Annotated in this window: 46 protein-coding genes, 3 tRNA genes and 1 pseudogene (1 of these 50 running past the window's edge); 21 read left to right on the top strand and 29 right to left on the bottom strand. The window is 69.0% G+C overall.

Annotated features, from left to right (window positions below; genetic code table 11):
* The 4 genes from fdh to VJT49_RS17900 all read right to left on the bottom strand — a co-directional run.
* On the bottom strand, window positions 1-1,608 hold the 5' portion of the coding sequence (fdh, locus tag VJT49_RS17915; RefSeq protein ID WP_324165977.1) for a formate dehydrogenase. The gene continues 1,530 nt to the left of window position 1, outside the view; the window shows 1,608 of its 3,138 coding nt (coding positions 1-1,608); the start codon lies at window positions 1,606-1,608; the stop codon falls past the left edge of the window.
* A 9-nt stretch (window positions 1,609-1,617) separates the two neighbouring features.
* Window positions 1,618-3,324 (bottom strand): SelB C-terminal domain-containing protein, encoded by a 1,707-nt coding sequence (locus tag VJT49_RS17910; protein WP_324165976.1) that lies wholly within the window; start codon window positions 3,322-3,324, stop codon window positions 1,618-1,620.
* A complete protein-coding gene (gene selA, locus VJT49_RS17905) occupies window positions 3,312-4,592 on the bottom strand; it encodes an L-seryl-tRNA(Sec) selenium transferase (RefSeq protein WP_324165975.1) in 1,281 nt (426 codons plus the stop codon). The genes VJT49_RS17910 and selA overlap by 13 nt, the downstream gene beginning before the upstream one ends.
* Window positions 4,592-4,686, bottom strand: a tRNA-Sec gene (locus VJT49_RS17900). Before VJT49_RS17900 ends, selA begins: the two co-directional genes overlap by 1 nt.
* A 63-nt stretch (window positions 4,687-4,749) precedes the next feature.
* Between VJT49_RS17900 and selD the strand changes: the two genes are divergently transcribed.
* The 4 genes from selD to VJT49_RS17880 all read left to right on the top strand — a co-directional run bounded on the left by selD (window position 4,750) and on the right by VJT49_RS17880 (window position 9,158).
* Window positions 4,750-5,739: a selenide, water dikinase SelD gene (gene selD / locus VJT49_RS17895; RefSeq protein WP_324165974.1), complete on the top strand. Its 990-nt coding sequence runs from the start codon at window positions 4,750-4,752 to the stop codon at window positions 5,737-5,739.
* Between the two features lie 61 nt (window positions 5,740-5,800).
* The gene (locus VJT49_RS17890) at window positions 5,801-6,604 is read left to right on the top strand and encodes an AAC(3) family N-acetyltransferase (RefSeq protein WP_324165973.1); all 804 of its coding nucleotides are present in this window, start codon (window positions 5,801-5,803) and stop codon (window positions 6,602-6,604) included.
* Between the two features lie 177 nt (window positions 6,605-6,781).
* Window positions 6,782-7,234 (top strand): CoA-binding protein, encoded by a 453-nt coding sequence (locus tag VJT49_RS17885; protein WP_324165972.1) that lies wholly within the window; start codon window positions 6,782-6,784, stop codon window positions 7,232-7,234.
* 34 nt (window positions 7,235-7,268) lie between these two features.
* Window positions 7,269-9,158, top strand: coding sequence for an ArnT family glycosyltransferase (locus VJT49_RS17880; protein ID WP_324165971.1), 1,890 nt, complete (start codon window positions 7,269-7,271; stop codon window positions 9,156-9,158).
* Here VJT49_RS17880 and VJT49_RS17875 read toward each other — a convergent pair.
* The 4 genes from VJT49_RS17875 to mscL all read right to left on the bottom strand — a co-directional run bounded on the left by VJT49_RS17875 (window position 9,155) and on the right by mscL (window position 11,910).
* Window positions 9,155-9,895, bottom strand: coding sequence for a hypothetical protein (locus VJT49_RS17875; protein WP_324165970.1), 741 nt, complete (start codon window positions 9,893-9,895; stop codon window positions 9,155-9,157). The genes VJT49_RS17880 and VJT49_RS17875 overlap by 4 nt on opposite strands.
* A 225-nt stretch (window positions 9,896-10,120) precedes the next feature.
* Window positions 10,121-10,441: a UBP-type zinc finger domain-containing protein gene (locus VJT49_RS17870; RefSeq protein WP_324165969.1), complete on the bottom strand. Its 321-nt coding sequence runs from the start codon at window positions 10,439-10,441 to the stop codon at window positions 10,121-10,123.
* Window positions 10,438-11,172: a hypothetical protein gene (locus VJT49_RS17865; RefSeq protein WP_324165968.1), complete on the bottom strand. Its 735-nt coding sequence runs from the start codon at window positions 11,170-11,172 to the stop codon at window positions 10,438-10,440. The genes VJT49_RS17870 and VJT49_RS17865 overlap by 4 nt, the downstream gene beginning before the upstream one ends.
* Before the next feature lie 294 nt (window positions 11,173-11,466).
* Window positions 11,467-11,910: a large-conductance mechanosensitive channel protein MscL gene (gene mscL / locus VJT49_RS17860; protein ID WP_324165995.1), complete on the bottom strand. Its 444-nt coding sequence runs from the start codon at window positions 11,908-11,910 to the stop codon at window positions 11,467-11,469.
* A 113-nt stretch (window positions 11,911-12,023) separates the two neighbouring features.
* Between mscL and VJT49_RS17855 the strand changes: the two genes are divergently transcribed.
* From VJT49_RS17855 to VJT49_RS35295, 4 genes are all read left to right on the top strand, one after another.
* Entirely contained in the window at window positions 12,024-12,209 is a 186-nt protein-coding gene (locus VJT49_RS17855; RefSeq protein WP_324165967.1) for a hypothetical protein, read from the top strand.
* Between the two features lie 788 nt (window positions 12,210-12,997).
* A tRNA-Gly gene (locus VJT49_RS17850) sits at window positions 12,998-13,070 on the top strand.
* A 118-nt stretch (window positions 13,071-13,188) separates the two neighbouring features.
* A tRNA-Ser gene (locus VJT49_RS17845) sits at window positions 13,189-13,279 on the top strand.
* Between the two features lie 462 nt (window positions 13,280-13,741).
* Window positions 13,742-14,476 (top strand): helix-turn-helix transcriptional regulator, encoded by a 735-nt coding sequence (locus VJT49_RS35295; RefSeq protein ID WP_414636009.1) that lies wholly within the window; start codon window positions 13,742-13,744, stop codon window positions 14,474-14,476.
* Window positions 14,477-14,503: 27 nt separating this feature from the next.
* On the opposite strand, the pseudogene VJT49_RS17840 reads toward VJT49_RS35295, so the two are convergent.
* The 13 genes and pseudogenes from VJT49_RS17840 to VJT49_RS17780 form a co-directional block, all read right to left on the bottom strand.
* Window positions 14,504-15,393: pseudogene (locus VJT49_RS17840) on the bottom strand (IS982 family transposase); the annotation flags it as partial.
* 81 nt (window positions 15,394-15,474) lie between these two features.
* Window positions 15,475-17,799 carry an MMPL family transporter gene (locus tag VJT49_RS17835; RefSeq protein ID WP_324165966.1) on the bottom strand — a complete coding sequence of 775 codons (2,325 nt, stop codon included), beginning with the start codon at window positions 17,797-17,799 and terminating at the stop codon, window positions 15,475-15,477.
* Window positions 17,800-17,803: 4 nt separating this feature from the next.
* Window positions 17,804-19,777, bottom strand: a complete 1,974-nt coding sequence (locus tag VJT49_RS17830) for an AMP-binding protein (protein WP_324165965.1) — start codon at window positions 19,775-19,777, stop codon at window positions 17,804-17,806.
* Between the two features lie 27 nt (window positions 19,778-19,804).
* A complete protein-coding gene (locus tag VJT49_RS17825; RefSeq protein WP_324165964.1) occupies window positions 19,805-20,854 on the bottom strand; it encodes a 3-oxoacyl-ACP synthase III family protein in 1,050 nt (349 codons plus the stop codon).
* Window positions 20,855-20,869: 15 nt separating this feature from the next.
* Window positions 20,870-23,602 carry an aminotransferase class III-fold pyridoxal phosphate-dependent enzyme gene (locus VJT49_RS17820; protein ID WP_324165963.1) on the bottom strand — a complete coding sequence of 911 codons (2,733 nt, stop codon included), beginning with the start codon at window positions 23,600-23,602 and terminating at the stop codon, window positions 20,870-20,872.
* A gap of 235 nt (window positions 23,603-23,837) precedes the next feature.
* Window positions 23,838-25,043, bottom strand: a complete 1,206-nt coding sequence (locus VJT49_RS17815) for a saccharopine dehydrogenase family protein (protein ID WP_324165962.1) — start codon at window positions 25,041-25,043, stop codon at window positions 23,838-23,840.
* A 106-nt stretch (window positions 25,044-25,149) separates the two neighbouring features.
* Window positions 25,150-26,910, bottom strand: coding sequence for a hypothetical protein (locus VJT49_RS17810; RefSeq protein WP_324165960.1), 1,761 nt, complete (start codon window positions 26,908-26,910; stop codon window positions 25,150-25,152).
* Window positions 26,911-27,244: 334 nt separating this feature from the next.
* The gene (locus VJT49_RS17805) at window positions 27,245-27,901 is read right to left on the bottom strand and encodes a hypothetical protein (RefSeq protein WP_324165959.1); all 657 of its coding nucleotides are present in this window, start codon (window positions 27,899-27,901) and stop codon (window positions 27,245-27,247) included.
* Between the two features lie 343 nt (window positions 27,902-28,244).
* The gene (locus tag VJT49_RS17800; protein WP_324165958.1) at window positions 28,245-29,108 is read right to left on the bottom strand and encodes a helix-turn-helix transcriptional regulator; all 864 of its coding nucleotides are present in this window, start codon (window positions 29,106-29,108) and stop codon (window positions 28,245-28,247) included.
* A 496-nt stretch (window positions 29,109-29,604) separates the two neighbouring features.
* A complete protein-coding gene (locus tag VJT49_RS17795; RefSeq protein WP_324165957.1) occupies window positions 29,605-32,448 on the bottom strand; it encodes an ATP-binding protein in 2,844 nt (947 codons plus the stop codon).
* A gap of 67 nt (window positions 32,449-32,515) precedes the next feature.
* Entirely contained in the window at window positions 32,516-35,059 is a 2,544-nt protein-coding gene (locus tag VJT49_RS17790) for an ATP-binding protein (RefSeq protein WP_324165956.1), read from the bottom strand.
* A 7-nt stretch (window positions 35,060-35,066) separates the two neighbouring features.
* On the bottom strand, window positions 35,067-37,961 hold the full coding sequence (locus VJT49_RS17785; protein ID WP_324165955.1) for a LuxR C-terminal-related transcriptional regulator: 2,895 nt from the start codon (window positions 37,959-37,961) through the stop codon (window positions 35,067-35,069).
* A 239-nt stretch (window positions 37,962-38,200) separates the two neighbouring features.
* On the bottom strand, window positions 38,201-38,554 hold the full coding sequence (locus tag VJT49_RS17780) for a hypothetical protein (RefSeq protein ID WP_324165954.1): 354 nt from the start codon (window positions 38,552-38,554) through the stop codon (window positions 38,201-38,203).
* A gap of 523 nt (window positions 38,555-39,077) precedes the next feature.
* Here VJT49_RS17780 and VJT49_RS17775 point away from each other — a divergent pair.
* The 10 genes from VJT49_RS17775 (at window position 39,078) to VJT49_RS17730 (ending at window position 47,234) form a co-directional block, all read left to right on the top strand.
* A complete protein-coding gene (locus tag VJT49_RS17775; protein ID WP_324165953.1) occupies window positions 39,078-40,625 on the top strand; it encodes a helix-turn-helix domain-containing protein in 1,548 nt (515 codons plus the stop codon).
* 244 nt (window positions 40,626-40,869) lie between these two features.
* The gene (locus tag VJT49_RS17770; RefSeq protein ID WP_324165952.1) at window positions 40,870-42,456 is read left to right on the top strand and encodes a sensor histidine kinase; all 1,587 of its coding nucleotides are present in this window, start codon (window positions 40,870-40,872) and stop codon (window positions 42,454-42,456) included.
* A complete protein-coding gene (locus tag VJT49_RS17765) occupies window positions 42,446-42,865 on the top strand; it encodes a roadblock/LC7 domain-containing protein (protein WP_324165951.1) in 420 nt (139 codons plus the stop codon). The genes VJT49_RS17770 and VJT49_RS17765 overlap by 11 nt, the downstream gene beginning before the upstream one ends.
* A gap of 3 nt (window positions 42,866-42,868) precedes the next feature.
* On the top strand, window positions 42,869-43,249 hold the full coding sequence (locus VJT49_RS17760; protein WP_324165950.1) for a DUF742 domain-containing protein: 381 nt from the start codon (window positions 42,869-42,871) through the stop codon (window positions 43,247-43,249).
* The gene (locus VJT49_RS17755) at window positions 43,227-43,829 is read left to right on the top strand and encodes a GTP-binding protein (RefSeq protein WP_414636007.1); all 603 of its coding nucleotides are present in this window, start codon (window positions 43,227-43,229) and stop codon (window positions 43,827-43,829) included. The genes VJT49_RS17760 and VJT49_RS17755 overlap by 23 nt, the downstream gene beginning before the upstream one ends.
* The gene (locus tag VJT49_RS17750) at window positions 43,813-44,469 is read left to right on the top strand and encodes a GAF domain-containing protein (RefSeq protein WP_324165948.1); all 657 of its coding nucleotides are present in this window, start codon (window positions 43,813-43,815) and stop codon (window positions 44,467-44,469) included. Before VJT49_RS17755 ends, VJT49_RS17750 begins: the two co-directional genes overlap by 17 nt.
* A 522-nt stretch (window positions 44,470-44,991) precedes the next feature.
* Window positions 44,992-45,408: an HPP family protein gene (locus VJT49_RS17745; protein ID WP_324165947.1), complete on the top strand. Its 417-nt coding sequence runs from the start codon at window positions 44,992-44,994 to the stop codon at window positions 45,406-45,408.
* Between the two features lie 22 nt (window positions 45,409-45,430).
* Window positions 45,431-45,664: an SHOCT domain-containing protein gene (locus tag VJT49_RS17740; protein ID WP_324165946.1), complete on the top strand. Its 234-nt coding sequence runs from the start codon at window positions 45,431-45,433 to the stop codon at window positions 45,662-45,664.
* 1 nt (window position 45,665) lies between these two features.
* On the top strand, window positions 45,666-46,799 hold the full coding sequence (locus VJT49_RS17735; protein ID WP_414636006.1) for a cysteine--tRNA ligase: 1,134 nt from the start codon (window positions 45,666-45,668) through the stop codon (window positions 46,797-46,799).
* 219 nt (window positions 46,800-47,018) lie between these two features.
* Complete coding sequence (locus tag VJT49_RS17730) at window positions 47,019-47,234, top strand: PLDc N-terminal domain-containing protein (protein ID WP_324165945.1); 216 nt, start codon at window positions 47,019-47,021, stop codon at window positions 47,232-47,234.
* Between the two features lie 557 nt (window positions 47,235-47,791).
* On the opposite strand, the gene VJT49_RS17725 is transcribed toward VJT49_RS17730, so the two are convergent.
* On the bottom strand, window positions 47,792-48,337 hold the full coding sequence (locus tag VJT49_RS17725; protein WP_324165944.1) for a CBS domain-containing protein: 546 nt from the start codon (window positions 48,335-48,337) through the stop codon (window positions 47,792-47,794).
* A 257-nt stretch (window positions 48,338-48,594) separates the two neighbouring features.
* Between VJT49_RS17725 and VJT49_RS17720 the strand changes: the two genes are divergently transcribed.
* A complete protein-coding gene (locus tag VJT49_RS17720) occupies window positions 48,595-49,248 on the top strand; it encodes a phosphoribosyltransferase (RefSeq protein ID WP_324165943.1) in 654 nt (217 codons plus the stop codon).
* Window positions 49,249-49,565: 317 nt separating this feature from the next.
* Here the strand turns inward: VJT49_RS17720 and VJT49_RS17715 are convergent, their stop codons facing one another.
* Window positions 49,566-49,748 carry a hypothetical protein gene (locus VJT49_RS17715; protein WP_324165942.1) on the bottom strand — a complete coding sequence of 61 codons (183 nt, stop codon included), beginning with the start codon at window positions 49,746-49,748 and terminating at the stop codon, window positions 49,566-49,568.
* A gap of 209 nt (window positions 49,749-49,957) precedes the next feature.
* Between VJT49_RS17715 and VJT49_RS17710 the strand changes: the two genes are divergently transcribed.
* Entirely contained in the window at window positions 49,958-50,272 is a 315-nt protein-coding gene (locus VJT49_RS17710; protein WP_324165941.1) for a hypothetical protein, read from the top strand.
* On the top strand, window positions 50,265-50,618 hold the full coding sequence (locus VJT49_RS17705) for a hypothetical protein (protein WP_324165940.1): 354 nt from the start codon (window positions 50,265-50,267) through the stop codon (window positions 50,616-50,618). The genes VJT49_RS17710 and VJT49_RS17705 overlap by 8 nt, the downstream gene beginning before the upstream one ends.
* Window positions 50,619-50,884: 266 nt before the next feature.
* On the opposite strand, the gene VJT49_RS17700 is transcribed toward VJT49_RS17705, so the two are convergent.
* The 6 genes from VJT49_RS17700 to VJT49_RS17675 form a co-directional block, all read right to left on the bottom strand.
* Window positions 50,885-52,663, bottom strand: a complete 1,779-nt coding sequence (locus VJT49_RS17700; protein WP_324165939.1) for a SulP family inorganic anion transporter — start codon at window positions 52,661-52,663, stop codon at window positions 50,885-50,887.
* A 6-nt stretch (window positions 52,664-52,669) separates the two neighbouring features.
* Window positions 52,670-53,074, bottom strand: a complete 405-nt coding sequence (locus VJT49_RS17695) for a CBS domain-containing protein (protein WP_324165938.1) — start codon at window positions 53,072-53,074, stop codon at window positions 52,670-52,672.
* A 42-nt stretch (window positions 53,075-53,116) separates the two neighbouring features.
* Entirely contained in the window at window positions 53,117-54,565 is a 1,449-nt protein-coding gene (locus VJT49_RS17690; protein ID WP_324165937.1) for a multicopper oxidase family protein, read from the bottom strand.
* A 1-nt stretch (window position 54,566) separates the two neighbouring features.
* Window positions 54,567-55,577 carry an alcohol dehydrogenase AdhP gene (gene adhP / locus VJT49_RS17685; protein WP_324165936.1) on the bottom strand — a complete coding sequence of 337 codons (1,011 nt, stop codon included), beginning with the start codon at window positions 55,575-55,577 and terminating at the stop codon, window positions 54,567-54,569.
* Between the two features lie 115 nt (window positions 55,578-55,692).
* Window positions 55,693-56,733, bottom strand: a complete 1,041-nt coding sequence (locus VJT49_RS17680) for an Acg family FMN-binding oxidoreductase (protein ID WP_324165935.1) — start codon at window positions 56,731-56,733, stop codon at window positions 55,693-55,695.
* A partial coding sequence (locus tag VJT49_RS17675; protein ID WP_324165934.1) for an Acg family FMN-binding oxidoreductase occupies window positions 56,730-57,671 on the bottom strand: 942 nt, incomplete at its 5' end. The genes VJT49_RS17675 and VJT49_RS17680, both read right to left, overlap by 4 nt.

The following is a 57,671-nucleotide window of genomic DNA, read 5'->3' as shown; positions in this document are numbered from 1 at the left end:
CTCGCCCCAGTACGCCTTCAGCAAGCTCACCACGTACGACCGCATGTTGCCCCAGAAGCCGGCCCGCCCGGCGTCGGCCTCGACGAAGCCGTCCAGGTCGACGTGGTGGACGCTCGGCATCGGGATGTAGCCGGGCAGCAGGTTGAACAGGGTCGGGATGTCGGTCGAGCCCTGGATGCTGGCGTGCCCGCGCAACGCCAGGATTCCCCCGCCGGGCCGGCCGACGTTGCCGAGCAGCGCCTGCAGGATCGCCGCGGTCCGGATGTACTGCGCGCCGACCGTGTGCTGCGTCCAGCCCACGGAGTAGACCCAGGCCGTGGTGCGCTCCCGCCCCGAGTTCTCGGTGATCGCCTCGGCCACCGCGAAGAACTGCTCGGGCGGGATGCCGCAGACGTCCTGGACCAGTTCCGGGGTGTACCGGGAGAAGTGCCGCTTGAGCACCTGGTAGACGCACCGGGGATGGGTCAGCGTCTCGTCCCGTTTCGGCTTGATGCGCATGGTCGCGCCGCCGCTGCCGTACATCTCCGCCCTGGCCGTGTGCTTGTGGTGGCCACTCGTGACTTCCCGTTGCCCCGCGGCCGGAGCCGTCTCGGTCTCCTCGTATGCCCAGGTTTCGGCTTCGTAGTGACGCTGCTGGAGATCGAACCCGGAGAACAGCCCGTCGAGGTCCTCGGTGTCGCGGAAGTCCTCACGCAGGATCGCGGCCGCGTTGGTGTAGGCAAGGACGTACTCGCGGAAGTCCTTCTCGTTGTCCAGCACGTACTTGATCAGCGCGCCGAGGAAGACGATGTCGCTCCCCGCCCGCAACGGGACGTGCCGGTGTGCCAGCGCGCTGGTGCGCGTGTACCGCGGATCGATGTGGATGATCTTCGCTCCGCGCGCCTTCGCCTCCACCACCCACTGGAACCCGACGGGATGGCACTCGGCCATGTTCGAGCCCTGGATGACGATGCAGTCGGCGTTGGCGAGATCTTGCTGGAACGTCGTGGCGCCGCCACGGCCGAAGGAGGTTCCCAGACCGGGAACCGTGGAAGAGTGTCAAATACGGGCCTGATTCTCGATCTGTATCGCGCCGAGCGCGGTATACAGCTTCTTCATCAGGTAGTTCTCTTCGTTGTCCAGCGTCGCCCCGCCGAGGCTGGCGATGCCGAGCGTGCGGTCGAGGCGGCGGCCGTGCTCGTCGATGTCCTGCCAGGTCTCCCGCCGGGTCCTGAGCACGCGGTCCGCGATCATCTCCATCGCGTCGTCGAGGCTCAACCGCTCCCACTCCGTCGCGTGCGGCCGCCGGTAGAGCACCTCCTTGACCCGGCTGGGGCTGGTCACGAGTTGCTTGCTCGCCGAACCCTTCGGACACAGCCTGCCGCGCGAGATGGGGGAGTCGGGGTCGCCTTCGATCTGGGTGACCTGGCCGTCCTTGACGTAGACCCGCTGGCCGCAGCCCACCGCACAGTAGGGGCAGACGGAGGCCACCATCCGGTCGGCGTCCTCGATGCGCGAACGCAGTCCGCGCGAGCGTTTCGATGCCGCGGCTTCGCGCCGTCCGGTCCGGTCGGGGCCGGTGATCTGCCGGTACACCGGCCAGCCCGCGATCCACTGCCGCACGCCCATGAATCCACGCTATCCCCGTTCGACGGGGCCCGCGAATCGGCGAGTGCCGTCAGGGTGGCGGACGGTGACGCGTTGGGAGTCCAGGCGTTCGAGGAGCGGGACGGCGACACGACGCGTGGTGCCCAGGGCGCGGCGTGCCTCGCTGACCGTGAAGGGTCGCGGGAGCGCGGAAAGCACTTCCACGGCTTGGTCCAGCGCGTCCGGTCCGAGCACCACTCCGTCCGCGATCCTGGTCAGACGGCCGGAGCGGACGGCGGCGGCGAGTTCGCGCGTGCCGAGACCCAGGCGCGCGAGTTCATCCGCTTCAGGCGCGTGGAACGGCTCTTCGTCGAGCTGTCGTTCCACCTGGCGCAACGCGCGATCCACGTCCGGCGGCAGGCTTGCGCCGGGCCGCCGCAGGAGGCCGTCGGCGATCTCCAGCCCGGTTCCGGCAAGCAAATCCGGCACCAGCTCGATGGCGGGTAGGCCCAGTTCATGGCGCAGCGCTTCGAGCGGCATCCCGGCCGCCACCGGATGTTCGGCGGACCAGGCCTCGAACCTGACGAGCGCGTTTCGCCGCGTTTCCGCCCAGGTTCGCTCATCCACCAGCCAGTCCCCGACGCGGACACCCGTTTCCCGCAACCCCATCGCGCGGGCTTCCGCGGCCTTGACGAACGGCGGAGGCCGCACTCGTCCCGACGCCAGTTCCCCGGCCCTTGCCCGCGCGGCGCCCCGGCGGCCGAGCGCGGGTGGGCGGACGTCGAGAACCTCGATCCCGGCCGCGATGCGGTGTTCGCCGGGGTCACGCAGCAGCCCGACATCGCCGACGCGCAGCGGCAGTCCGGTGGCCAGCCGTAGCCGCGCGGCCCGCGTCCCCAGCGCCCGGACCCGAACCGGCACGGCTGCCGACCCGACATGCAGCACGAGCTCGCGATGCAGCTTGCCCGTGGCGCGCAGCCCGACATCCACCTCCTCGGTGGTGAGCCAGCGACCCGGGGTGAGCAACGTGTCGCCACGTCCGATGCGGTGGCGGTCGACCCCGCGGAGGTTGACGGCTACCCGCGCCACGGCCTCGACCTCCTCACGAGCCTCGCCCAGTGACTGGAGATTCCGGACACTCACCTGCTCACCACCATGTGAAAGGACGTCGCCGAGCCGGATGGCGCCCGCCGCCAGCGTCCCCGTGACCACGGTTCCGGCGCCGCGCACGGTGAACGCCCGGTCGATCCACAACCGGACATCCGCGCCGAGATCGGGTGGTGGCAGCGCGTCGACCAGTGCGACGAGACCGGACCTCAGCTCGTCGAGGGAGGTCACCACGGGCGCGGCGGCAAGCGTGGTCCCCGCGAAGGCCTGCCGGGCCTGCTCCGCCGCGGGGGCGGGATCCGCGAGATCGGTCTTGGTGATCATCACCAGCCCGTGCCGCACGCCGAGCGCGTTCAGCGCGGCCAGGTGCTCCGCCGACTGCGGCATCCAGCCCTCGTCCGCCGCCACCACGAACAGCACCGCGGGCACCGGTCCGACGCCCGCGAGCATGTTGGCGACGAATCGTTCGTGGCCCGGCACGTCGACGAAGGCGATCCGTTCGCCGCGGAGTTCGGTCCAGGCGAAACCGAGGTCGATGGTGAGGCCACGGCGTTGCTCCTCGGCCAGCCGGTCGGGCCACATGCCGGTGAGCCGTTGGACGAGCGTGGACTTGCCGTGGTCGACATGGCCCGCGGTGGCTACGACGAACATCGCAGCATCGCCGCCGTAAGCAGTTCGTCCTCGCCGGGGTCGACCGTGCGCAGGTCCAGCAGGCACCGGCCGCGCTCGATCCGGCCCACCACGGGCGGGTCGCCGGTACGCAACCGCGCGGCCCACGACTCGGGCACGCTCACCGCGGCGCTCGCCAGTTCGACCCCCGGCGCACCACCCCCGCCCACCGTGGCCGGGCAGTCGACGGCCTCCGCGCCGCGGACCTTGGCCGCGATGAGTTCCGCGCGGGCCCGCAGCCCGGCCTGGTCCGCGTTGAGCGCCCGGACGACCGGCGGCTCCGGCCCGCGCAGGGTAGCCTCGAGCGCCGCGAGGGTCACCTTGTCCACCCGGAGCGCGCGAGCCGCCGGATGCCGCCGGAGCCGTTCGATCAGCCCCGCCTCGCCGAGCATGAGCCCCGCCTGCGGGCCGCCGAGGAGCTTGTCACCGCTGGCCGTGACGAGGTCCGCCCCCGCGCGCAGGACGGTCGTCGCGTCCGGCTCACCCGGCAGCAGCGGATGCGGGGCGAGCAGGCCGGACCCGATGTCGACGATCAGTGGAACACCGATCCCCGCCAGTTCCGCGGGCTCGACCGCCGAAGTGAACCCCGTGACCCGGAAATTGGACGGATGAACCTTGAGCACGAATGCGGTTTCCGAACCGATCGCTTCGGTGTAGTCGCGCAGGCTGGTGCGGTTGGTCGTGCCGACCTCGCGCAGGCGCGCGCCGCTGGAGGCGAGCAGTTCCGGGATCCGGAAGCCGTCGCCGATCTCGACCAGTTCACCCCGGCTGAGCACGATTTCCCTGCCCTGGGCCAAGGCCAGCGCGGTGAGCAGGAGCGCGGCGGCGTTGTTGTTGACCACGTGCACCGCCTCGGCGGCCGGAACGGCCTCGGCCAGCGCCGCGAGGACGCCGCGGCCACGCCGGGCACGGCGGCCGGTCTCCAGGTCGAACTCGACGTCGGTGGTACCACTGGCGGCACGCACCGCACCCAGCGCGGCCTCGGAGAGTGGCGCGCGGCCGAGATTGGTGTGCACGATGACGCCGGTCGCGTTGACCACCCGCCGCAGGCTCGCCGCGTTCGCGGGGAGACCCGCGATGGCCTGCTCGGCGACCTGCTCGGGCTCGATCTCCCCCGCCCGGACCCGCTCCTGCGCGGCCGTCACCGCGGCCTTGACCAGACGCCGGCCGAGCACGCGTTCGGCCGCCACGAGCCTGGGGTGGGCCAGGATCGCGTCGGTCCGCGGCACTCGCCGCCTCGCGTCAGTCATGGCGGAGGCGGACGGGAATCGAACCCGCCAGCGGCGGCGTCCACCGCTCAACGGTTTTGAAGACCGCGCCGGTCACCAGGCCGGGTACGCCTCCCTGAATCACGAGGTCCATCCTCGCAACTCGGCGAACCGAGTGCGACCGGAGCAGCATAGGGGCATGGCCTACCGACTGACCCAGTACGCGCACGGCGGCGGCTGCGCCTGCAAGATCCCGCCGGGCGAGTTGGAGGACGTGGTGCGCGGCCTCAGCGGCGCCGGTCCCCGGAACCCGCTCGGCGAGTTGCTGGTCGGGCTGGAGAGTGGTGACGATGCGGCCGCTGTCCGGATCTCCGGCCTGGCGGTGCTCGCCACCACCGACTTCTTCACGCCTGTGGTCGACGACCCGTACGACTGGGGCCGGATCGCGGCGGCGAACGCACTGTCCGATGTGTACGCCATGGGCGGGCGGCCCGTGGTCGCGGTCAACCTGCTCGGCTGGCCACGGGAGCTGCTGCCGTTCGAACTCGCCGCGGAGACGCTGCGGGGCGGGCTCGCGGTGTGTGACGAGGCGGGCTGCCATCTCGCCGGCGGGCACAGTGTCGACGATCCGGAGCCCAAGTACGGGCTCGCGGTCACCGGTGTCGCCGCCCCGGACCGCTTGCTGCGCAACGACTCCGGGCGCCCCGGCCTGCCGCTTTCGCTGACCAAGCCGCTGGGCACCGGCGTGCTCAACACCCGGCACAAGGCCACGGGCGAGGTGTTCGAGGCCGCGATCGAGGTGATGACGACGCTGAACGCCGACGCCTCGCGGGCCGCGCTGGCGGCGGGCATCACCTGCGCCACCGACGTCACCGGGTTCGGCCTGCTCGGCCACCTGTACAAGCTCGCCAGGGCGAGTGGGGTGACGGCGGTCGTCGACTCGGCCAAAGTGTCCTATGTGGAGGGCGCACGGGCGGCGCTGGCCGAGGGGTATGTCAGTGGGGGCACCCGGCGCAACCTCGACTGGGTTCGCCCTCATGCCGACCTGTCCGCCGTCGGCGAGGACGAGGCACTGCTGCTCGCCGACGCCCAGACCTCCGGCGGACTGCTGCTGGCCGGCGAGATCCCGGGTGCGCCGGTGATCGGCGAACTGGTGCCACGCGGGGAGCACGCCATCGTCGTCCGCTGACCCCGAAACTGTCGTACCCCGGTGGTTGACTGAGCCGGTCGGACCAACGAGGGGAGACCAAATGAACCAGTCCACACTGACCTGCGACGATCTGGCGGCGGAGTGGCGCCGGGCGGGAGTCGGCGAAGGCATGGACCTGATCGTGCACTCGTCGCTGTCCGGCCTCGGCCCGGTCGACGGGGGCGCCAAGGCGGTGGCGGACAGCCTGCTCGACGCTGTCGGCCCCACCGGCACGATCGTGGTGCCCACCTTCACCCCGAACGTCACCGATCCCGACCCGGCCCATGTCGGCGTCCCGGATCCAGCCCTCCGCGAGCGGCGCGACGCGGTGCCCACGTTCCACAATGATGTGCCGTCCAGCATGGGCGCGGTTTCGGAAGCCCTCCGCTGCCTGCCCGGCGCGTTACGCAGTTCGCATCCCCAGGCCTCGGTGGCCGCGATGGGCGCGCGAGCCGGGCAGATCGTCGCCGGGCAGCCGCTCGGCTTCGCCCTTGGCCGTGCCTCACCGTTCGAGCACCTGTACGACCTCGGCGGCGCCATCCTGCTCATCGGTGTGGGGCACAACCGCAACAGCTTCCTCCACCACGCCGAATCACTCACCCCGCATCCGCGGCTGAAGCTGCGGCGGTTCCCGGTGATGAACCGCGGGCAGCGTGTCTGGTGCGAAGCGCTCGACGTCGCCGACGACAACGACACCTACTTCCCCATCGTGGGCCGAGACTTCGAACGGCGTTTCGGCGTCAGGGAAACCATCGTGGGCAGGACGGCATGCCGGCTCCTGCCCGTCCGCCCGTTCGTGGACTTCGCCGTGCGCAGGCTCACCGAGCTCCTGGCATGGGAATTCGAGCCCAGCGGGCCTGGTTGACGAAACCATGACCTTCCTTCGCCGAGCCGCTTTGCCAAACCGGCGACCGAGCGCGCCCGGCGAAGCCCCGCTACCGGGGCGGCAGGACGCCCCTCCACCCAACGCGGCCCAAGCGCCCGGACACCGCCCTGGCGACCCGATCGCGGACGCACGCAAACACGCGGAAAGGACGCAAGAATGACTGATCTCGCGGAACATGTCCTTACCGCGGCGAACACCATCGCCGTCGTGGGGCTGAGCCGTGACCCCGGCAAGGCGGCGCATGCCGTGCCGGCGAGCCTGCAGGCGGCGGGGTTCCGGATCATCCCGGTCCACCCGTCGGCTGACGAGTTGCTCGGCGAGAAGGTGTACCGGTCGCTGACCGATATTCCCGAGCCGGTCGACCTCGTCGACGTGTTCCGGCCCCCGGTGGAGGCGCCGGAGATCGCGCGGCAGGCCGTGGCCATCGGGGCGAAGACGCTGTGGCTTCAGCAAGGCATCGTCTCCGCCGAAGCCCGCCGGATCGCCGAGGAAGGCGGGCTCGACTACGTCGAGGACCGCTGCACCGCGGTTGTCCGCGCGCTCGGAAGGATCACCAAGAAGGAGGATCACCAAGAAGTAAGCCCCACCCAGGGTCCACCTCGGGGTTGAGGACATCGCGTTCGCGGCGCGCTGTGGTTGTGGCATGACCACAGGGGTGATTCAGAAACGCCGCGTCCGCTGGGAAATCGCGGCGCTGGCCGGGGTGCTTGCGATCGGGGCGGTGCTCTACTGCTGGTCGCTGGGCGACCGGATGTTGCAGCCGTACTACGCGGCGGCCGTGCATTCGATGCTGCAAAGCCCGAAGGCCTTCCTGTTCGCGGGGTACGACCCAGCGGGCGTGGTGAGCGTCGACAAACCGCCGATGGCGTTCTGGGTGCAGGCCGCCGTCGCCTGGCTCTTCGGCTATCACTGGTGGCTGCTGGCGCTGGTTCAGGCTGCCGAAGGCGTCGCGTCGGTGCTGGTGCTGCACCGGACCGTGCGGCGCTGGGCCGGGGAACGCACCGCGTTGCTCGCGGCTCTCCTGCTCGCGCTGTCGCCGGTGACCGTGGCCATCGACCGCGACGTGCAGCCGGACGCCCTGCTCGTGCTGCTCCTGCTGCTCGCGGCCTACTGCGTCACCAGGGCGGTGGAAGGGGGCCGGACGGGTTGGCCGGCAGCCGCGGGAGCGCTGGTCGGATTGGCGTTCCTGACGAAGATGCTCGCCGCATGGGTCGTGCTGCCCGCGTTCGCACTGGCCTACCTCGCCGCGCCGGTCGGCCGCGGGCGAAAGGCGTGGCAGTTGGTGCTCGCCGCCGCGGTCACCTTCGCGGTGTCGATGTCCTGGCCGTTGCTGGTCAGCCTGTCGCCGGACCGGCCGTTCGTCGGCAGCACGCGTACCGACTCGATCTGGGAGTTGATCTTCGGATACAACGGTTTCGGCCGGGTGCTCGGCAATGACACCGGCGCGCTCGGCGTGTTCGACCTCAGTTTCGGCGGGAGTCCAGGACCACTTCGGTTGTTCGGCACGCTGGTCGGTGGCCAGATCGCCTGGCTGCTGCCGGTCGCCCTCGCGTCGGTTCTGGGCGCGGCCGTGGCCTGGCTGCGCACTCGCGCGGGGACGCCCTCGCAGCGTGCCGGATGGCTGCTGTGGGGCGGCTGGCTGCTGTGCTACGGCCTGGTGTTCTCGTTCGCGGGTGGGATATTCCACGCCTACTACACCTGTGCACTTGCTCCGGGTGTGGCGGCGTCGGCCGCGGCCGGGCTGACCACGCTCTGGCGGTGGTACCGCGCCGGCGAACGGGCGGGACTGCTGCTGTCGGTGGCGATCGCCGGAACCGCGGTGCTCGCGTTCGTGTTACTGGAACAGACGCCGGACTGGCTGCCCTGGCTGCGCTTCGCGATCCTGATCGTCGGGGTGCTCGCCGCGGTCGGCGCGCTGCCGCGGCTGGCACCGGCACCGGTGGCGCTGGCCGGCGCGCTAACCATGATCACCGGTCCGCTCGCGTTCGCCGTGGCCACCGCGGGCTCGCACCCGGACGTGGTCGCCGCCGGGGATCCGTCCGCCGGACCGTCCACATCGGACGGAATCGCCACGGTGCGGGCCGCGCTGGGAGGCACGGCCGACGCGGCCCGCGCCTACGTCCGGTTCATGGACGCCGCCCCGGAGCTGTCCGCGGGGCAGCGGCAGGTCCTCGCCTACGTCACCGCGCGGGACCCGAACGCGCCGATCACGCTGGCGGTCGAAGGTGGTACCTACGGTGCCGATCCCTACCTCGTCAACACCGGCGCCCGGGTGGCCGCGCTGGGTGGCTACCTCGGCCTCGACCCCGCGCCGACGGCCGCGCGACTCGCCGCGTGGGTGCACGCCGGAAGGGTCCGGTTCGTGCTGTTGCCCGAGGTGTTTCTCCACTTCGGGCAACAGACCGGGACACGGAACAGTGGGGCGCAGATCTCCGCTCGCGTCGGCTGGGTGAATCGGACCTGCGCAAAGGTTCCTCCCGCCGTCATCGGGCCGGACGCCGCTTCGGCGGGCCTCCTGTTCGACTGCGGCTAGGACCAGTTCTGCGGAGGCTGGCCCTGGCCCCCCGGCTGCTGGCCGTAACCAGGTTGCTGGGGCGGCTGGCCGTAACCGGGCTGCTGGGGCGGCTGGCCATAACCAGGTTGTTGGGGCTGGCCGTAACCGGGCTGCTGACCGTAAGCCTGCGGCGAACCGTAGGACGGCGACTGCGTGGACTGCTTGTCACCCCACGCGAGCCATCGCCCGGTGAGCGGGAGCAGCGTGAGGATCACGGTCGCGATCGCCGGAGACAGCACGACGAGCAGGCCACCTGTGCTGGCTCCGGCGGCTTCCGCCGAAGACACGTTCGCCGGCGCGTAACCCAGCGAGAGCACCGTGATCAGCGCGATGAAGGCCTGCGCGATGTGCACCAGGCTGCCGGCGAGTACCAGCCAGCGGCCGGCGCTCTTGCGCATGAAGAGCATGATCGAGCCGGGGCCGAGCGTGACCGCCTCGATCACGTAGGCGGCCGCCTGCATCCACACGACCCAAGAGATTTCGCTGCCCGCGAGATTCTTGGTGGAACCGAAGTTGATGATCGCGAAGATCGCGCCGAAGAGCGCACCGAGGATGCCGAGGACACCCGCGGCGATCGCGGTGCCACCGCTCGGCTTCGCCAACAACTCCGGGTCGTTGCCGCCCGGATACACGGGCGACGCCGAGGGGTACTGGCCCGGCTGTTGCGGTAACCCGCCGGAGCCGGGGTACTGGCCGGGCGGAGGCGGATAGGTCATGTGGCTTCCCCTAAGTGACGTCGTGGCCGGACGATCCGCCGGCTGTCCGGCATCGTAAACCGGCCATTTCGCTTCCGGGGCACAATATGCGAAACCCTGGCGAACCGGGACGCGCTCGCATAAGGATCACACCTCACGTTCCGGCCGGCCAGTGGCCCGCGGCTCGATCGCGCCTGCTCATCCACAAGGTTGTGCACAACCCGCCAAGTTGTCCACAGCACGGGGTCAGCCGGCGGCGGCCGGCGTCAGGAGCAACTCGTCGGAGTAACACCAGGCCCAGCTTTCGCCGGGCTCGAACGAGCGGATCAGTGGGTGACCGGTCGCATGCCAGTGACCGGTCGCATGGCGCCGCGGCGAGTTGTCGCAGCACCCGATGTGCCCGCACTCGAGGCATTCCCTCAGGTGCACCCACCGTGTGCCCTCCCGCAGGCAATCCTCGCAACCCGCGGTCGTACTGGGCGAAACGTCCGCGACCGCGCCGAGGTGCGCGCATGTGTCACTGGTCGGCTTGCCCTCGGCGTCGCCAGCCACCACATATCCGATCATGTGCCGCTCCCTTCCGTTACCCGCCGCAGCCCTTCCCGGAGAAACTCCACCCCGGCCGCGACGGGGTCGGCATCCTTGTACAAAGTGGACAGGGTCAGCGTGGCGCCGAACGGCGCGTTCCAGAACTCGGGATCGCCAGGCCGTTCGGGCCCCCACGGGCCGACGTAAAGATACGGCTCGGCACTGTGGGCATCACCCGGCGACGCCCCGAGGTTCACCCGCCCGCCTGGCCCGGCCCCCACGCTCGTGCCGGCGTCGAAATGCTCGGGCCACAACTGAATCACGGCCGGTTCGGCGGTCGCGGGGACCGCGGCGAATACCTCGTCGAGGACTCGCCAGCCGAGCGCGTACCAGTCAGCCAGAATGCGGAGCGAAGAACTGTCCACAATGAACGGTTCGTCGATGTCACCTGATGGCGGCGTGTCCGCGCCTGCCGCGAACTCAGTCGTGATGTCCGTCCCGGCGAAGGCGGCCAGTGCCCGCATTGCCGATCCGCCGATCGGCAGGTACGCGCAGTCACCATGCCGTTCGCGGACAACGAAACCCCCGGCGACACGAAGCGTCTCCGGGCCGTCACCGAACGCCGGAGTACCGAACCCGCCAGGGCAGGCCCGCAACCCGAGACGTCCGGTGACCTCGTGGCGACGCCGCGCGAGCACATGCGCCGCGATCCGGTGCAACACGTCCCTGGTCCGCACGAAGGCAGCCGGAAGGCCGCCGAAATCCGTCACCCCATGACGCTATGCCCGCCACTCCCGTCCATCAAGCCGCGATCCCGAGGACGAGCGGCTTTTCCGCCGCCGACGAGCAGTATCCGGCACTGGCGCGGGCCATGGCCGAGCGCGGGCTGTCCGCCGGGCAGATCTACGACCTGGTCGTCGCCGACATCCTGGACGCGATCGACGCCGCGGTCGAGCCGCAGCGTGCCCGCTGGACGCCCAGGGCCAGGAAAGCGCCACACCCCTCCCCGGCCGGGTTGGTGCCAATGCCGCGGCAGTGGCCAGGCCCACACAAGGACACCCCCATTACGCTCGCCGCGACTCGGCCCCGTCCGGCTGGTGTGTGCCGGCTTCAGCCGGCTGGAGCTGCTTGAGCAGGTCGCGGATCTCCTTGAGCAGTTCGACGTCGGCGGGTTCGGCCGGACCGGGTTCCTCGCCACGGCGGCGGCGTTCTCTGAGCTTGTTCATCGGCAGCACGAAGATGAAGTAGATGACGGCGGCGACCAGCAGGAAGTTGACCACCGCGTTGATCGCGCCGCCGAAGTCGACGAACGTGGATTCCTTGCCCGACAACACCTGGAAGCCCAGGCCCTGCGCCACCTGGACACCGCCGAGGGCGTTGATGAACGGCTTGATGATTCCGTTGGTGAAGGCGGTGACGATCGCGGTGAATGCGGTGCCGATCACCACCGCGACGGCCAGCTCGATGACGTTGCCGCGGGAGATGAAGTCCTTGAACCCTTTGAGCACAACCTCCTCCTTCTCCGGCCGGTGGCCGGACGCCGGGTGATCCCTGGCTTCCATCACCGCAGCATGGTAGTCACAGGTCCGCCCCGGTTGCCGGTTATCGGCAGTGTCGCCTGGTGGCACGGTTTCACCGGCACGACCTGGTCCACGAATACGACGTCACGCTGTGCCGCACGGAACCGGACAACGAAGTCGGGGCAGCGCTGCGCCGCCGCGAAACGATCCTGTCCACGGAAAATATGATTGACGCCTGCCGCGGGCGCAGCGATCATGAAGGCACACGGGAAGGAAGAATGCCATGACGGAGATGTGGAAGCGAGAATCGCGGCGCCGCCGTTTCGGTGCCACGATCGCTGCCGTTCATCCGCCGGCCGAGCACGGCAACTCCTTTCCGTGGCTGGAAGGCAAGTCGCCGAGCGGCCCAGGCTCCCCACCATGACGTAACATCTCGTCAGGTCCGGGAGCCGCCCATCGGGAAACCGATCCGAGCGGCTTTTACTGTTTCGTGCACCACGAAAAAGATTCTTCGGATCGGCGATCTTCGACGGCGGAACGGTCTTCAAAATCGTTTCCGGACTTCTCCCGCCGGTGCCATCCCATTTCCGGAGGAGGTGCGGATCATTGACAATTCGGCAGTGGAGCAGACCGGCCTGTGTGAACGGGCCGTCCCGGTGAGGCAGGGCGGTGATTGCCGAACACCAGGTGACGAAACGTGCACGCGACCGCGGGGTTGTTCCGGGTGCTCGCGGAGGAGTCACCGAAGATTTCACGAGGCGCAACACCGAGCGTCCTTGTGCTCAACGCGTCCTACGAGCCGCTACAGGTCGTGTCCGTGCCGCACGCGGTACGGATGCTCGCACGTCCTTCCGCTGTCGCGGGGCGGGGAGCGAACGTCGTGGCTCGACACGGTCGCGGCGTGCGGCGGCAACTCGCGCAGTCGCAACGCACGCAAGGCCGACCACCTGCCCGAGGAGGTGGGCATGCGGTTGCGCATCACTCCCCGCGTCCCCAGCTGGACCGAACTCCACACCGCCCCGGCGGTGTGATCACCGATCGTCCCCGGCCCGCCGCGGGCCGGGGACGCCCCACCGCGGATGTAGCTCAGAGGTCAGAGCGCCGCCTTGCCACGGCGGAAGCCACGGGTTCGAATCCCGTCATCCGCTCGGCACAGCAACACCTGAAGGTGTCAGCCGATGTGGCAGCGGCAGCCGCCCTGAATGGAGTCAGGGTCACGAGGACCCCTGGGGGTTCGGATCCCTCCACCTCCGCGGACGGTCGCGGGGAAGGTAAGCCAAGTTGGCGCGGCAGCCGGTTCGAAAGCGGTCAGGGGACGGGTCACCGGCCCTCGCGGGTTCGATTCCCGCACCTGCCGCTCCACACCCCGCCGGGGAGTTCAGTCAGCGGTCACAGGTCACGCTCGCGCGCAACTCGTCGGGTCCGATTTCATCGCGCACATTTTACCGGAAGATCGATAAACCTTTTGGCGGCCGGGGTGGTCAGGATTGGCGGTACGCCCAATTTCTTTGACCCTGCGTTTTCTTGACGGGACAGTACGTATCCGACGATTAATTGTCTTTTCGTCAATAGATGCGCGGTCGATCCGTACATCGTGCACGACCCTCCGTGCGCAGCCGAACGAGCAACGCCGCCGGACCAGGCCGGCCGGCCCGCGGGCTGCCGGGGAAGATGCTGAGAACGCCGCAGGCGTCTCATACGGCGCAATTAGGCGAAACAGCGGAACCAATGCCGCCCGGAGCTTGTCAAAATGGGCATAAGGTGGGACGCCCCGGTTGGGCCGTATACCTGCACCAATTGATCATCGCCGCTGGCGTCGATGGCGTACCAGGCCGCGCACTGTCGCGCAACGCCGAACAAGTGCGCAGCAAGCTGGGGGAGGATCGTGTCCAAGCACGCCATGGAAGCCCGAAGATTGTTGTCCCCAGGCGGGATCGCTCGGCGCGAGCGGCCGATCCTGCTGCTCGGGGGATGGCAGTCCGCATCAACGCACGACGGGGGCGCCCTCGCGACCGCTGTCGGCATACTGCGCTGCGGTCGTCTCGACGAATTGTCGACCATGGTGCAGTCCTGTCAGCCGGAGTGGTTGTTGATCGGACTGGAGATCGATGACTACGATGTGCAACGCGCCGTGCACGTGGCGAGGGCGGAGCGGCCGGCGATCCGACTGGCGTTGCTGGGCCGGACCAATGACTGGCACCGCTGTGAGAGCTGGTTGCGCCGCGGTTGCGACGCATACCTTGATTCGTCGGCCTCGGTCACGCAGGTGCTCTCCGCCTTGGAAGTGGACTCCGATCTCGAGGTCAGCGTGGTGCACCGCAGCTTCCACCGGGTCCGCCACATCCGCGCACAACGACCGAGACCCAAGCTGACACGGCGGGAGACCGAGGTGTTGAACCACCTGTTCCGGGGCATGTCGAACCGGGAGATCGCCGAGGTGCTGCATGTCAGCGAGAACACCATCGAGTATCACATGCGCCACCTTCTGTCCAAATTGGAGGCGCGCAACCGGTTGAAGGCCGTGGAGCAGGCCACCGCGCTCGGTCTCGTCTAGATGATTGATGCGGTGACGTTGGTGTTGGTGATCGAAGGCGGTGAGTGATCGTTGGCTGGTCACGCTGGTTTCCCAGTTGTGCCAGATGCCGGCGACCATGGCCAGCAGGCGCTGGGCGATGCGGGTGAACACCCCGGCTGGGGTGCGGCCACCGTGTCGTTCCAGGTCGAGCCGGCCTTTGAGGGTCTGGTTGACCAACTCGATCCACTGCCGCACACCGCCGAGGTTGCCGTTGCGGTAGGTCTCGTCCTTGCGGTCCGGGCGCAGCAGTCGCAGTCCCCTCGACTCGGCGAGTTTCTGGCGCGGTTTTCCTGAGAAACCCTTGTCGGTCAAGGGGATCTGGCCCTCACGGATGAGGTGGTGGTTGCGGTCGAGCAAGGCGGCGAGCCCTTCTCGTTCGCCGATCTTGGGGTTGGCCAGGCACCACATGATCGGCATCCCGTCCCCGGCGCACACGAGGTAGAGCTTCAGGCCCCAATACCACCGCGAGTGTGACGCGCAGTAACCGTAACTGGCGTGGCCGGCCAGGTCGGAACGTTTCACCGTTTCCCTCGACATGCCGCAGGGAACCGGGGTGGCGTCGGTGATCCACAGATCATCGAACCAGGACGGGCTACAGGCAGCCAGTGGCAGGATTGCCTTGCAGAGCAACGGTTGCGCGGTCTTGAGTCGCCGGTGGTAGCCGGACTGGGTGAGCATGTCGGGGAACATGCCCAGCAGTTCGGGCGTGGCGTGAACGTGGCGAACCCAGCGGCGTTCCTGGTGATAGCCCAGGATCACCTGGGCAACGGCCAAACAGATCAGTTCACTGTCGGTGAGATCGGGTCAGTTCCCCGCCCAGTACGAGGCGGGACAACGTGGTCGTCGATCAACACGTAGAGTGCCGTCATTAGGAGGGTGTTCAGTTCCTTGGTCACGCTTTGATCTTGAACATCCTCCGCCCACATCACCCCACCGGGTCCCTCTTCACATGATCTTCACCGCATCAATCATTTAGGCTATTCCAGTCGCGCGGGCGGCAGCAGCCGGACCAGTCCGTCGGGCAGCCACCAGTTGGCCCGGCCCAACAGCCCCATCAAGCTGGGCACCAACACCATGCGCACCACGGTGGCGTCCAGCAGCACCGCGACCGCGAGGCCGAACCCGAACTGCTTGAGCTCCAGCACGTTGGCGGCCAGGAAGCTGCCGAATACCGCCACCATGATGGCCGCCCCCGCGCTGATCTGCCGGGCGGTGCGATCCAATGCCGTGGTCACCGCGTGCGTGTTGTCCCCGCTGTCGAGCCACTCCTCCTGAATACGGCGGACCAGGAACACCTCGTAGTCCATGGACAGGCCGAACAGCAGCGCGAACAGCGCGACCGGCAGGTATGCCTGCAACGACCCGACACTGGTGAAACCAAGCACCCCGGCGCCGTGCCCTTGCTGGAAGACGAACACCGTCAGCCCCAACGCCGCCGCGGTGACCAGCAGGTTCAGTGCCACGGCGGTCAACGGCAGCAGCAGGCTGCGGAACACCACGACCAGATAGCAGAAACTCAGGCCGAGCACGATGGCGATGACCAGGGGCAGCTTGTCGGTGGTTTCCGCGGACAGATCCAGGTACGCGGCGGTGAGCCCGCCGACGTGCACGTCCATGCCCGCCCCGGCGAGCGCGCGTGGCACCAGGTCCTGACGCAGCGCGGTGACCAGCGCACTGGCGGCCGGCGAATCCACGGCGTGCGCGGGCACCACGGTAAGGACCACGCACTGCCCGGCAGGGTCGACCATTCTGGCCAGGATCGCGGCCAAGGCCGGATTCGCGGTGGCAAGTCGCAGGTCAGTGACCGTGTGTCCGCCGAGTTGCTGGTCGAGCACATCGGTGACGGACGCGACCTGGGCGACCGCGGGGTCCGCGCGCGCGGAGGCGGTCAGCCTGCTGACCGCGTCCAGATCGGTGGTGCTCAGAGCGCCCCTTGTGGTGCAGCCGACCAGTTGCACCGGCCCGACCACGCCGGGATGGAACGCCGCGGCCACGATCTGGGCGCCCTGACCGGACGGGGTTTTCTCCAGGGAGGACAACCCAAGGTCGAAGCCCAGCCGGATGGCTGTCGTGGGCAATCCCAGCAGCACCAGCACGAGCAGTGCCGGCACGCCGAGCCGGAACGGCCGGGTCAGCGCGAACCTGGCCCAGCCCGCCCACCGGCCGGACATCAGCCGGCCGTCCTTGGTGACGACCACCGGCCGGAAGCGGCGCGGCAGTGCCAGGCTGTTCACCCGGTCGCCGAGCACCGCGAGCAGTGCCGGCAGCAGGGTGAGGCCGGCCAGCAGGCAGCAGCCGACCACCAGGCCGGCGGCCACCGCGATCTCGGTGAAGATGTGTCCGTCGATCACCGCCATCGCGCCCAGTGCGACGATCACGATCAGGCCGGACACCACGATCGTGCGGCCGGATGTGCGCAGTGCCGTACTAATCGCCTCGTCCACGACCGCGCGGCCGGAGCCGTCGCGGGCCCGGCCCTGGGCCAACTCCTCGCGGAACCGGCTGACCACGAACAACGCGTAGTCGATGCCGACACCGAGACCGATCATGGTGGTGATCACCGTGACGAACTGGTCGAGATGCAGCGGACCGGTCAGCCCGGCCAGCACGCCGAGGCAGGTCAGCACGCCGGCCAGCGCCAGACCCACCGGCAACGCGGCCGCGACCAGGCCGCCGAGCGCGAGCAGCAGGATCACCAGTGCGACCGGGATGCCGATGCCCTCGGCGACTTCCTGGTCCCGCAGTTCGACCTTGGCCAGGTCGTTGTTGAGTGGGGACGAACCCGTGAGGTACGCGTCGACCACTCCGCCCGCGGCCTGCGCGCGGACCCGGTCCTGGATGTGCTGCACGGTCGTGGCTCGGACCGCTTCACTCCCGCGCAGCCCGACCAGCGCCAACGCCACTTGGCCGGACGAGGAGAGTTGCCCCACGGCCGCGGGATCGTACGGCCCCACCACCGCGGTCACGTCCGAGTCGTTCCGCACGGTGTCCAGCACCGTGGTAACGAACTGCCGGAAGGGCTCGGACGTGGCCGGGTAACGACTCGACCGGAAAACCAGCACGTCCTGCTCGTCGCCCAGTTCGGGGAACCGCTGCGCGAGCAGTGTCTGCGCCCGCGCGGATTCGGAACCCCGAACCGAGTAGTCCGGCACGCCGAGCCGGGATTGCAGCACCGGATACAGCGCGCCGGCCGTGACCAGCAGCAACAGCCACACCGTCAGCACGAGCCAGCGATGCCGAGCCATGGTCCTGCCCCACCGGCCCAGCGCGGAGCGGGGCTGAGGTGGTGGTTGTCGCGTCATCGGATCATTCCTTGAGCCGTATTTCCTGGCTGCCCGGCCGGATGCGCGCGGCCAGCCGCCGCCGGGTTTCGTGGTATTTCTTCTTGCCGCTGGTCGTGCGTGGAATGATCCGTTTGCGGCTGAACAGCACCGCGTCGATGGGCAGGTCAAGATCGCGTAGCGCGGCCTTCTGCTCGGTGGTGAGCTGGGCCACGCCCGCGAAATTCTCCACCACAGCGATGATGTGGCTGCGCGGGTCGCGCACATCCGTGTCCAGCACGATGAGCTCATGCTCCGGCCGGTCCAGCAACTGGGCGATCCTTGCCTCCAGCAGCGAGGCGAGGAAGTTCTGGCCGTTGCGGATGATGACGTGCTTCGAACGTTCCAGGATGAACACGTCGCCGTCCTGCACGAAGCCGAGGTCGCCGGTGCGGAACACACCGTCCGCAAAGGACACGGGTGCGGCGGTCACGGAGTCGAAATAGCCGACGGACACGCTGGGACCGCGCAGCGCGAACTCGCCGAGCACCCCGTCCCCGGACAGCGGTGCGCCGTCCTCGTCAACGAGTTCGATGGTGATTGCCGGCAAGGCCGGTCCATTGGAGAAAACGGCGACACCCGGCCCCTCGTCGTCCGCGGCCGTGCCGGAACCCAACTCGCCCCCACCGAGAATCCGCACCGGCGCACCAATATCGACCTTGGCCACGTCCACGAGCAGGTACCTCGGCGCGTTTCCCGGACGCAGCATGGCGGTGCCCAGTGTCGCCTCGGCCATGCCGTAGCTACAGGTCAGCACCTCGGCACGCAGGCCGCACGGGGCGAACCTGTCGACGAAACCACGCAGCGTGGCCAAGCGGATGGGTTCCGCACCGATCACCGCACACCGCAACCGGGAGAGGTCGATATCCTTGATTTGCCGGTCGGACACGGTACGTGCGGCGTAGTCATAACCGAAGTTGGGCGCCGCCGTGATAGTGCTGCCCAGCCGGCTGAGCATGTCGAGCCATCGGTAGGGCCTCCGGATGAAATCGGTCGGCTTCATGATGCCCAGCGGGAGGCCGTGGAAGAAACCGCACAGCGTCGTGCCGACCAGGCCCATGTCGTGGTAGAGCGGCAACCAGCTGCCGATTCGGTCTCCTGGTCCGAAGGCCAGCCCCTCGCCCAGCGCGGTCAGGTTGGCGCAGGCGTTGGCGTGGGAGATGGCGACCAGTTTTCCGGCCCCGGTCGACGCGCTGGTCATCTGGAGAAAGGCCACGTCGTCGCCACCGGCGGACAACTCCGCGACGATCGCGTCCACGTCCGACTCGCCGTAGTCGGTGGAAACCGGCGACAACGGTATGACCGGCACGTCGGGCAACCGCACCTCGTCGGAGATCAGGCCGTGCTCCAACGCGAGGGCGCAATAGCCGGGAAACCGGCTCAGCGTGTGCGTCATCCGCTCGACGAACGGCGCCACCCCGCCGAGGGCCTTGGGGCCGGGAATGATCAGTGGCCGCGCGCCGAGGCCGAGCGCGGCGAAGAAGGCCAACAGGGTGGGCAGCGGATTGCTGGCCGCGATGACAAGTGTGCGCGGCCGGTCCGGCTCGCCCATCGGGAGCTTCTGCCCCAGCCAGGCGCTCATCCGCAGAAAGCCCCGGTACGAGATGGTGACATCGCCGGCATCGGGGTCGAGAAAGGTGATCCCGGAATCGGTGCCGAGCAGTGTCGCGTGAATCTCCCGGAGCAGATTGCGTGGAACCGGCTTCTCGGCCGCGGGAGCCACTTTCCGCTCGATGAGATCAACCAGCCGGACCACGGAGGTGGCGGCAAAGGCGTCGCTGTCGGAGATTTTGATGCCGAATTCGTCCTCCACCAGGACGGCCAGCTCCATCTGTTGCAGCGAGGTCAGCCCGTACGCCTTGAACGAGGTGTCGTCGAACCGGATGGGTACGGAATCGGAAACATCGTCCAGCGTGCTCACGATTTGGTCGATCTTGGCGAATATCTGGTTTCGGTCCATGGTTGTCGTCCTCCCCTGAGAAACCACCTAGTTGCGGAACACGAACTTGGTCAAGGCGGTGGTGACCCCGGCCGACGCGACCAGTACGAGAACCCGGTCACCGTCCTTGAGCATCCCTGCCTTCAGCGCTTCCGACATCGCCAATGGCACCGATGCCGAAACGGTGTTCGCGTGCCGCGCGTGTCCGAACTGAAATTTCGTCCGGTCGATGCCGCAAGCCTTCGTCACGTACTCGCTCATACCGTCACTCGCGGCATGGCCGAACACGATGTCGGGGCCGAACTCCTTGAACTGCGGGCGGGTGCGGTAGTGTTCGACCAGCTTCCTGGTACCGAACTCCATCAGGCGCAGGCCGAAGGAGACGAACTGGAGCGGAACGACCTCGCCGGCGAGATTCACCGGCTTGCCGAAGTAGCCGTCGAAGTTCGGCAGCGGCACGAAGCAAAGATCCCGCTTCTCACCCCAGGTGCGGAAATCCGTCGCGAACTGATGATCGGGGCCGGAACCGGTGACAATGGTCGCGGTAGCCGCCTCGCCGATGGTGACCGACGGGTGCCAGTGCGCGAACTCCTCGACCGAGCCCAGTTCGTACCGGTGGACCTCGCGGCCGGCGAACTCGGCATTCATGATCATGACGTTGCGATACCGGCCGTTGGCCAGGAAGAGGTGGGCCAACTCGAGCGCGCGCACCCAACTGGCGCAGGCGTCCAGCACGTCGAATGCGGTTGCGTCGCGCAGTCCGAGCAGGTCCTGGTAGATGTTCGCGGAGGCGGGTTCCACGATGCCCCGCCCGATGCCCACGTAGATCAGCAGGTCGATGTCGAGCGGATCAAGGCCGGCCGAGTCCAGTGCACGGCGGCCCGCGCGGACCGCGAGATCCACGGCGTGCTCCGCGTCCGACCGGTGGTAGCGAACCCGTGTTCCCGTCGACTTGAACAGCTCCCACATCATTTCCTCGACCACGTCCAGTTCCCTGGCCGAGAGGTTCCTGGCGCTGGCCTGCCGAACGTTCGCGACAACTTCGTCGTTGGTGACCTGGTTCGACGGCAATTCGTGCTCGATCGCGAGAAATCTCATGTCGAATGCTTTCTTTCAGCTCGTGAAGAATCCATTTTCCACCATTTCTCCTATGCTGCTTCCAAAAGCTTTTGAAACCTTTTCCAGCTCGGTTTCCGAATGCGCGTCACTGAGCAACATGGTGTGCAGTTCCGGCATGTAGACACCGTGTTTCCGCAGGTAGTAGGCCAGTGCGAGATTCGCCTTGATATTCGAACCGACCAGGCGGTCGCGGACCAGTCGCGGGCTCGCGTAGTCGAAGGTGATCGAGAAGACCGAGTGGCTGCCCTTGACATTGCAGGGAATGCCGTGCTCGACCGCGTGCGCTTTCATCTCCTTCGTCAGCCAGGCGGTTTTCTGCCGCAACCCGGTGTATACCTCCGGGTGGTCGCGCAGATGTTCCAGCACCGCCACGCCGGCTGCCGCCGTGATCGAGTTTCCGCTCATCGTGCCGCCCACGAAAGCCCTGCTGTCCACGTCCAGGAACGGGTCCTGGGTGGTGCGGGCGATATCGATGACCTCCGCGCGGCCGACCACCGCGCCGCACGGCAGTCCACCGCCGATCACCTTGCCGAGGCAGGTGATGTCCGGCTCCACCCCGGCCAGGTGTTGGGCGCCGCCATAGTGCACCCGGAAGCCGGTGACCACCTCGTCGTAGATGACCAGGATGCCGTTACGGGCACAGACGTTCTTCAACTCACGCAGGAACGTTTCGTCGAAGTCGGCGAGGGCGGCCGGCATTGGTTCCAGGACGACGCACGCCAGGCTCGCCGCCTGTGCCTCGATGCGCGCCAGCGAGTTCGCTTCGCCGTACTGGAGGACCAGCGTGTCCGCCACCACCGAGCGTTGCGTGCCGGCGGAGTTCGCGATCGGCTCCGGGCTGTCCGGACTGCCGCTGTACCGGAACCAGGAACTGACCGTGCCCTGGTCGGAGAACCCGTGGTAGTGACCCTCGAATTTGCCGACGCGCTGGCGTCCGGTGTAGGCGCGCGCGATGCGTAACGCCATCTGCACCGCCTCGGTGCCCGAGTTGCTCAGGATCACCTTGGATCCGGTGCCGAACGCTTCGGCGATGTGCCGGGCGAGTTGTAGCTCACTCGGGTTGCCGATGGCGTTGACCGCGCCGCGCGCGGCCGCGTCCTGGATGGCCTGTACCGGCACGGGATGGGCGTAGCCGAGCACATGCGGCCCATATCCGCAGGACAGGTCGATGTACTCGTTTCCGTCCAGGTCCAGGAACTTGGCGCCGGACGCCTCGCGCACCACCAGCGGAAACGCGCTGGGCAGCACGAAGCGGTCCAGGTGGGTCGGTGCGACCAGGTAGTTCGCGGCCTCCCGCCGGGCCGACATCGAGTTCGGCACCTGGCGGCCGATCTCCCGCTCGAACCGTTCCTTCAACTCCTCGCTGAGGTACGGCGAGAAACGGTCGGTGAAGCGGCGGGCGTTGCGCCAGATATCGATGTCCGGATCGACCTGCGAAACCACTCCCTCGCCAGTGAGCAGCGACAGCGCCAGCAACGAGAACCGGGTGGAGACCCGGGCACCGTGCGCGCGCACCAGCCGGGTGGCGTCGTCGAAAAAGGCCATGGTGGACCACCGGTCGGTCTGCCGCTCGAAGTGCGCGCGCAGCACGTCGGCGAGTTCGGCCGCGTAACGCGACTGAGTGGGGGCCAGCCGCCGCGGTTGCGGCACGAACGCCCGGGTGAACCGCTCGACGGCCAACTCCCACTGGCCGAGGACGCAGGCGTAGTAGAACGAGGAGAGGTTCCACTTGTCATCCTCGGACAGCCGCCCCACCAGCCCGAAATCAAGCAGTACCACCTCGCCATCGGCGCCGAACATCAGGTTTCCCGGATGCGGGTCGACGTGGAAGAAGCCGTGGAAGTACACCATGCAGTAGAAGACGTCCTGTAGCCGGGCGGCCAGCGCGGGCCGGGGGAAGTCCACCAGTTCCACGTCCTGGCCGCGGATCGCGTCCACGTACTCCATGATCAGGATGTCCGGCCCGCACAGCCGGTCGTGGGTACGGGGAACCCGGAGGTAAGGATGGTTGCTGAAGTTCTGCGCCACCTCGGCCTGCCGCAGCTCCTCCTGCCGCATATCGCACTGTCCGGTGAGCAACGGGCGCAGTTCGGCGAAATGTGCGGGTACCTCGTATTTGCGCAACCGGCGGGACATGAGGTGCCCGATTCGCAGCAGTTTCTCCAACAGCCACGAACTGGCCACCAGCCGGGCCCGGACTCCGGCTTTGACCACTTTCACCGCGACCGGGTCGCCCTCGGGTAACACGGCGCGATGCACCTGCGCGACCGAGCCGACCGCGACCGGAGTCCATTCGAACGAGGAGAACATCTGCTCCACCGGCGCGCCGAGGCCATTGCGTAGCACCTTGCGCAGTGCGGCATCGCTCATCGGCGGCAGTTCCGAGAAAAAGGATCTGAACTCGTCGGTTTCCTGTTTGGACAGAAGTCCGGACTGCGTACCGAGCACCTGCCCGGCCTTGATGTACAACGGTCCCATGCGCAACAGATAACCGCGCAACAGGGCGGCGGTACGCAGCCGCGCATCGCGGCCACGGCCTCGGCCGAGCAGGAAGCGTACCAGGTAAAATGCGCTCCACCAGCCGATCCTGCCTGCTTCCGCAACGGCGGCGGCAGCCAGCCGGAGCCGGGACAGGCCGGGGTCGGCGACCGATATTCGGGCCGGGTCGCCCGAAAGATTCGATTCCAATTTTCTCGCCGACACGGACAGCGGACTATGACCCTCCATGAATTTTCCTTCGCATGGTTTTCTCGCCAATGGAAATAGTATCCGAATTCAAGCGTGAATAGATTTGCCGAACGTCAAGAACCAACGCTCATCATCTCCCCTCGCCCCACGATCCGAACATACCGACGCGCGGCGCGCCATGTCACCACGGCTTTCCGTAGGACAGGGAACTCGTGACACCAGGCAAACTACGGAAAACCAGGTGTTCCAGCGCCACGGCGCAGCCGGCTCACGCTCATGACCGGCGGGCGAACTGCTCCACGTCGGCGCGCGCCCGCGCCATGCCGGCCCGGAACGCCGACCCCGCGTTGGCATCCCACGACCTGGTGACCAGCACCAGGTCGCCGGGATTCGGCGGCCCGGGGCAGAAGGACCGAAGCTCGGCGAAGAACGCTCGGGGATCCATGACCACCTCCGGCGCGAAAACCCCGTGCTGAGAAATGGCTCCGCTCAGGAGCAATCGCAGGGCGACAGCGAGCGGAGCCCCGGTGACCGCGGCCATGGAAAGACCGGGAAACGCGGTCAGCGCGGCCGCGGCCGTAGCCGGCACGCCGTCCTTCGTCCCGCGCGCCAGCGCGAACAGCGGAGGCAAACCGGCCGGGGCGAACAACTCGGCCGGGGTGGGCACGGCCTGGTGCCGTTCCAGCCACCCGGCGAACCGGGCAGCGCGGCGCAGGGAAAGCACACCGTGATCCACGGTCCACCGCAACACCGTCATGAGCCTGGTGAAGCCGGTCACCACGTTGAGGTTGGTGGTCACCCCGTCGATGGTGCGATCCAGGGTTACCGGCTCCGGATGGCCGAACGTCAACGCCGGCCGTTGGCCACACCCTGGATAATCGATGATCTCCCGGCGCAGCGGGGGCTCGTCAACGGCCCTGCCGTCGCGCCGCACCCGGATGGTGCCGGTCATCTCCCGGATTCCGTGCACCAACGCCGCCTCTCCGGCGGGCCTGGTCGCCGCCACGTTCCACCCGGTGATCACCGTGTGCACGCTGCCCAGTTCACCGGCCGCGACCAGCGCGAGCAGGTTGGACGCGCCAGGCGTGGCACCCATGCCGATCAGCGCGGTGACCTCGGCGGCCCGCGCCCGTTCGGACAGCGCGAGCATGTCGAGGGTCGGTTCCCAGTCATCGCAGATATCCAGGTAGTGGCAGCCGGCCTCGATCGCCGCGGTCAACACGGGAACACCGAACCGGAAAAACGGCCCAACCGTGTTCAGCACCACGTCCGCGCCGCGCAAGGCGGCCTCCAGTGCGGTGGCGTTGGAGACGTCGAGGCCAATGCCACGGGCGCGGTTGCCGAGCTGGTTGGCGAAGGTTGTCGCCTGCGCCCCATCGAGATCGGCGATCACGAGTTCCGACACGCCGTCCAGGCCGGCGACGATCCGGCACGTGTAACGCCCAACGCTGCCGTTGCCACCCAGTGCGAGTATTCGCATGAAGCCATCTTCCTCGAACCAGCACGTAAAGCAACTGAAAGAACAAATGCTCATTTCTTTAGCCGCCGCCCGGGAAGATCGAGGCCTCGGCTTTCGGATGGTCCAGTCAGCGGCGGCTGGTCTGGGTTTGACCTGCCCGGAGGGTGGGGCCACAGTTGTTCGGCCAGCCGGATGCGGTCAGGTTTCCCTGGTTCAGAGTGCGATCGACGCGTGCGGTGTTGGTGTCGGCGTAGGCGCGGAGTTCGGTGAGGGTGGCTGGTGTGGGTACGGCGTCTTTGCGTACCCAGTCGCCGCTGGGCACCGGGTCGGGGTGGGGGGAGGTGAAGATCGGGTAGTAGTCCTGGTTCAGTCGTGGATCGGTCGGTATGCCGTTCAGCTCGCCGCCGTGTAGGTGGGAGGTGATGAAGGTGGGTTTGATGGTGGTGAACACGTGGTTTCGCAGGCCGGTCAGGTCGCCGTCGTGGATGTAGGTGGCGATCGTGGGGTCGGCGAGCCCGCCAAGGTCGACCAGGTGGAGCCGGCTGGTCATGGCGGATCCGCCCAGATCGGCCACGAGCAGGGACGCGTGGTCGGTGCCGAGGATGTCGGCGTAGGCGTTGAACACTCGTCCGTAGCGGTCGGCGATGAAACACAGCGGGAAGGTCGGGGCGGCGCGGAATTGCTCGGCGGCGGTGGTGAACGACGCGGCTGAGGGGATCATCGCGGCGGCCAGGGTCGCGGCCAGCAGGACGCGGGCGCGGGCGCGGGCCCGGCGCACGGCGTCGGCCGCGGCAAGTGTGCTGGTGAGGGCGCCCAGCGCCCAGACCGGGGTGGCGAAGCGAAACTGTCCCATCCAGTCGGGTTGCAGCACCGCGTAGGCGGTCAGGGCGAGCGTCAGCGGCACGTGCAGCGCGAGGAATCCGGCCCGCCACCGGCCTGGTCGGCCCAGTGACAGCCCGACGAGGGCGGTCAGGACCAACACCGCGGGCGCGCCGGCGTAGGTGACCAGTTCCCCGGAGCGGGTCAGGTTCTCAATGGCCGGAGCGGCTTGCCGTTTGGACACCACGGTGTTGGGCAGCAGACGGCCGAATTCGAGGTACCGCCAGCAGAAATAGGTCCCGGTGGGCACCGTGAAGGCGAGGGTGGACAGTACGCTCCGACGCAGGCTGGGCCCGAGGGTGGTCCTGCGGAGCCCGATCAGCACCACCAGGGGGTAGGCGGCGGCGTAGAGGAGGCCTTCCGGCCGGGTGAGCGCGGCGAGGGCGGCAAGCCCACCGGCCGACAGCGCCACCCGCGCCGACAGCAGCCGATCATCCAGCACCGCGCGGAACACCAGCACCGCCAGCCACACCACGGTCAGCGCGTACAGGGAATTCTCCAGCCCGGAAAAACACCAGATCACAAACGACGGAACAGCCGCGAGTACCGCACCGAATACCGCGGTCACCAGCCACGGCCGGCTGGTCACCGCGCGCGCCGCCACGTAGCCCGCCACGAGAATTCCGGCGCAGCACCCTAACGCAAGGGCTTTCGGGAACAGAACATAGTCCGGTATGCCGAACAACGTGCCATGGTCGAACAGGCCGAGTAACCGCCCCAGGGCCAGCAACGCCATCCAGGCCGGATTGGAATAGCCCTCCACCGGCTCCGCGCCCGGTTGCACCACCGGACCAAGCCCCTCAGCCAGACTGCGGGAATAGGCGAACGTAATGCCGGCGTCATCCACCACCCATGCCCCATACCGCGACGCGTGCCAGGCGATCAACGCCACACCGCCGAGAACCGAAAGAAACGCGGGCAGGTTTACGGGCCACTTGACAAAATTCTTTTTTTCCCGGCCACGAGGTGCGTCGGTCGCGGCACCCGCCACCACCGCGTTGACTGCCACGAAAAAACCACTCCATTCAGAAAAAAGTCATCATTCATGCGTCAACCACCACAGGTGACGGCGCACGAAGGGGCGAGACCTTGCCAGGGGCCGACGCTGTCGCCGTTCGCGGGGCCGAAGTCGGACACGGCCGGCCAGGCGGCGTTCGGAGTTGAGTGGCCGGGCCGCGACCGCAACGGGCAGGTACCGCTTTCGTGTGCCGATCACCGGCGCCACCAAGGTACGCACTCGCGTTTTCATGGCACTGCGGACTCCTCCCGCGGGAAACATCGATACCTGCCATAAGAACGGCAACACACGAGTCGCGGTTCACGGTAGCCAATCCGGGGATTTATCACACCGGCCGAACCGAAATATGCCAAATCATATCCAAGAAACTCGAGTAACTGTTCACTTCTCGACAAACCAGTGCTGCGGGTCGCGTGACGAGGCAACGGTTGTCGTGATCCTGATAGGTGCCGGGTCCGGAGGAGTTGTCGCCGATGAGGTCGAGCACCCTGCGGTATGGCGCCGACGCACCCTTGTCGCAGGTCACAGTGCAGTTCGCGGCCGCATTGGCGGGGTACTCCTGCGAAGTCCCCTGCCATTCGACTTCGAGCCGGGTCGAGCCCACGGTACGCTCTACGGTCTGCGGATCGGGGCTGGCCACCGGGTCGTTCCAGCCGCCGTTCTGGTTGCCGGCGGCGTCAGTCAGGATGCAGGCCGTCGACATCCCACCGGCAGTTACGGCCGTCCCCGTACCGATCGCGAGCGCGACCGCGGCAAGCGGAACCGCGATCGCGACACCCTTGCGATGCGTGGCAAATCGCCGCAATCGCGATAATGGACCGGGCACGCGGAATTCTTCCATTTTTCCTCCGTATGACGAAATGTCGGCCGGAGGGCCGATGAATTCAGCAGATCCGGCCATCCGGCTGGCTGGTTTTGCACCCTTCAGAAATTTCCTTCCCGAGGAAGGTGAATCACGTTGGCCGCGGGCTGCCAAAAGCAATGCACTGTGCTTGTCCGGTCTGCGACACCTCTGAATTCGGAATGGGACTCCGGTGGGAGCTGCGGGCAAGAGCGAGAAATTGTCCGTGATATCGCGAGGCTCGCGATATCACGGACAGGCGGAATCCTCGGTTGGCCGGCCACCGGAAGTGTCGACGGTCATCTTGATTCCGGCGCGCGGCGCCTTGTTATTTCCGGGTCGGCACAAATACGGTCAAGGCATTTTACGAAACTCATCGCCGGCCGGCGGCCTGCCGGAACAATCTCGAAAACGCAGCCCTGGCAGCCCGTCGTTCGGACACGCGCGCGTCCGGTCCCTCGTGATCGGAGTTGATCTCACCCCGTCATACCAGCCCCATCCGCCGTGCCATCACCCCGGCCTGGAAGCGACTTCGCACGCGCAGTACCTGGTAGATCTCGGTGACCCGCCGGGTCACCGTACGCGGAGTGACGCCGAGGGAATGCGCGATCGCCTGGTCGGTCGCCCCATCAGCCAGGTATCGCACGATCGCCTTCTGCTCCCTGGTGAGCACGGGCGCGGGCTTGACGTCCTCCTCCCCGGCAGTGCGCTGATCCTCCAGGTGGGCGCTGAGGGGGACCGAATCGAGCCAGGTTGTCTCGAACAGACGGCGGAGCAGGGCGAGCACACCGGTGCCCTGCAGCAACAGTGTCTCGTCGGGGCCGTCCTGCCCCGGTAGGTGACAGACGGCCGTTTTCCCATCGATGAGCATGAGACGGAACGGCAGGTTAGCGCTCAGCCTGACCTGGCCGCCGAGTTGTTCCATCCGGCGGAGGCACTCGGCGGAGGGAGGATGCGACAGCGCCCCTGTCTGGTACACGACCCGAAACCTGATGCCCGCGGCGATGTCGGCTTCGGCCCACTTCAGGGTGGCGTTCAGCAACTCCTGGCTGAAGCGCGTTCCGGGTTGCATGGCCGCCAGGTCGGTGTGTGGCCGTGTCCGAGCGCCGTACGGGCACCCGTCGGCACGCTCGTCGCCGCCCCTGGTCGAAAGCACCGTTCCGGGGCTGTCTCCAGACAGCGAAATGCCTTCGCGGAGGAGAGCGTGGAGCCGCCACCGCGTATCCCGGACCGTCTCCAGCGCTTGTTCGAGTATTCGCGCCTCTTCGGCCACCAGCCCGGCCATGACCTGGTGATAGGGGATCGCGGTCACCCAGCCGCCTTCGGAGACGACCAGCCCCAGCTTCATCAACGCATCGAGGTCGGACCGAACGGTGGCCGGCGACGACAGCTCGTCGTGCCGAACCTTCCCGCGCAGGTGGATAGAGCGGTACAGGTCCTGCCCCGAAGCGGGCAACCCGCTGCCGAACTGCGTTCGAGACCCGGCGTCGGCCCCTGACCGGTGCGGATCAGGTACCGCTCCGCCCTCTTCCGGCCTCCCGTCGCCTCGACCTCTCCACCGCTCGCCAAGAACGGCGACGCCGGCCTCACTCATACTCGTCTCCCCTGTTCTTTCCGCGTTGGAAACAGATCGGAAACCAATAAACAAAATCAGATGCGTCAATCACACCCATGGCGGTGCGTTTTTCACCGCCTGATCGTATGAAGGGGTGCCGGAAGCCGTCAATGAATGCGGGCCGGTCACGCCCAAAGACCGTGGTCGGTGCGCGATGGTTCGGTATGGCGCTCGGCCCGCGGGGAAAGGTACGGATTACTCACCTATCCCTCGGAGCGCCGGGGCACCCTCAGGCCCGCCCGGCGAGCGCCGCGCCCGGATCGGCCGGCGGCAGGATCCCGGCGAGATCGGCCCGGCCCCGAACGTCGAGCTTGCGGTACACGTTCGTGAGGTGCTTTTCGACCGCGCGCTGGCTCACCCCGAAGAACTGCGCGATGTCTTGGTTGGTGTACCCCGCGACAGCCTGCCACGCCACCCGGAGCTCGGTCTTCGTCAACGACGGGCACGCGGCGCGGGAGTCCCCGCTCTTGGCCTCGAGACCGCTCACCCACGCCCGTTCGGCAAGGCGCGAATCACCGCAATCGACCGCGAGCTGATAGCACCGCCGCAGGTACCCGGCTGCGTCCGGATCGTTCTGCTCCCCGAGCCGGATCCCGAGTCGCAACAACGACCGGGCCAGTTCGAGCTTGTTGACCGAGCCCTCCAGGATGTCGACCGACTCCCGGAGCACGGCGACGCCCGTCTCGCCCGCGACGACATCACCCAGGACCCGCTTGGCACGCCCGAGAGCCGATGGTGCCCCCCACTCGGCCGCCCGTAGGCAGTCCTCCTCGGCGACCTCGCGCGCCCGGTCCGCCTCGCCGAGGCGCCGGTGCAGGTCGGCGGTCATCGCACGCCACGGGTACAGCACGGGGTTGCGCCAGCCCGAATTGGCCAGCTGCCGGCCGCACTCCTGGTAATGCTCGAGTGCCTCCCGCAGATCCCCCGCGGTCACGGCCAGCGTGCCCCGCGACAGGTGCAGCATCGCGGCCAGGCAGGCGTTCAAGGTCTCGTCGCCGTAGCTGGCCAGCACGTTCCTGATCAGCTCGGTGTCCCAGGTCACGCTCGCCACCGCGGCCATCGCGATCGCGGTGGTGGAGCTGAGGGTGTTCCAGTCGAGCGCGCCGAGCTCGAACGCGTCCGCCGCGGCGCGTTTGGCTTCCGCGATCCGGCCCGTGTGCAAGGCGACCAGGGCCTGCTCGGTCCGGATCAGGGCCTGCTCGATGACCGCCCCGTGCTTGCGGGCGTGGTCGAGGGACATCTCCAGCCAGGGCGTGAGACGCTCGGTCGATTCCGCGGCCACCAGGGCGGACACCAGCATGGGCAGTGCCGTGTGCACCTGCGAAGGTGAGGCGGGCTCCCGCTCCAGGATCCGCTCGGCGAGGCGGGCCACCAGCGATGCCGGCTTACGAATGGTGAGGGTGGCCGCGAACAGCAGCATGGTGAGCAACTCCCGCTCCGCTGGAGTGTCCACCGCGGGCTCGTCCCCGAGCCCGTCAAGACGCCTGATCCCGTCGGCCAGCTCCGCCGGATCCGCGTAGCCGAGATGCCGCAAACGAGCCTCGATGCGTAGCTTGAGCTCCCGGTCCGGGCCGGCCAGCAGGGCCGCGTCGCCCAACTCGTCGAACACCTGGCGAATCAGCGCGTGGACAACGGGCGGGACTTCGCTCAGCAGGCCCGGCGCCAACCCCACCACCGCCCGCGCCCGGTCCCGTACGGAACTCAGCAGCGGAAGCGCGTGGCTGATGTGCCGTACCGAGGCACGCGCGTTGAACAACCGCTCAGCCGTCGCGAGTTCGACCAGGAGACAGGCCCGGTCCTCCCCGTCCGGTGATGCGTCGAGCAGCGCGCGGCGCAGATAACGCGAGGCCGTTTCCGGAGCACCCCGCCGCAGCGCGGTGCTGGCCGCGGCGCGCAACACTTCAATGGCCCACCGCCCCTGCGGTGAGGCGACCGCCAGCAACTGCGCTGCTACCTGCTCGGCGGTGTACCCGCTGCCGTGGAGCAACTTCACCGCCTCGATGTGCAGCCGCTCGCGCTCCTCGACGGTCATCGACTCCTCGACCGCGTCCTGCACGACGTGGTGGATGAACCGCGGCTGCGGCGGGGTGGTCAGCAGGCCCAACTGGTGCATGACCCGTATCGCCTCCGCGCAGCCCACGGCGTCGAGGCCGGCGAGCCGCCCCATCACCTCCAGGTCGGTCTGATCGCTCAGAATCGCCATCGCCTTGGCGAGGTTGCGGACCGATTCGGGCTGCGAGCCGAGGCAGTCGATCAGGCGGTCGCGCAGCTGCGCAGGGCGCAGCAAGCGCACCTCGCCGGCATGGGAGGCCCGCGGCGGGATGCCGTTGATCGACAGGTTGAGCAGGACCGACTTCAAGAACATGGGGTTGCCGTCGGTCGTCTCGTGGCAGGCGAGGACGAACTCCTCGTCTCCGGCTTCGCCACACTGGTCGGCGACGAACGCACGTGTGCCCGCCAGGGAGAACAGTCGTGGCCGAAGCACCTGGGAGGCTGCCCTGGTGATGGCCCGCACCGGCCGCCGGTCCGACGCCAGGTCGCCGTCCCGGACCGTGACCACGGCCAGCACCCGGAACCGGCTCAGCCTGTTCTCCAAATGGACGAGCCACTGCAGCGATGGCTCGTCGGCCCACTGCAGATCGTCGGCCAGGATCAGCAGGGTCTGCTCGGCGCTCATCCGTTCGACAAGTGCCTGCAGCCCGAGCAGTACCGCCTGCCGCACCGCGACCGGCCGGTGGCCCAGGCCATCGAACGCGTCTTCGGCGAAGGCCATCTCGGCGAGCCCCGCGGCACCGGAGAGCCACCGTTCCCGGTCCGGCTCGGCGGCGCCGAGCAAAGCGGGTTCCAGGAGCTGGCGCACCACCCCGAAGGCATAGTCCTGTTCGAGGGCCGAGGCGCCCGCGCTGAGCACTCTGGTGCTGTCCTGGTCGGCCAGGCCGGGCAAAGTGCGCAGCAACTCCGACTTGCCGTTGCCCAGTGGACCGTTGATCACCAGGAGCGACCCACCGCCCTGGTGGGCGGATCGCAGCGCCGCGGAGACGATCTCCAGCTCGCTGTCTCGTTCGAGCAACACGTGTCGGAACCTCCGGCTGTCAATAAGGTTGCACCGAGCAGGTGCACGCAACGGCCACTGCCTTCTCTCAGGGGGGCGGGGGCGTCGGGAGGGGATCCCAGCCCAGTTCCCGCGCCTGGTTGGCGAGGTCGTGTGCCCTGTTCGCCCTGGCGAGTTCGCCTGCCTCCGTGGCCAGCCGCACCGCCTCGCCCGGCTCCCCGGCCTCGCGCCGTACCTCCGCCAGCTGGATCAGGGCCCTGATGTACCGCAGCCGTGAGGGCGATTCCCGCAGCACGTCGACCGCCGCCACCAGGCTGTCCAGCCGTGCCGGGCCGTCCAGCACCATGAATGCCGCCAGATGCGCGCCGCCCAGCGCACTCGGCGACCCCCAGCGCTCAGCGAGCGCTCGCTCCTCGGTGACGAGCCGCTCGGCTTCCTCAGTGTTCCCGACTGCTCGGTGTGCGAGCGCCGCGAACGACCGCCACCCGGCCACCGCCGGATTGATCCACTGCCGGGCCAGCATCCGCCGGCCCGCCTCCTGCAGGTACTCGGCGGCGTGCCCCGGCTCCCCGGTCAGCAGCAAGAACACCCCCTTGGCCATCAGGCACTGGCTCCAACCGAGGCTGGATTCGACGCCGGCGGGAAGTTCCGTAGCGAGGACCTCCCGCCCGCGATCCAGCTCACCCGCCTCCAGATGAACCAGTGCCTGGATCGCGAGCACGGACGGCTGTGCCATCGGATGCCAGCACCGCAGCGGCAACATCGCCAGCGCACGATCGACGTCGGCGGCGGCCTCGTCGAGGTCGCCGTTCCGGACGTCCAGGTTCGCCCGCATCAACCACGCCCAAGCGGACGCGGTCCGGGTGCCCCGACGCCGCGCGTCAACCAGGACCGCGTCCAGCCCGGCCTCCGCCTCGGCCATACCGTCGGTGAGGAGCAGGGTCCGGCTGGCGATGATGCGCGGGGACAGCGGCGCGTCCGGGCCGGCGGCGAGCGCCGCGCGCGCCAGCGCCACGGTGCGCGCCCTGTCCTGCCCGCGCACCAGCAACTGCCACGCCACGGCGGCGCACTGCGTGAGATCGGTGGGCCGCTCGGGTAGCGGGGGCGCCGGCCGCATCTGGACCGGCGCATCGTGCGGACCGTCCACGGCGAGCCAATGCAGGCCCTCGAGCGCGGCGCGGTCGCCCGCCGGGAGGCTCGGCGAGGCAAGCGCCACCGAGACCGCGTCCTGCAGGGCTTCGGTGTTTCCCCTGGCCAGCAGCAGGTCGGCGGAGTGGACGCGGACCGGTCCGATCCAGTCCGAACCCGGTGCTTCGATCACCTGGACCAGACGGCGATCGCTCTGTTCCGGCGCGTGCAGCACCTCGACCGAGGCCAGGTCGGTCAGCAGGCGCGCCCTGGCCACCTCGTCCAGCGGCTCCTGCATGGCGCGCACCAGCAACCGCGCGGCCGTTTCGGATTGCCCGTCGGCGTCGGCCAGGGCCGCCTCTTCCCGCAGCGCGCGGATGGCCCAGGGCTGCCCGAGCGCCGGTGCCGAGCACAGCAGCCGAGCCAGGTCGGACGAGCCGATCGCGGCCCGGTGCCCCAGCTCCGCTGCCCTGGCGAAGAGCTCCTCGCGCTCGGAACGGGTCATCTGCGCCATGACCCGCTCGCGCGTGAAGGGGCACAGCAGGCGTGGCGGGTCGCCGCCGAGCAGCACGCCCTGGCCTCTCAGTTCCTCCGCCGTCCGCGACGCGCTGCGGTTGTCCAGCCGGGCGAGCGACACGACGAGCTCCCACTCGAGGTCGTCACCGCAGACCGCGATCGCCCGGAGCAGGGTGAGCTGCTCGGCCGTGAGCTCGGCGGCCATCTCGTCGGCCCAGTAGAAGACGTCGACCCGTAAGCACGCGTCGAGTGCCGATCGGTGTTCGACGGTCGCGGTGAGCTCGCCCCTGCGGAGCCCTTCGGTCACCGACCGGAACACTGCCGGCAAGCCGCAGGTCATGTACATCGCGTCATCGACGAACCCATCCTGCGGCTCCGCCTCGCCGGCCTCCGCGAGCAGCCGCCGGACACCCGCCACGCTCAGCGGCGACGGCCGCAGGAGGTGCCACCCCACACCTCCTGCGACAACCCTCTCGCGCACGTCGGCCACCATCGCCTCACGTGTCTGCCCCCGCTGCCCGGTCGAGAAGACGACCAGAAGCGCTGTCTCGCCGACCCGGCGCAACAGGGCCAGCAGCCACTGCCAGGAGTACTCGTCGATCCAGTGCGCGTCGTCGAGCGCGAGCATCAGCGGGGTTTCCCGGGCTGCCGAGAGGAAGGTCTGGCAGAGCGCCGCGGGCGGTACGGGGCGGGCTGGGCCGGGTGGTTCCCCGGCAGGTGCGAGTCTGGCGAGGAACTGGGACACCACCCCGCGGTTGAGGCAGGTTTCGGCCTGCGATCCTCGGGCGTACAGCACCTTGACGCCGGCCTGCTCGGCCAGCGTCACCGCCGCCTCGACCAGGCTGGTGCGCCCGTGGCCAGGTGCCGAGGCGATCTCGACGACCGCCGCCCGTCCCGCCATGGTCTCCTTCACGAGCCGTCGGAACAGCGCCAGTTCCTCGTCACGCTCGATCAGGACGATGTCCGCCCCGAGGTCACTCCTGCCCACCGTGCCCCTACTCCCATCCGAGCGTCTTCCCGGATGCCGCCACGACGGCCACCGGCTCGATATCTCGTTCCGTCCCAGAGAACTTCCGGAGCACCGGGACGAGCTCCACGCGGGACGACACGCCGAGCTTCCGGTACACATTGGACAAATGGGTCTCGACGGTGCGCAGCGTGACGAACAGCGCTTCCGCGATCTCGCGGTTGGTCGCCCTGGCCGCGGCACGCTCGACCACCCGCAGCTCGGCGGCGGTCAGCAGGTCCGCCAGCCCGCCGCCGTGCTTCCGGGTCCGGCCCCCGGCGGCCACGAGCAGACCCTTCGCGCTCGCGCCGAGCGCCAGGCAACCGCACCGCACCGCCAGCTCGACCGCACGGTGCAGGGACTTGCGTGCCCCCGCGTCATCGCCGGAGTACAACAGCGCACGGCCCAGCACGATCTCGGCCCGAAGCTGGCTGATCCGGGCCGGAGAAGCCGCCAGCCGCTCGACGCCCTGCACGATGAGTTCCAGCCCCGGCCGTCCGCCATTGGCGGCCCCTCGTGCTACCAGGCCGAGCCCGATGCTCTCCGGCGTGCCCCAGCGGGTGATCGTCTCCTCCTGCGCCTCGATCAGGGCGAGCGCCTCCGGCCGGCGCTCCTGCCCGGCCAGGATGAGCGCGGCGTCGAACCACCACGGCACCGGCATGGCGCTCCGGATCCCGGTCTCCGCCACGCTGCGGCCGCACCAGAGCAGGAGGGACAGCGCGCCTTCCACGTCGCGCAGCAGGAGCTTCGCCCGAGCTTGCACCATGAGCATCTCGTGGTACTCCGGCACGAATTCCGGATGACGCATCTCGGCGAGCACCGCCTCGGCCCGCACGGGCTCGTCTCGGTTCAGCAACAGGGATACGAAGGCGAGCCGAGGGCTGGGCCAGGTCTCACCCAGTGCCAGCTCCATCGCGGCCCAGGCGTCGGCCGCGGCCTCGGCGGGTCGCCCCATGCCCGCCGCCACCGAGGATCTGGCAGCCAGCGCGTCGCAGCGCGTCCGGACATCGTCGGTCCCACCGGTGGCCGCCACGATCCGGTCCAGCGCCGCGAGCGCTTCCGCCGGCCGGCCGGCGTAAGCGAGGACCCTTGCCGCCACGATCAGCGGTCCATGGACGACGTTGAGGGTGCCCGAGAGCGCGGCCGTGGCGCGCTCCGCCGCCTGCTCCCCGGACCCGCCGTCCAGCATCTCGGTGGCCGCCAGCATGCCGAGGACCAGCCGGCCGGACGGGGTGCCGCCGTCCGGAACCACGATCGTCCGGGCCCGGCGGAGAGTTTTCCGCGCACTCGACCGGCTGCACAGGCCAACGCCCAGCAGCACGGCTTGAGCGTTCCTGCGCAGGTCGTCGACGGCAGGTAGCTGTCCAGGGTCCCCGTCGAGCGTATCCAGTACTTCGGACAGCGTGCGGAACGCCGGGGCGGCTTTCCGCACAGTGAGCAAAAGTGCCTTGAAACGAACCACCAGCTCGGCACGGACCATCGGATCGGGTGTCCGTTCGATGGCCCGCAGGAAGTGGGACAATGCCCTTTCCGAATCGCTGTCGGACAGAATTGTGGCCAGGTCGATCAGGGCCTCGACGTGGTCGGGTTTCGCCCGCAGCACGCGCTCGAGGTAGCGCACCGCGAGTTTCGGCTCCCCGCGCCGCCCCGCGTCAACCGCCGCCTCCCGGAGGAGGCAGCACATCCACGGCTTGTCCAGCTCCGGCAGGTCGACGAGCAACCGGGCCACATCCTCCGGCGGGTATCCCTCGTCGTGGAGCAGAAGTGCGCCACGCCGCTGGAGCGCGGCTCGTTCACTGGGAGGCAGTTCGCCGAGGACGGCTTCGCGCGCGTGCTCGTGGCTGAACTCCAGCCGGTCCGCCCCCAGCAGGCCGTGCCGGCGTAGGACATCGGCGGCCGCGGTTACCGCGGGCACGGACAGCTCGAGCAGCGCGCCGATGGTCCGGGGTTCGACTCCACCCAGCGCGGCGATGCCGGCGGCCACCTTCCGGATGCTCTCCGGCAGCCCGGCCAACCGCGCCGGCATCGCCCCGGACAGCACCGAGCCGCCGATCTCGGCGACTCGCCGGGCTCCCCCGGCGTCCGGCCGTACGCCACGCTCGCGGAGCTCGGTGAGCAGCGTCCGCAGGGAGACCGGGAGGCCGCTGGAAAGGTCCGAGCAGACCCGGACGAACTGCGGTTCGGGCTCGGCCCCCAGCACCGCCCGGATGAAATCCGCGACCTCGGTACGGGAAAGCGGGCCTAACTCGATCGTGGTTTTGGCGGCATGCCCGGTGATGGTGGTCAGCATCTGCCTCCCCGATCCCGCCGCGTCCGGGTCGTAGGCGAGCACCACGAGCAGCGGGTGGTCGGCGGCCCTGCGGAGCAGGAAGTCCACCCAGCGCAGGGCGAGAGGTTCGCAAAGGTGCGCGTCGTCGAGCATGACCACCAGCGGCCCATCCGCCATCAGGTTGACCGCGAGCCGGTACAACCCGCGCAGGACCGCGTATTCAGCGTCCTCCCTCGTCTCTGTGGAGGCTGGCCCGGTGCCGGGCAGGAGCGCGGGCAGCGCCCACCGCGCCGCGCCCGCAAGCAGCGGCGAAGAGGCTGCCTCCGGCACCGTGAGCCCGAGCGGGGCGAACAGCTCGCGCACGGTCTCGCCGGCGGCCCCATCCCGTCGGGCGGTGGCGAACAGCACGGTATCCTCGGCACGTTCGAACTCGGCGCGCGCCCGCTTCAGCAGGCACGTCTTCCCTGTCCCGGCCACGCCGGTGACCATTGCTACTCCGGCCCTCCGCTGCCGGGCCGCCGCGGCGGTTTCCTCGAGTTTGGCGAGCGCGTTCGCACGCACCGGCTGTAGGACGCAGTCCCCTGCGTCCTCCGCGCCGCTCTCCACCAGAAACACATCCCTTTCTCAACACCGAAGCCTGCTGTCAACGTGAACATTACGGATCATGGTTAGTTGATCACGACTTGACGCGGGCTCACCTATGGTAGGCAACGCTCACCCCATCGGTCAGGCGCTGGCCGGCTGCGGCGATCACGAGGTGCGATATCGACGCCGTGACATGCACGATCGAGGACACGCCACACTCCGTCGTAACAGCGGAATGCGTCCACGAGGGCCTCCTTCCGCCCCCATATTTACCACTCCGATGCTAGAACGTTATCCGAACCAGGCACCAGAACGCCATGCCGACGCGGTTGGCGAAGTGCGAGTGCGGGGTGCGAGTACAGCGGGACGTCGAACCCGGCCGCGTCTTCCCCGACCCGAATGTCGAGGTGGCGGGCCGCGGGTGTGGGCCTTGACCACACCCGGGAAACGTCCGCGACATAGCCGGCGAACCCCTCCCACGGGCCGTCACCGGCGAGCGCCCGCTCCGCCATTTCGTCCAAGGCCGCGGCGGCGAGGTCGGGCACCGCGCCGGTCAGGACCTCGCGGGAGCCGAACCGGTTGTACGGGGCATCCCCGGCGCATCCCGGCGCATCCCGGCGCACTGCACGATCTCCTCGAGCGACAGGTGCGGACCTTTCTCCCGGAAGACCTCGACGGCAGGGCCGCGTCAGCGGCATCACCGCCGGGGAAGGGCCGGCCTGTTGTCTGGACAAGGCCGCGACTGCCAACACTTTCGACGCGCTCCGGCTTACTCACGTTGCCGGCACGCGCAACGGCGCGATGCACGAGCGGCCGCTGCTCACCCTGATTCGAGGAAAAGACGAGGTCGAAATCAACCACTTCGACATCGAAAGAAGCGGTAGACATCCATGCCTTCAACAATGAAGTCATTGAGATGTTCCGGACCAACAGTGGCAAGGTCGGCAATTCCGTTCAACGGTGCGTCAACCAGGCGACGCAAGATGTCGGGGTGACCGCCGGCTCCCACCGGTGTGGCCGAGCGCCGGCAGCATGAGGTGACACGCTGGATGAATTTCCAACACTGACACCCCGTGCCAGGAGCGGTACGAGGCTCCGCTCGACCGACCCGGCCGCTCGCGGTCCGGACCGCGGGCGGCCGGTAGGATGGCGGCGGAGTTGGTTTCGCTGGAACCCTCCGGCGGGGCGATGCCGTTCGCGAACCCGCAGCCGGCCGGAAAGTGGGTCATGACGGGCGAGTTGCAGCACCGGGACGTCGCTCCGCAGGTCATCCGGACCATGCTTCGCGAGGCGAGCAGGTCCAATGGTGCGCGGCGGCTGCTGCGCTGGCTCGCGGGCCATCTCGACGGATGGGTGGTGCTGCTCGGCCCGGGAGGCGAGCCCTGGTACGACCTTCCCAGGCCGCCGGAAGAGCTGTGGGCCGACGCCGCGGACGTCATCGGCTCCGTTACCGCGGGCCGACGTCGTTCCGCCGCCGCCGACGTCGGCGGCTACCTGATGTGGGTTCTGGAGATCAACACCGACGCAACCCTCGTGGTGGTCGGGCGGGGCCGCTTCCCTGGTGAAACCGGTACCGTGGTCGCGGACGCGGCGAGCCTGCTCCGGTTGCGGTGGCAGGCGGAGCGGGCCGACCGTCGACATCGCGAGGTGGTGCGCGCGGAGTCCTTCGCCCGGGAGGCGGTCCTTCATCTGATCATGGTCGGGCAACTGGACGGTGCCCGCCGCGCGGCGGGAGCCCTGCAACAGCAACTCCCGGACCTACTGCGGGTTTACCTGATCGAGAGCCCTGCCGCTGGACGGCGGGACGAGGCGGCCAGGCTGTGCGCCGAGGTGTCCGGGCGTCGCGCCTGGATCATCCCATGCCCGGTCTATGCCACCCACCTTGTCGTTCTTGCCCAGGTCGGCGGCGGACCAGCGGATTCGGTGTTGGACAAGGCTCTCGGCAAGCTAGCCACCGACACTGCCGAGCTGTACGTCGGGGTCGGTCTGCCGGTGCCGCTTCGGGAGACCCCCACCGGGTATGAGCAGGCGTTTCACGCGCTCGCGGTAGCGCGGAACTGCCCGGCCCGGTTCACGGTGTTCGGTGCGCAGACCGAACTCGCCGAGCTGATCGGCCCAGCGGGCAAGGCATGGGTGAGCACGGTTCTCGCGCCGTTGCTGAGTTTCACCCCCGAACGCGCTCAAGACCCCGACACCGCCGAGCTGATCGCCACGCTGCGGGCCTGGCTGACCTTCTACGGCAGGGCGACGGGGCAGTTGAAGATCCATCGCAACACGCTGGCGACCCGGCTCCGGCGGATCGAGCACATCCTCGGCTACGAACTTGGCGACCTCGGGAACCAGGCCAAGCTCCATCTCGCGCTGCGCCTGATCCCGTACCGATCCGCTTCCGGGGCGTCCGGGCAATCGTGCATCGAGCAACTGCTGAGCGCTGAACCGGTGCGCCAGTGGGCGCGGACGTTGCTGTCCCCGCTGCTGGAGCGGGAACCGCTGCTGGCCACGCTGCGGGCCTGGCTGGGCAGCAACGGCCGGTTGGACGCGACCGCCACCGCTCTCGGACTGTCCGTTCCCGGCGCCCGCAAACGTCTCATGCGGATCGAGGAACTGCTCGGCAGATCACTGCTGAACGCGCCGTCGGTGCGCTGCGATCTGCTGATCGCCCTGCGGATCCACGACGGCGACGCAGCGTTTTGATACCGCATCGGGCACTGACTGTGCAGGAAGAGCCTGGACACCGCGCGACGGCGTTCTTAGCGTCACCTGTCGTGACAGCTCAGCCGCGACGGCGTCGGTTCTCCTCAGGAGCGCGCGTTTTCCACCACCCTGACTCCCCGCTGTCCCGGCAGGATTAACGGATTAGCGAGAACACCAGGTAGCGACCATGACGCGCCTGAACCTGCCCGACAGCCCACGCCAATTCGTCCACCAGGAACAACAAATGCACGAAACCGTCACACCCCCGAACGCGCACCAGGAGACAACGCCGCCTGACTCTCCGCCTCTTCCTCCGAGAGCGCTGCCCACCATCCCGCGCCGCCGCATCGTGCTGCTCGCCGTGCTGCCCGCGGCGCTGGTCGCGCTCGTCGGCGGCGCGGTCGCCCTGCTGGTGACCTATGGGATCGGTTTCGGCGGACGGCCCGACTGGTTCGTGCTCGGGGGCGGGTTGTTGCTCGCTTGCGTCATCATAATGGGCGCCGGGCTCTCCGGTGCCCACGAGGCCACAGCCATCGCCGGCCGCTTCGCCGTTCCCGGGCAGGTCGTCGCCCGTGGCCCCGACCCAGTGCGGCCAGCTGCCCAGGCAGCGGAAGCGCATCACGCGCTGTCATCGCACCGGGCACGACTGCCCGAGCCGAGACCGGACGCGCCGAACCTACTCGTCCACGCGAACGCCGCCGCGCGCGCCGCCGACCCGGCGCCGGTCCCTTTCGGTGGCGAGATCGGCGACCGGGACCAGTTCGAGGTGTTCCCCAATCTCGCCCGCCGGCTGCAGTCGCTGGTGCACCGCGAGATCAAGCTTCTCGACGAACTGGAGGACGAGGTCGAGGACCCGGACCTCCTCAAAGGACTGTTCCGTGTGGACCATCTGGCGACCCGCATCCGGCGGTACGCGGAGAACCTCGGCGTGCTGGGTGGCGCCATCTCCCACCGCCAGTGGAGCCGCCCGGTCAGCGTCGCCGATGTGTTGCGCTCCTCGGTCGCCGAGATCGAGCACTATTCGCGGGTCAAACTGGTGCCTCCGGTGGAGGGCACGATCGTCGGCCACGCGGTCGTCGACGTGGTGCACCTGATCTCGGAACTGGCGGAGAACGCCACGGTGTTCTCCCCGCCGCAGACCCGTGTGCTGTTGCGCGTCCAGCACGTCACCGCGGGCCTGCTGATCGAGGTGGAAGACCGCGGCCTCGGCATGACCGCCGACGAACGCGAGAAGATGAACTCGCTGCTCACCACGCCGGACCGCACCACGCTCGCCGCACAGCTCCGCGACGGCCGGATCGGCCTGTACGTGGTCTCCGTGCTGGCCCGCCGGCGCGGCATCGCCGTCCAGTTGCAGAACAACATCTACGGCGGCATCCAGGCGGTCGCGGTGTTGCCGCACGCCTTGCTCGGTTCCCACCCGGACGCGCCGCAGGTGACGTCCTCCGCCCCGGCCACTCCCCCGGACACCGAACTGACCCTGCCGAACCTTCCGGTCGTGTTCAGGCCTGCCGTCCCCGCCCCCGTTGTCTCCGCTCGCCCGGCGTCCCATCCGGTCGCCGAGCCGGTCGCCGCCGAGCCGCGTCCGGTACTGCCCAAGCGCCGCCGTCAGGAAAGCCTCGCTCCCGAGCTGCGGACGCCGGTTCCCAGCAGCGAAGGGACTCCGCTGGACGAACACGACTCGGGTCTGATGGCCGCGTTCCAGTCCGGCGTCCGGATGGCCGAGCAGTCCCACGACGGCAGCTCCCCGACCGGGAACGGGACAGCCGGCCAGGCCCGGCACACCAGCAGCTTCGCCCCCAAGGAGGAAATGCACGATCATGGTCAGTGAACCGTCTCCGAGCCAGGCAACGGATCTCTCCTGGCTGCTGCGGGAACTGCTGGAACGTGTACCGGACACCCGCAGCGCACTGCTGCTGTCCTCGGACGGCCTGGTGAAGGCCGCACACGGGGTCGACAAGGACGCCGCCGATCATTTGGCGGCGGTGTCCAGTGGTCTCTACTCGCTCGCGCGCAGCGCCGGAAAGCACTTCGAAGGCGGCGGGGGCGACGTGAAACAGATCGTCGTTGAACTCACCGACTCGCTGCTGTTCGTTTCCGCCGCCGGACAGGGTGCGCATCTGGCGGTGCTCGCCGGACGCGAAGCCGACGCGTCCGTGCTGGGCTATGAGATGGCGATGATGGTCAAGAGTGTCCGCCCGCACCTGGGCATCCCCACCCGGCACCCGGTGGAGCGGTGAACGATGCCGGACGTCGGGGACGATCCCTGCTTCGACGACGCCGCGGGGCGGCTGATTCGCCCGTACACGGTCAGCGGAGGGCGTACCAGGCCGAAATCCCACTTCGACCTGATGACAATGGTGCTGACCACAGGCACTGTTGCGCGCAACGAGCTGGAACCGGACCACGCGCAAGTGCTGGAACTGTGTGAGAAACCGATGACGGTGGCCGAGATCGCGGCCCGGCTTCGGATGCCGGTGACCGTGACCAAGGTCCTGCTGTCCGATCTGATGGAGCACGGCGCGGTCGTGACCCGCACCATCGAACTGCCGTCGGCGGGCGACTACCTGGTCAACCTGGGAACTCTGGAGGCGGTGCTGGATGGTCTCCGCAAACGGCTCTGACGTCGTGGCGGCCAATCCTCTTCCGATGGCGGTCAAGATCCTCGTCGCCGGGGGCTTCGGCGTGGGCAAAACCACCTTCGTGGGCGCCATCAGCGAGATCGAGCCGCTGTCCACGGAGGAATTGCTGACGGAGGTCAGCGCGGCCACCGACCGGCTGGACGGCGTGGAGAACAAGGCCACCACCACGGTCGCGATGGACTTCGGGCGGATCACCCTCAGCCCCCGCCATGTGCTCTATCTGTTCGGCACACCCGGACAGGAACGCTTCTGGTTCTTGTGGGACGAGTTGTCGGCAGGCGCGCTGGGCGCCGTGGTGCTCGCCGACACCCGCCGATTGGAACACAGCTTCGCCGCGCTGGACTTCTTCGAACGGCGTGGCATCCCCTTCCTGGTCGCGGTCAACCAGTTCGACGGTGCGCACCGTTACCGGGCGCAGGAAATCCGGGCCGCACTGGACCTCGGCCCCGAGGTACCGGTGGTCCTGTGTGACGCCCGGGTGCCCAACTCGGGCATCGAGGTCCTTCTTTCCCTGGTCCAGCATCTGATCAATTCGAGGAGGCGCCATGGCCACGCCGGATAGTTCCCAGAGCGGCTGGGAGGGCGGAATAGCCACGCGGCATCTGCTGCTCCCACCGAACGATGTCGAGGCACCGGCGCGGGTCCTCAGGCTGCGCGAGCTGGGCATCGGAAACCAGCCGGTCCCGGAGTTCGACGACTTCGCCAGGGAACTGGCCACGCGTACCGGCGGCAGCTATGCGATGGTCAACTTCATCGGCGAGGACCGGCAGTTCCTCGCCGGGTTGTACAGCGCGGTTGCGGACACCACGGTGAGCGTGGGTTCCCCGTCCTCCGCGCAGGCCCCGTTCGGCCGGGTGATGGCGCGAGACTACGGCTACTGCCCGCACGTGGTGGTGCGACGGAAGGCTCTGGTGCTGGAAGACGTCCGCGACTTCCCCCGCTTCGCCGGAAATCCGGTGGTCGACGCGATCGGCATCCACTCCTATCTGGGCGCGCCGCTGATCGACCGCACCGGCATCGCGCTGGGCACGATCTGTGTCGTGGACCCCGACCCGCGCCCATGGGGACGCGAAGGTCTGGTGCTCATCAAGAGCATGGCCGAAGCGCTGGTGGAACGCATTCAGCGCGCCGAAAACCCCGGCGCGGCGGAGGACTTCGCCCCCTTCCGCCAAGCTGACCCGGGGCTCTCGCGAAACCCTTGATTTTTGGAGAGACGTTTTTGCGAGACCGAGTGGTGTGAGCTGTCGGTGCTCGGAGCCGGCGGCACGGATGTCTGGAACCGTCTGCACGCGCATGGCGAATAGACCAATCCGATTGATGGGGTTGTTCCGCGAGCCGATCGCTCGCCGGGCGTCCGCTCGCCGGGCGTCCGCCCATAGCCGGTCGGCCGAACCGCGAAGAGAAACGAGCCCTCCGCGCGCGGTTGGCGGCGATGCCTCCGTTTCGCCGCCCGGTCTACGGCGCGTCCCAGTGACCCACCACGCGCCCGTCGAACCGTCCACTCCGACCACGATGGGCGCCGTGCCAGTCATCGCCGGCTCTCGTCGGTAATCGGTTCCGTTCGTCCGCCAACCGACAAGCCTCGCGATTCGCGGTACCGGCCGGGATGGGCCGTTTGTCACCCGAGATGGAGCCGGACGGCCCCGCGGCGACCCATCATCTCCCCGGCAGCGAGTGCCTTTCGACCCTTTCGAACGCAAGCCAGGGCGCAGCATGATCGTGTTGTGCGGGTACGGGAAATCATGAGCACGCCGGTCATCGGCGTGACAGCCGACGCGACCATCGAAGAGGCGGCCGCGCTGATGATGGACAAAGGTTTCACCACGCTGCCGGTCTTCTCCGGCTCCGGCCGGCTGATCGGTCTGATCACCGAAGCCGATCTCGGCGGAGCGCGCTACACCCCCGGCCCCCGGCGCGCGCCGGAACCCGAGGACGGCGTGTTGGTCGGCATCGCCATTCGGCTGGTGAAGCAGGTGATGCGCGCGCCCGCACTGGCCATTCCGGCCGACGCGGACCTGACCGACCTGGCCACGGCGATGGTCGAGGCACACCAGCGCTGCATACCCGTGGTCGACAGACAGCTCGTCGTCGGGATGGTCAGCTGGCGCGACCTGCTCGCCCGGCTCGACCGCGAGTCCTAGCAGAAGACGAGGTGGGCTGAAGATGCATTACTGGGACTACGGTTTCGGCGGCTGGGCCGGCGGGGCGCTGGCGCTCATTTCGATGCTGCTGCTGTGGGGCGGTCTCATCACCGTCGTCGTGGTGCTGCTGCGCCGTTTCGCGCATCCGTACCGGGGTGGCCACGACGAGGCGATGCGGATCCTCGACGAGCGGTTCGCCCGCGGCGAGATCGACAAAGACGAGTACGAGCTGCGCCGGTCAGCGCTGCGCCGTTGACATGTACCAGGCGACGCCGCGCACCGGAACCGGCCTGGCGAGCATCACGCTGGGCGGGCGATCGATGCCGCTGATGGACCAGGCGCGGATCTATGCGTGCGGGATCACGCCCTACGACGTGACCCATCTCGGCCACGCCGCGACGTTCGTGTGGGTCGACACGCTGACGCGCGTGCTGCGAACCCTTGGCGTCGAACCGGTCCTGTGCCGCAACGTGACCGACGTCGACGACGTTCTCGTCCGCGCGGCGAAGCGGGAAGGCCTGCGCTACGACGACTTCGCCGCGTTCGGGGAGTTCCGGTTCGAGGGCGAGATGGCGGCATTGAACGTGCGCGCCCCCGACTACGAACCACGGGCACACCGCTATGTCCGTCCGGTGATCAGGCTGGCCGCCGCGCTGGTGGAAAGCGGCGCCGCATACGTCCGCGACGGCAGTGTCTACTTCCGCGGCGGCCCGGCGGTCGAAGCCGCCGGGACCGGCCGCGACGAAGCCCTGCGGCTGGCAGCCCAATTCGGTGACAGGCCGGGCGATCCCGCCAAGGACGCCCCGCTGGACGCGGCCGTGTGGCAGGCGGGCGAGCCCGGCTATCCGGCGTGGGACTCCCCCTGGGGTCCCGGACGTCCGGGCTGGCACGCCGAGTGCGCCGCGATGGCGTTGTCGGTGTTCGGCCCGGCCGTCGACATCCACGCCGGCGGCGCGGACCTCAAGTTCCCCCACCACACGCTGCACGCCGCGATGGCCGAAGCGCTGACCGGGGTCCGGCCCTGTGCGCGGGCCTGGCTGCACGTCGGCACAGTGACCATCGGCGGCGCGAAGATGGCGAAATCGGCGGGCAACCTCGTGCTGGCCGAAGACCTGCTCGCCGTCCAGCCCGCCGCTGTGATCCGGCTGATGATCCTGGCCCGGCCGTGGGCCAGCAGCTGGGACTACACGCCCGCGCTGCTCACCGAAGCGGCGAACCGGCTCGAGGCCTTGCACCGCGCGAGCGGGCTTCCTCACACACGGCCCTCGGCGGTCGCCGAGATCCGCCGCCTGCTCGGCACCGACCTCGACGTGCCCGCCGCGCTCGACGTGGCCACCGACGCCGGAGGCGACGCCGCGCGGCTGCTCACCAGCACCCTCGGCCTGACCTGACAGCTGGAGGACACGATGTTCCGGGCAACGAGTCAGCTCGGCCGGATCGCCGGTGTGGCGCTGGGCGCTGTGGATGCTCGGCGGCGCGACCGAGCCCGACGGGGACATCCCGGGACCCAAGGCCGACTTCCTCGTCCCCGGAGGCCGTCGCCGCGGACATTCAATCCAAAGTGGACTGTCGGCTCGTAGTGCGGGCCGGCCAGGGCAGGAAGGTGAATCATGGCAGGTAAACGGTGGAGCGAGCTTGGCCCCCGGGCACGTGGGCTGGTGGCCGTCGCGTCGGTTGCCCAGGTCACGCTCGCGGCGACGGCGTGGTGGGATCTGGCGCACCGGCCCGCCTCGGCGGTCCGTGGGCCCAAGAAAGCCTGGGCCTTCGCTATCGCTGTCAACTTCATCGGTCCCGTCGCCTACCTGTGCTATGGCAGGAAGAGATGAGGAGGCCGGAATCACGGCCACCTCAACGAAATCGGCTCCGCAAACCGGATTCGAGCTGCCAGCCCGAGTTTCCGGCCTTTCTTGATCGTTTTTGTTGTTTGCGCTGGCAGGGCTGGGTTTTGAGGCGGGTTCGATGTATTACCCAGGTCCGGGTAGTGCGGTGGTCAGCGGGCGGGTGCTTAGCGGTGGAGGCCGAACAGGTCGTGGAGGGTTTGTCGGGTGGGGGTCAACGTCATGCCCTTCAGCCTGGCGCGCACACCCGTCCGGGCGGGATGGCCAGGGGTCCCTGGCGGTGCCGCCCCTAGCCCCTTTCTGACCCAGGGATTCCGCCCGAAAATCGTGATCATGCGTGTGGCGGCTGTCCAGCCCGGCGAGGCCGACCCCGGAAATCCGTCGACAGCATGAGGAGGAACAGCACGCCGAAGATCGCGTTGATCCGCGTGAAGACGTGTCCCGCAAGATCCCCCAGACGCTCCGGCTCGCCCGCGCGGGCACGTCATTGACCCGGCCATCGGCCCGGCGCCGCGCGAGGTCGGCGGCCGCGAGGCCGGCGGCGGTCAAGCCGGCGCCTGGGTGAGCAGCTCGGCGCGGACCACGCCCGGAACTCCCTTGGCCAGCAACCCGATCACGCGCCGCTCGGCCTCGTCGTCGAACTCGCCGGTGATGGTCGCGACTCCGTCGGACACCCGCACCGTCCACCGGTCCCGGCGACCCGAGTAGTCGGCCAGCAGCGACCGAAGCCGGGTGGCGGTGGTGTCGTCGCTGTGGATGAGCGGGCGCAACAGGTCCCGCCGGCTCACCACCCCGACCAGCACGCCGTCCTCGACCACCGGCACGCAGCGCAGCCGGTCGGTGAGCATGTGGCGGGCGATGTGCTCGACGTCGGTGGACATCGAGACGACCTCGACCGGGCTCGTCATGCGCGCGCCCACCTCACCGTCCAGGCCGGCGCCGCACTGCAGCGCGTCGGCTTCGGTGAAGATACCCACCACCCGGTTCTCCGCGTCCACGACCGGCAGGGCCGCGAAGCCGTGCTCGATCAGCGCGGCGACGGCCTCCCGCACCGGGGTCGACACACCCACCCGAACCACGGGCTTGCTCATGATCTCCCACGCACGCATCGCGCTCGCCTCACTCGTCGTTCCACACCTGGTCGAGCCGGTTCTTGACGGCGGGAACTCCGGCACCAGGCCGGTCATCCGCCCGGCCACAAATCGGTGGCCACAGAAACGAATTCTCTCCCGCGCGGGCGTCCTGCCAGCAGTGCCGAGCGTCCACGACATGGAGGACCTTGGTCCCTGCCCGTGCCCCGTGCGGCCGCGCGATGGTGATCGGAGGAGATGTCGGACAGGGAGGACACATGCGATTCCGGGATCGTCGGCAAGCCGGCCACGCACTCGGCGAGCGGTTCCGGCTGCTGCGCGCGGACGACCCGGTGGTCGTCGGTATCGCGCGCGGTGGCGTGGTCGTGGCCCGCGAAATCGCCGACGTGCTCGGCGCGCCGCTGGACGTCCTGCTGATCGGCAAGATCGAGGTGCCAGGCCGGCCCGGCACGGAACTGGCCGCCGTCGGCGAAGGCGGTGTCCTGGTCACCAACTACGACGCCGCGGCGCGGCTGGGGATGGCGCCCGCGGAACTTCGCTTCGCCGCCAACCGGGAACGGGCCGAGCTGGCACGGCGGATCAAGCCGCTGCGCCAGCACATCCGCCGGGTACCCGTCGGCGGACGGACCGTCATCCTCACCGACGACGCGGTGACCACCGGCGCCACCGCGCGGGCCGCGATCCGGGTGCTGCGTGCGCGCGGCGCGCACCGGGTCGTGCTCGCCGTGCCGTTCGCGCCCGTCGCCGCGCTGGATCAGCTGAGCCGGGACGCCGACCAGATCGTGTGCCTGCGGCAGCAACCCACGGCCGTGACCGCGCGCGGCGTCCACGGCGAGTTCCCGCCGCTCACCGACGAAGACGCCCTCGCCTCGCTCGCACCGGCGCCGGCACCCGAACTCATCCCCGCTTGACCGGCGAGAAAGGACAAGGAGATGTCTCGTACGGCGAAGTCCGGACCCGGCGCCCAACCCCGAGCCGCCGCCGCCCGCCTGGCGGGCCCGGGCCGGGATGATCGCGCTGATCCTCACCCCGATCGCGATTTTCCCGCCAGTACTCCTGACCGCCAAGCCGACCACACCGTCGCCGTCCTACACCGATTCAGTGTCCGAAGTAGCCAACGGGCAGGTGAACCCGGTCGAGATCGACGACCAGGGCGCGGCGCACGGCAAGCTCGCCGACGGCTCGGCGTTCAGCAGCCAGCTGCCGACCGCGCTCGGCGACACCGGGTTCAACGCCAGCCGCAGGCGAAGAACGTGGCCGTCACCGGCACCAAGCCGAAGAACTCGCCATACGAACATCGCGCGAGCACCGCGCGGCACTCGACCAACTCGCCGAACGGCTGATGGAACACGAGACCGTCGACGGCAGCGTCGTGCTCGAAGTGTTGAGCGCCGACCCGCGCCTTGCCCACGAACTGCCGGCCTGGCAGGGGCCCGCCGTGCTACACAAGGTCGACGTGCGAGCGCTTCCATCCTGGCGTACCGGCTCCCGCGCGCTCAACCGCGTTCACGGGTGTGCCCGCTGCTCGATCCTGACCACCACTCAGCCGAGTCGGCCAGCGCGTCCACGGAGACCTGGCCGACTCGGCGTTTCCGGCACCAGGCGAGCGGCCGGAAAACTTTGGTCCCCACCAATAGCGCCTTCCGGCCATCGTGGCCGGGCCGGGCAGGCTTCTACGGTGCCAGTCATGAGAACCGAACCCGCACGGCGTGCGGTGTCCCGACACCGGAGGAACGGCACCACGCGGCGCGCACGGTTGCGCGGCATGCGCGGGACGCGGACGATCTTCGGGAACTGCTCGACATGCTCGGCCTGACCGCGCGCGAGGGCCAGGCCCCGCAGATCGAGCCGCCTGCCATTCCCGCCCCCCACAAGCGCCGATTGCTGATCTCGGAGCTGACCGCCATGCTCACCGAAGAGCGGCTGGGTGCCTGACAGACCGAATGCGCCCGAGCCCACCGCGACAACGCCCAGCCACACCATTGCCGCCACGGTGATCCCGGTCACCGCGGCGATCTCGGTCGTGCTCGGCGCGCCCACCGGGTTCCCGTTCTCATCCAGCCAGACGGTCACCGTCGCACCCGCCTTCGAGCCGTTGTCCGCGGGCACGCTCCCGATCCACTCGGAGCCGTCGGGCAACGACCAGACCGCCGAAACCCACGCCGTACCACCGACGGTGGTACCGCGCGCGGTCTCCGGTGGCGCGTCGACCAGCAAGGTCGCGGTCGCTTCGTGCCGGGTCGCGGTCTACGTCGCCACCTCTGCCCGCTGCCGGTCGTAAAGGGCCGAGCCGAGCAGGCCGGCAAACGGCACCGCGAACAGTACAAAAAGGACGGTGGCGGACGGCGCCGCTGTCTCGACCCGATCCCACGCCCGCACCAAGGGCTTGCGGCCCAGGCACGGCAAACGCCAGCACCGCGGCGAGAACGTCGACACGCCGACCACAACCTCTCCGTATCGGGGAACTCCAGCACCATCCAGCCTGGCCGGGGCATGCCGGCCTGCGACGGGCCCTTTGGTCATCGAGCGCCGAGACCGACGTTCCCGTCATCCCATCGGATCGGGCGGGATCACCGGTGGCCGCAAGCCTCCGGGCGGCCGTCCATGCCGTGCCGTGTACCAGCGCACATACTCGGCGACCGCGGCCGGCAGGGTCGGGAAGAGCCGGTCATCGCCGATCCTGCCGACCATTCCAGCCGAGGCGAGCTCGTCTCGCAGATCCTGTTTGACCCGCGCCATGGCGAAGACGATGCCGCGGTCGTGGAGTTCCGCCCGAAGCTGTTCGAGCGCGTCGAGGCCCGTGACATCCACGTCGACATTGGCTTCGGCATTGAGCAGGAACCACTCCGGGGACGACGACGCGGCGTCCAGGGCGCGATGCCGGAAGTCCTCCGCGTTGGCGAAACACAACGGCGCGTCATAGCGGTAGACCACCAACCCCGGCACCTGCCCGGCATTCGGGTAGTCGTCGATGTCGTGCATTCCCGGCAGGCCGGGCACGTAGCCGAGGATCCCGTCGTGCGGCCGGGCCATCCGCCGCAGAAGATCCGCTATGGACAGTCCAACCGCGACCAAGACGCCGTAGAGCACACCCAGCCCGAGCACACCGGCGGTGGTGGCCAGCGCGAGCACCAACTCGCTGCGCCGGAACGCGGCGATCCGCCGGAACTCGCCCAGGTCGATCAGGCGGAGCGCCGCGTAGATCACCACCGCTCCCAGTGCCGCGGACGGGAACGCGGCGAGCACCGGGCGCGCGAAGAACATCGCGGCGAGCACCGTCGCCAGCGTCACCACCGAATACAGCTGGGTGCGGCTGCCGAGCGCGTCGGCTATCACGGTACGGCTGCCGCTGCAGCTCACCGGAAAACCCCGCAGCGCGCCGGCCGAGAGGTTCACCAGGCCCAGCGCCCGCAGTTCCTGATTCGCGTCGACGTGCTGCCCCCTGCGCGCGGCGAACGCGCGGGAGGTGAGCACCATGTCGGACAGCGCGACGATCGTTACCCCGAACGCGGGCAGCAGCAGTCCGGGCAGTTCGTCGAGACGGAACGCGGGCAGGCCTGGTGTCGGAAGCCCCACGGGAATGGCGCCGACCACGCGGATTCCCCTGCCCTGCCCGTGAAAGACCGCGACCGCGACGGTGGCCAGCAGCATCCCGATCAGCGGCACCGGAAGCCGCCGGGCGAACCGGCTGAGCACCAGCAAGAACGCCAGGACCACCGCGGCCAGCGTCACGGTGGGCCAGTGCACAAGATCGAGCCGGGCCAGCCACGACCGCGTTTCCGCGACCGTCCCCTCGCCGCTGACCGGCACACCGGTCACGGTGCCCAGCTGGCTGGCGATCATGATCACCGCGATCCCGGTCAGATAGCCGACCAGTACCGGTTTGGACAACAGGTTGGCGACGAACCCCAGCCTGGCCAGCCTGCCCACCAGGCACAGCGCGCCGACCAGCAGGGCGAGTGTGGCCGCGAGCGCGGCATAGTGCGCGGGGTCGCCGGCGGCCAGCGGCGCCAGGGCGGCCGCGGTCATCAGCGCCGTGGTGGACTCCGGCCCCACCGACAACTGCCGCGACGACCCGAACACGGCATAGACCGCCAGCGGCCCCAGTGCCGCCCACAGGCCCGCCACCGGGGGCAGACCCGCGATCTTCGCGTACGCCATCACCTGCGGGATCAGATAGGCCGCCACGGTCACCCCGGCCAGCACGTCGCCGCGCAGCCAGCCCCGCCGGTACTCCCGCAGCTGCGCCAGCCCGGGAAACAATTTCGCCGACCGCGCGACGACGGTCCGAAAAGAACCGGCACGCCGCCGATCCTGGCTCACCATCGCGGGTCAGCCGGGGAGCAGATCGTCCACAGTGAACTCGAGCTCGTCGTGGACGGCCACGACACCCGGGATCGCCCGGGTGAGGGCACCAGCGCGGTGTGCCTCGCCCCCGACTGTGACCACCGGCGAGGTCATCAGATCCCGCGCTGTCGTGGCGCGTGCCTTGCGCCAGCGAGTCCGGCGCCGCAACAGTATCCACCACGACGGTGGCTCGCCGCGGCCGCGCTGGTCCTCCTCGGCCAGGAGATCGGACTCGGACACCACGCCGACCGGATAGTGCCGGGAGTCCAGCGCCGGTACCGAGCCGATCCGGTAGTGGGTCAGGACCGTGGCGACATTCTTGAACGGTGTCGCCGGAGAAACCGTCACCACCGGGTGCGTCATCAAATCGGACACCGTGAGACCGTGCATGGTTCTCTCTCCTCGCTTTCGCGATGTGTACGCCGTGCCAGGTCAGGTCCGGTAGCCGAGGATGGTCGCCATGCCGGTTTCGGCGTGATAGGTGTTGTGGCAGTGGAGCATCCACTGGCCGGGGTTGTCCGCGTTCAGGTCACAGCCGATCGTCTGGCCCGGCAGGACGATGACGGTGTCCTTGCGGGGACCGGCGTCCAGTTGAAAAGTGTGCCCGTGCAGGTGCATGGGGTGCCACGTCATCGTCCGGTTCCGGAAGGTGAGCCGCACACGCTGGCCTTCGTGGACCCCCAGCCGGCGCGCTGGATCGAAGGCCTGGCCGTTGATTCCCCAGTCGTAGTTCATCATCCCGCCGGTGAGGTCGATGACCTGCTCGATATCCGGTGTGCGGGCGGGCAACCGAACGGCTTCGGCGGCGACGAGGTCGCGGTAACCGGCGACGTCACCGGCGAGCTCGCCAGGCCGCACCGACGATGGTGGCGGCGATCCGCCACCGGTGCGGATCAGCGCCAGCGCGATGGCGTCCTTGCCTTCGGCGAGTGCCACCAGCGGGAACACCCCATCACCGAGCGTGGTGAGGACGTCATACCGTTCGCCCATGCCGATCACCAGTGCGTCGGCGTCGACCGGCCGCACGGGCATGCCGTCGGTATGGGTTATCCGCAGGCGCCCGCCGCCGAGTGCGACCCGGAACGCCGTGTCGGACCCGGCGTTGATCAACCGGATCCGCGCCCGCTGCCCGGGCCGCCCGGTGAAGGTGACCGGCGCGGCCGGCACCCGGCCGTTGATCAGGTAATACGGATAGGCGACGGCTCCCCCGAGCGAGGAACCGCCCATGCCGCCCATACCACCCATACCACCCCGCCGCGCCCGCAGCCGGGCGAGCACCGCCTCGGGATCGGTGCCGGTCCCGTCGACCCAGTCGTCGAGCACGACCGTCCAGTCCTGGTCGTAGTCCCCGGGTTCGCCGGGGTCTTCGACGATCAGCGGGGCATACAGGCCGCGATCGAGCTGGGTGCCCACGTGCGGGTGGAACCAGTGGGTGCCCGGTGTCGCGGCGATGAACCGGTACTGGAACACCCCACCCGGCGAGATCGCGTTCCGCGTGATCGCGTGGGCGCCGTCCATGTCGTTGCGGATCGCCAGCCCGTGCCAGTGCACGGTCGTGTCCACCGGCAATCGGCTGGAGACGTCGGCCTGGACGGTGTCGCCCGCGCGGACCCGGATCTCGGCGCCGGGCAGGACACCGCCGTAGGTCCACGTCGTGACCCGCGGCCCGCCCAGATCGACCTCGGCCACCTCGGCGCTGATCCGATGGCTGCTGACGACGCCGGTGGCGTGACGTCCGGCCTCGACCGCCGCGACCCTCGGATCGGTGGGCAACACCAGCCCGGCCGGAATTTCCGGATTCGGCGCGCACTCACCGAGCAACCCGGCCCCGGCCACGGCCAGCCCGGCCCGCAGAAACGCGCGACGGTCGAGGTAACGCATGTCAGAACTCGAACACGAGCCGGGCGGGCACACGGCCGGACAGCACCTCGTCGAAGCAGGCATTGACGTCGACCAGCTCGCGGCTTTCGGCGATGACCTTCGTCCGCCCCGCGGCATGCAGGGCGAACACGTCGGCCAGATCTTGGCGCGTCCCGACGATCGAGCCGATGACCGACTTCCCGCCGAGCACCATGTCGAAGATCGGCACGCTCATCGTGCCGTCCGCGGGCAGCGCCACACAGACCAGCCGCCCGCCGCGGCGCAACGACGACAACGCCTGTTCGAACGGCTTGGGCGCGACCGCGAGCGCGACCGCCACGTCCGCGCCGCCCAGGTCGCGAATCGCCTCGACCGGATCGGCGGTTCGGGCATTGATCACGTGGTCCGCGCCCAGACTCGTCGCCAAGCGCAGCTTTTCGTCCTCGAGGTCGACGGCGATCACCTTCGCGCCGAAGATCCGCGCGTACTGCACGGCGAGATGCCCGAGACCGCCGATGCCGAACACCACCGCCGTCTCACCCGGCTGCAACCGGGAAACCTTGACCGCCTTGAAGGTGGTCACCCCCGCACACGTCAGCGGCGCCGCGTCCAAAGAGGACACTTCATCGGGAACGGAGACCACGAACCGGTCATCGGCCACCGCGTACTCCGCGTAGGCGCCATCTACCGAATAGCCGCTGTTCCGCTGCGACTCGCACAGCGTCTCCCAGCCGGACACGCAATACGAGCAATGTCCGCACGCCGAACCCAGCCACGCGATCGCTACCCGGTCCCCCACCGAATGCAGGGTCGCACCCTGGCCGGGTTTCTCGACGACACCAATGCCCTCGTGACCGGGCACGAACGGTGGATTCGGCTTCACCGGCCAGTCGCCGTGCGCGGCGTGAATGTCGGTGTGGCAGATCCCGCTGGCCACCATCCGCACGAGCACCTGGCCCGGACCGGGCTCTGGCACCGGAAGATCCCGGATTTCCAGCTTGGCGTTGAATTCGGGCACCACGGCCGCTTTCATGAATTCCTCCTTGTACCGCTTCACCGTCGACCCCGACTCTGGCGGCATCACCCGCACCGGCGACAGAGCCCAAAGTCCCGCGGGCAGGGGACTTCGCACCCGACGATCAGCCACCTCACTCGTCATTCCACACGTCGCCCAGCCGCCCCCTGGACGCCGCATTCCGTACCGTGGAAGACGTCGACAACGCTTCGTCTCCGGCCATCGCGCCGGTGGCCGTCCTCGAACTGGAGACGTGGACCGCTCGGCTGTCCCCGGTGAGGACGGCTTCCGGTTCTTCGGCGTGGACGGGGTGTCCCACCCGGAGGAAGAGCTGCGGGTAGCCGGCAAGCCCGAGCAGTTCGATCAGACCGGAGCGGATCTCGGGCAGGTGCAGCGGCTGGGTCAGTACGGACGCCACCATCCCACGGGTGATCGCGGTCAGCCAGACCCGCTGCATGGCGGCCCCGGCCAGAAGATGGTCGAGCCGGCTGTCGCCGGGTGTGAGCAGCATTAGGGTGCCTTCGCGCATCAGGCGCTCGGTCAGCGTGACGATGTCCGGTATGTGGGTGTCCGCGCGCACCAGGCCACCCCATGGCACGGTGGTGTCGCTCGGCTCGAAAACCCACGAGGACAGCTCCCGCTGGTAGGCGGGGTCACCGCGAAACACTTCGGCCGCGTGGTCGAACAGCTTGGCCAGCACGGCGGCCTCGGTACGCGGTTGGATCACCCGGGCCTGCACGCCCGGCTCCGTCGCCGCGGTGGCCAGTTCGTGCGACGCCGCCGGGGAGACCGTGTGCAGGCTGAACGGCCCGCGGTAGCTGTGCCGCCGGAAGATCGCCGCATAGCGCTCGACATCCGTGGCAGTGGGGTTCGCCCGCCCGGTCTGCCGGACACCGGCGACGAGACTCGGTCGCGCGGGGTCCGGAAGCAGCGCGACCTCGGCCGCCCGGCCCAGGGCGCGGACCCCGAGTTCGAGGTTGGCCAGTGCCGCGCCGCACGAGATCGTCCGGTCACGGCCGTGGGGGTCGTGGCGGGGCAGCGTGGCCTCGAATCGTTCGAACAGCTCGACGGACTCGGCGCGGGCCTGCAACGCCCAGGGCTGGGTGTTGTGCACCGACGGCGCCTGGCCGACCACGCGGGCCAGCGCCCCGATTTCAGTGCTTGACCAGGTCATGACATGGCCTCCGTGATGTGGGTGACGGCTTCCACCGCGCGGCGCCGCGTGGCGGGCGCGGTGAAGCCGTAGCCGAAGCGCAGCACGACCTGCGGATACGGCTGCCCCCCGAGCAGCTGCCGCAGCGCGACCCGGGTGGCCGGGATCTCCACGGGCTGGGACAGGAACGACGCGCTCACCCCGGCGTTGGTCGCGGTGAGCAGCACCCGCTGCATGCCCTGGCCGGCGCGCAGCTGGGCCAGTGGCGTGTCGGTGCGGGAGTTGAGCACCGACACCAGCAGGTCCCGCTCGTAGGGTCGGCCGGGGACACTCCTCTCGGTCGCGTAGTGCCGCGGGGTGAGCAAGCTGCCGGGATCGGGACGCGGGCCGCCGGCGGTGACCGGGACGCCGTCGTCGCGGGCGCTCCCGGTGGCCGTCCACCGGGCCAGTTCCGCCAGGAACTCCGGGTCTTCGCTCTGCACGTGCTCGGCGTGCCGCAGCAGGGCGGCGAGCGCGTCGAGATCGCCGGGGTGCTCCAGGAGGACGAGTTCGGCGCCCTCCGCGCTCGCGGCGTCGATCAGCGCACGCCGGACCCGCGCGGGCAGTGGTCGGTTGGTGAACGGCCGCCGATTGCTGCGGCGCAACCCGATTGCCCGCGCCAGTGCGATGTCCGCGGGGGCCGGCGGCCGTGCTCCCCCGATGCCCACCGTCGCCAGATGCTCGCCGTTGGCCCGGTCCGGCAGCAGGTGCACCACGGCGGTCCGTCCCGCGGCCAGCAGGGCGACGCGCATGTTGAGGATGGCCGCGCCGCACGACAACCTCGCTTCGCGGGCGTCGCGGTCGGCGACGTCGAGGACCCGCCCGGTGTCGAGGAAGACGTCGATCCGCTCGCCGGTCACCTCGAACCGCCACGGCTGCGAGTTGTGCGGAGACGGCGCGCGGATGGCCGCGTCCAGGGC

This window comes from Amycolatopsis sp. (assembly GCF_035276945.1).
Classification (GTDB): Bacteria; Actinomycetota; Actinomycetes; order Mycobacteriales; family Pseudonocardiaceae; genus Amycolatopsis_E.
This window is presented reverse-complemented; position numbering and strand designations above follow the sequence as displayed.

Excerpts from the sequence above, each read along its gene's own strand:
- VJT49_RS17910 (WP_324165976.1), bottom strand. The coding sequence starts at position 3,324 with ATGTTCGTCGTAGCCACCGCGGGCCATGTCGACCACGGCAAGTCCACG.
- selA (WP_324165975.1), bottom strand. The coding sequence starts at position 4,592 with ATGACTGACGCGAGGCGGCGAGTGCCGCGGACCGACGCGATCCTGGCC.
- selD (WP_324165974.1), top strand. The coding sequence starts at position 4,750 with ATGGCCTACCGACTGACCCAGTACGCGCACGGCGGCGGCTGCGCCTGC.
- VJT49_RS17890 (WP_324165973.1), top strand. The coding sequence starts at position 5,801 with ATGAACCAGTCCACACTGACCTGCGACGATCTGGCGGCGGAGTGGCGC.
- VJT49_RS17885 (WP_324165972.1), top strand. The coding sequence starts at position 6,782 with ATGACTGATCTCGCGGAACATGTCCTTACCGCGGCGAACACCATCGCC.
- VJT49_RS17880 (WP_324165971.1), top strand. The coding sequence starts at position 7,269 with ATGACCACAGGGGTGATTCAGAAACGCCGCGTCCGCTGGGAAATCGCG.
- VJT49_RS17875 (WP_324165970.1), bottom strand. The coding sequence starts at position 9,895 with ATGACCTATCCGCCTCCGCCCGGCCAGTACCCCGGCTCCGGCGGGTTA.
- VJT49_RS17870 (WP_324165969.1), bottom strand. The coding sequence starts at position 10,441 with ATGATCGGATATGTGGTGGCTGGCGACGCCGAGGGCAAGCCGACCAGT.
- VJT49_RS35295 (WP_414636009.1), top strand. The coding sequence starts at position 13,742 with ATGGCGTACCAGGCCGCGCACTGTCGCGCAACGCCGAACAAGTGCGCA.
- VJT49_RS17835 (WP_324165966.1), bottom strand. The coding sequence starts at position 17,799 with ATGACGCGACAACCACCACCTCAGCCCCGCTCCGCGCTGGGCCGGTGG.
- VJT49_RS17830 (WP_324165965.1), bottom strand. The coding sequence starts at position 19,777 with ATGGACCGAAACCAGATATTCGCCAAGATCGACCAAATCGTGAGCACG.
- VJT49_RS17825 (WP_324165964.1), bottom strand. The coding sequence starts at position 20,854 with ATGAGATTTCTCGCGATCGAGCACGAATTGCCGTCGAACCAGGTCACC.
- VJT49_RS17820 (WP_324165963.1), bottom strand. The coding sequence starts at position 23,602 with ATGGAGGGTCATAGTCCGCTGTCCGTGTCGGCGAGAAAATTGGAATCG.
- VJT49_RS17815 (WP_324165962.1), bottom strand. The coding sequence starts at position 25,043 with ATGCGAATACTCGCACTGGGTGGCAACGGCAGCGTTGGGCGTTACACG.
- VJT49_RS17800 (WP_324165958.1), bottom strand. The coding sequence starts at position 29,108 with ATGAAGCTGGGGCTGGTCGTCTCCGAAGGCGGCTGGGTGACCGCGATC.
- VJT49_RS17775 (WP_324165953.1), top strand. The coding sequence starts at position 39,078 with ATGGCGGCGGAGTTGGTTTCGCTGGAACCCTCCGGCGGGGCGATGCCG.
- VJT49_RS17770 (WP_324165952.1), top strand. The coding sequence starts at position 40,870 with ATGCACGAAACCGTCACACCCCCGAACGCGCACCAGGAGACAACGCCG.
- VJT49_RS17765 (WP_324165951.1), top strand. The coding sequence starts at position 42,446 with ATGGTCAGTGAACCGTCTCCGAGCCAGGCAACGGATCTCTCCTGGCTG.
- VJT49_RS17760 (WP_324165950.1), top strand. The coding sequence starts at position 42,869 with ATGCCGGACGTCGGGGACGATCCCTGCTTCGACGACGCCGCGGGGCGG.
- VJT49_RS17755 (WP_414636007.1), top strand. The coding sequence starts at position 43,227 with ATGGTCTCCGCAAACGGCTCTGACGTCGTGGCGGCCAATCCTCTTCCG.
- VJT49_RS17750 (WP_324165948.1), top strand. The coding sequence starts at position 43,813 with ATGGCCACGCCGGATAGTTCCCAGAGCGGCTGGGAGGGCGGAATAGCC.
- VJT49_RS17740 (WP_324165946.1), top strand. The coding sequence starts at position 45,431 with ATGCATTACTGGGACTACGGTTTCGGCGGCTGGGCCGGCGGGGCGCTG.
- VJT49_RS17735 (WP_414636006.1), top strand. The coding sequence starts at position 45,666 with ATGTACCAGGCGACGCCGCGCACCGGAACCGGCCTGGCGAGCATCACG.
- VJT49_RS17730 (WP_324165945.1), top strand. The coding sequence starts at position 47,019 with ATGGCAGGTAAACGGTGGAGCGAGCTTGGCCCCCGGGCACGTGGGCTG.
- VJT49_RS17725 (WP_324165944.1), bottom strand. The coding sequence starts at position 48,337 with ATGAGCAAGCCCGTGGTTCGGGTGGGTGTGTCGACCCCGGTGCGGGAG.
- VJT49_RS17720 (WP_324165943.1), top strand. The coding sequence starts at position 48,595 with ATGCGATTCCGGGATCGTCGGCAAGCCGGCCACGCACTCGGCGAGCGG.
- VJT49_RS17700 (WP_324165939.1), bottom strand. The coding sequence starts at position 52,663 with ATGGTGAGCCAGGATCGGCGGCGTGCCGGTTCTTTTCGGACCGTCGTC.
- VJT49_RS17695 (WP_324165938.1), bottom strand. The coding sequence starts at position 53,074 with ATGCACGGTCTCACGGTGTCCGATTTGATGACGCACCCGGTGGTGACG.
- VJT49_RS17690 (WP_324165937.1), bottom strand. The coding sequence starts at position 54,565 with ATGCGTTACCTCGACCGTCGCGCGTTTCTGCGGGCCGGGCTGGCCGTG.
- adhP (WP_324165936.1), bottom strand. The coding sequence starts at position 55,577 with ATGAAAGCGGCCGTGGTGCCCGAATTCAACGCCAAGCTGGAAATCCGG.
- VJT49_RS17680 (WP_324165935.1), bottom strand. The coding sequence starts at position 56,733 with ATGACCTGGTCAAGCACTGAAATCGGGGCGCTGGCCCGCGTGGTCGGC.